A 50,173-nucleotide genomic window follows, 5' to 3' on the forward strand; every position below is an offset into this window, starting at 1 on the left:
GAGAATCCGGTCTTGGCGCAACGCGGCTTTGCGCTCTGCGCAACACTACCCGTCGTTTTTCAGTAAATTTTCGCAAAAGTCGATGAACGCGTTCACCCGCCGCGAACCCCGGTGGTTGGGCAGGTACAGGGCATTGATGCTGTTGTTGGCCGTGCCAGGGCTGGCCTGCCAGTCGGGGAATACCCGCTGCAGGCGTCCGGCCAGCACATCTGCGCGTACCAGCCAGTCGGCCAGCAGTGCGATGCCACTGCCTGCCAATGCCGTTTCACGCAGCATGTCGGCGTTGGCGCTGCGCAGCGGCCCGCTTACGTCCAGCTCCAGGCTCTCCTGGCCGCAGGCCAGGCGCCAGGGCCGCGCTTTCTGCCCGTAGCGAAAGCGCAGGCAGGCGTGCTCCAGCAATTGCCGGGGGTGCTGCAGCGGCTCACGCCCCGCCAGGTAAGCCGGGCTGGCCACCAACCAACGCTGGAAGCGACCGAGCTGGCGGCACACCAGCTCGTCATTGGGCGATGGGTCGCCCAGGCGAACCGACAGATCGTAGCGCCCGTCCAGAAGGTCATCCAGGCGGTCGCTGAGGTCGATGTCCAGCTCCAGTGCCGGGTGCCTTGCCAGGAACGGCCCCAGGTGCGGGGCGATGACCCGCCTGCCGAACTCCACTGGCAAGCACAGTCGCAATACGCCGACTGGCTCTTCGCCGCGATCGGCAACACTGGCATCAGCCTCGTCCAGCGCCTCGAAAATACCCCGTGCGCGCTCGTAGTAACGGGCACCGGCCTCAGTCAAGCTCACCTGACGCGTGGAACGGTTGAGCAAGGTGGCGCCCAGCGCCGTTTCCAGGGCATCGACCAGGCGCGTCACCGACGATGTCGCCAGCCCTAGCCTGCGCGCGGCCGCAGAAAAGCCCTGGGCATCGACGGTGGCCACGAACATCTTCATTGCCAGGAGTTTGTCCATTTGCTGGCCACCTTCCAAAACTCGGAAAGTTCTTACAAACGGCCGGGCGGGTCAAGAAGCGAGCTGCATGGCATTTGCGTCCATAGTGGCATCACACCTTCACAGCGAGGCTTTCCATGATACCGAACAACCTGCTGGCCGCCCTGCCGCCCTGCGACCCCGCCAGTGCCGAACATGTCGACGAACTGCTCAGCCGCCCAGGGGTGCGCGTGGAGCGTATCGTCTCCAGCGGCCAGGCCAGCCCGCCCGGTTTCTGGTACGACCAGGCCGAAGGCGAGTGGATCGTGCTGCTCAGTGGAGCTGCGGGGCTGCGCTTCGAGCACGAGCACCACACCCGCCTGTTGGCGCCGGGCGATTGCCTGGATATTCCGCCGCACTACCGCCACCGCGTGGAATGGACCGCACCCGGCACGGCCACCATCTGGTTGGCGGTGTTCTATGGCAGTAGTTCCCCGTGGCCAGACTGAAGCTGAGGCTGAATGTGGGCGCGCAACCCACTCGACGAAAATATGAATGCCGGTTGCAAAAACGGCAGAAACTCCCCGTTTAATGCTTTTTTCAGCACCTGATCTAGACTTTTAGCGACACCTTCACACGTTCAGCCCTGCGACAATCAGCCTCAGAAAATTATGTACCAACTTGTTAATTAGCAAGCTAAGGGCTTAGACTGCGCGCATTCCACCTGCTGAGATCCCTGGCATGAAAGAAACACCGCGCGCCTCTGGCGCCCCAAACATCATTCTGATCGGCCTGGGCGTAATCATCGCCCTGCTCGGCCTCCTCCTGGCTGCCGGCGGCGTCAAGCTCGCCGGCCTGGGCGGGTCCTGGTACTTCCTGATCGGCGGCCTGGCCATGGCCATCGCCGGTGTACTCATTGCTCGCCGCAAGCTGGCTGGCGTCTGGCTGTATGCCGCATTCCTGATCGGCACCGTGATCTGGGCACTGAGCGATGTCGGCCTGGTGTTCTGGCCGTTGTTCTCGCGCCTGTTCATGTTCGGCGCAATCGGCATGGTGGTGGCACTGGTCTACCCGCTGCTGGCGCGCACCAACGGCGCCAGCGCCGGTCGCGGTGCCTACGGTATCGCCGGGGTAATGGCGGTGGTGTTGGTGATCGCTGCCGGCAACATGTTCGTTGCCCACCCAAGCGTCGCCCCCACCGGCAAAGGCCCAGGCATGACCCCGGTCGAAGCCGGCAAGGAACAGAAAGACTGGGCCCACTACGGCAACACCGAAGGTGGCAGCCGCTTCGCCGCGCTGGACCAAATCAACCGGGACAACGTCAACAAGCTGAAAGTGGCCTGGACCTACCACACCGGTGACGTCGCCATCAGTGACGGCAACGGTGCCGAAGACCAGCTGACACCGCTGCAGATCGGCAACAAGGTGTTCATCTGCACCCCGCACAACAACCTGATCGCCCTCGATGCCGACACCGGCAAAGAGCTGTGGAAAAACGCAATCAACGCCCAGTCCAAGGTCTGGCAGCGTTGCCGTGGCATGGCCTACTTCGACGCCACTGCCGCCATCGCTCAGCCGACCCAGCCGAACAGCTCGCCGATTACCGGCGGTAGCGTAGCGGCGGGTGCCAACTGCCAGCGTCGCCTGCTGACCAACACCATCGATGGCCGCCTGATTGCCGTCGACGCCGACACCGGCGAGTTCTGCCAGGGCTTTGGCAACAATGGCCAGGTCAACCTGATGGCCGGCCTGGGCAATGTCCCGGACTCCTACTACCAGCTCTCCTCGGCACCGCTGATGGCCGGTACCACCGTGGTGGTTGGCGGCCGCGTTGCCGACAACGTCCAGACCGACATGCCAGGTGGCGTGATCCGTGGCTTCGACGTGATCACCGGTGAAATGCGCTGGGCCTTCGACCCGGGCAACCCGGAAGATCGCCAGGCACCGCAAGGCGACAGCACCTATGTGCGCAGCACGCCGAACAGCTGGGCACCGATGTCCTACGACCCGGCGATGAACACCGTGTTCCTGCCGATGGGCTCGTCGTCCACCGACATCTACGGTGTTGAGCGCAACAAGCTGGACCACACCTACGGCGCTTCGGTGCTGGCCCTGGACGCCACTACCGGCAACCAGAAGTGGGTATACCAGACCGTGCACAACGACCTCTGGGACTTCGACCTGCCGATGCAGCCAAGCCTGATCGACTTCACCAAGGATGACGGCCAGTCGGTACCTGCGGTAGTGATCGGCACCAAGGCCGGGCAGATCTACGTGCTCGACCGCGCCACCGGTAAGCCGTTGACCCAGGTCGACGAAGTACCCGTCAAGCCAAGCAACATCCCGAACGAGCCATACTCCCCAACCCAGCCCAAATCGGTAGGCATGCCGCAGATCGGCGCACAGACCCTGACCGAGTCGGACATGTGGGGTGCCACCCCGTATGACCAGCTGCTGTGCCGCATCGACTTCAAGAAAATGCGCTACGACGGCCTGTACACCGCGCCGGGCACCGACCTGTCGCTGAGCTTCCCAGGTTCGCTGGGTGGCATGAACTGGGGCAGCATTTCCACCGACCCGGTGCATGGTTTCATCTTCGTCAACGACATGCGTCTGGGCCTGTGGATCCAGATGATCCCGTCGCAGAACAAAGGTGGCGCGGCCTCTGGCGGTGAGGCACTGAACACCGGCATGGGCGCGGTACCACTCAAGGGCACGCCGTATGCCGTGAACAAGAACCGCTTCCTGTCGGTAGCGGGCATTCCATGCCAGGCGCCGCCGTTCGGCACCCTGACCGCCATCGACATGAAAACCCGCCAGGTGGCCTGGCAGGTACCCGTGGGCACCGTTGAAGACACTGGCCCGCTCGGCATCCGCATGCACCTGCCGATCAAGATCGGCCTGCCAACCCTGGGCAGCACCCTGTCGACCCAAGGCGGCCTGGTGTTCATTGCCGGCACCCAGGACTTCTACCTGCGCGCCTATGACAGCAGCAACGGTAATGAAATCTGGAAAGCTCGCCTGCCAGTGGGCAGCCAGGGCGGCCCGATGACCTACGTTTCGCCGAAGACCGGCAAGCAGTACGTGGTGATCACTGCTGGCGGCGCCCGCCAGTCGACTGACCGTGGCGACTACGTGATTTCTTACGCGCTGCCGTAAGACCGCGTCGCCTTCTTCGCGAGCACGCCCGTTCCCACAAGGCCCACAGCGGCCATGTAGGCGCGGGTTTGCCCGCGAATGGCCCCCAAAGACAACCCGAGATTCAGCAATGCCATCCGCAATTCGCATCACCCCCACCCTGCTGCTGGCCCTGGCCAGCACCACAGCCCTGGCCGACGGCGACCTGCTGACCCGCAGCACCCTGACCGGTGACTGGGGCGGCCTGCGTCATCAACTCGAAGAAGACGGCGTCAAAGTCACCGGTGACTACAGCGGCGAAACCGCCTACAACGCCCACGGTGGTTTGCACCGATCGGCGCGCTATTCGCAGAACGTCAAGCTGGGCGTGCAGTTCGACCTGTCGAAGCTGTACGGCCTGGACAACGGCGGCAAAGTCCAGCTGACCGTCAACGACCGCCGCGGTAACAGCGCGTCGGAAGACCTGGTAGGCAACCGCCTGCCGATCCAGGAAAACTTCGGTGGCCTGTACACCCGCCTGACCGAGCTGAGCTACGAGCGTACCCTGTTCACTCCGGCGCTCAACGTTAAGCTTGGCTACATGGCCATGGGCAACGACCTCGGCGGCCTGGACAGCGGCATCCTGTGCAACTTCATGAACGCCGGCTTCTGCGGCCACCCGCTGAACATGTCCGGTGGCAGCGGCTGGACCAACTACCCCAATGCTCACCTCGGCGTGCGGGTGAAGTACGACCTGTCGCCTTCCTGGCAGCTGCGCGTGGCGGCGTTCAACGTCGACCCCGAGAGCAACGGCAACTCCAGCCGCGCCTGGCACCTGGGGCCCAAGCACACCACCGGCACCGTGGTACCGGTGGAGCTGGTGTACAAGCTGCAGGGTGAACTGCCGGGCGAGTACAAGCTCGGTTACTACTACGACAGCTCCGATGTGAAACGCATCGGCAGCGACGACGAAGTATCCGGCCGCTCAGGCCACTACCTGCTGGTCGACCAGGCGGTATGGAACGACCAGGGCTCGCCAGGCCGTAGCCTGCACGCCTTCGGCCAGTACTCGGCGTCGAGCAAGGCCGCCTCGCCGTTCACCAAGTGGTATGGTGCCGGTGTGGTGCTGTACAAACCGTTCGAAGGCCGCCCGAAAGATACCGTGGCACTGGGTTACGGCCGTGCCGTGCCTAATCCGCGTAGCCGCGATGTGCTTGAAGATGCCGCCTTCAACGCTGGCCAGCAGTTCCCCGATATCGACAGTGCCGAGCAGTTGATCGAACTGAGTTATGGCTACCAGGCCACACCGTGGCTGAACCTGCGCCCAGATGTGCAATACATCATCGAGCCAGGGGCGTTCTCGGGGAAGGACATCGACAACGCGCTGGTGGTGGGCCTGCAGGTCAAGGCTACCTTCTGATTCGCCAGGGCCTCGCTGTGGCCCATTCGCGGGTGTACCCGCGAAGACGCCACAGCTATCAATCCTGCTTGAGGTAATCGACCAGCCTGAGCAGCATGGCATCACAGCCCTGCAACTGCTCCACACTGACAAACTCATCCGGCTTGTGCCCCTGGTCCATACTGCCAGGCCCGCACACCACGGTCGGGATGCCGGCCTGGTCGAACAAGCCGCCTTCGGTACCGAACGCCACCGTGCCGAACTCATTCGAGCCACTGAGCAATGCCACCAGCCGCGCAGCCTCACTGTCCTGCGGTGTGGCCAGCCCCGGATAGGCGCTCAGTGGCTCCAGGCGAATGGCGCTGGCGGCATTGACCTTGCGCATACGCGGCAGCAACTCGGCCTCTGCATAAGTCTGCAACTGATCGGCCACCGCCTGCGCCTCGAACCCTGGCAGCGCGCGCACTTCAAAATCGAATTCACATTCGGCGGGCACGATGTTCAGCGCCCTGCCCCCTTTGATTACCCCGGTCTGCACCGTGGAAAACGGCGGGTCGAAGCGCTCGTCATGATGCTGCGGCAAGGCCAGTGCATCACCGATGTCACCCAACTTGCCGATCAGTTTCGCCGCGTACTCGATGGCATTCACCCCAGACGGCGCATACGCCGAGTGGCAGGCCGCACCATGCACCTGGCAGCGCATTGCCAGCTTGCCCTTGTGCCCCAGCACCGGCTTGAGCTCGGTGGGTTCGCCAATCAGGCACAGTCGGGGTTTGTGCGGGCGCTGTTCGAGGGCTTCCAGCATCGAGCGTACGCCCAGGCAACCGACTTCCTCGTCGTAGGAGAACGCCAGGTGCACGGGCATGCGCAACGGCTGGGCGAGGAACGCGGGCACGGCTGCCAGCACCGACGCGATGAAACCTTTCATGTCAGCCGTGCCGCGACCATACAGGCGCCCGTCGCGTTCGCTCAGGGCGAACGGCTCGACGCTCCAGGCCTGGCCATCCACCGGCACTACATCTGTGTGCCCCGACAGCACCACGCCGCCTACGTCCTTGGGGCCGATGGTGGCAAACAGGTTGGCCTTGGTGCCCTCCGGGTTATGGAACAGTTCGCTTTCCACCCCCAGTTCCGCCAGGTAATCACGGATAAAGCCGATCAGCTGAAGGTTGGAGTCCCGGCTGACCGTGGCAAAGCCGATCAGCCGGGCCAGCAGCGCGCGGCTGGCAAATTCACTCATCGCCTGGCACCCCGTAGCTTGGCGCGGCGGTCGGGTTGAGGGCGCGGGTGACATAGTCCTGCATCTGTGGCCGATAGGCTTGCCACAAGCCATCGAGCACACCGATCGGGTCTGCATCGGCCCAGTCGACGCGCAGGTCCACCAGTGGCCAGGTCAGTTCGCCAGCAATCTTCAACGCCGCCGAGTGCACCGGCCCGGCTTCGCCACCGGCGGCCATCGCCGCGTGCATGGCCGCCAGCAGGCGGTCGGCCAGGTGCCCACCCGCCTGCTCGAAAGCCAGCACCATGGCCTCTATTACCTGGGTAGAAGACAGCAGGTTGCCCGCCGCTGCGCAGTGTTCGCCGGCCACCGCATTGTGTGTACCCAGCGCTTCGCGCCCCGTGAACAGCGCCACTTGCCCCTGGCTGTCGATCACCGTGACCTGGCGATACTCACTCCAGCCGTTGGCACTCAGCACCCGGTCCAGGGCCGCGGCGGGTGGCAACTGGCCTTGCTCCATGGCATCAAGAATCTGCGGGCCCAGTGCCGGCAGGGTGATGTTCTGGGTAGAGACCGCGCCTACACCGGCGCGCACCCACGGGCAACGGGCGCCTACGGCGATGCTCGACGAGCTGATGGCGATGCCGACCTGGCCGGTTTCCTGGCAGCGGCCAATGATGGAGAAGGTCATGGTGAAGCTCCTGTTGTCCTGTGCGATGCAGGGCATTCTGGGCGCAACCTTCTACCCCACGAAACCAACATTTTCCTGTGCTTTGAGCAGGAAAAAACTAAGCCCGCAAAAGTGCGCCAAACACCACACGAAAATCCCCTTAAAGTTTGCTACAGGCCATGCAATTCAAGGCCTTCGCCGTTTTATCGGCAAGCACCAGCTAAATACTATTTTCGCCATTCGTGCCGCATCCCTAGTCTGGCTCCAGACAACGGCGGTCCTCCAAACCGACCTGACAACAACCGCCTGAACAAGGGCTCGGACATGACACTGAACAACCTCGAAATCGACACCCTCGTCGTCGGCGCCGGCCAGGCCGGCGTGGCCATGAGCGAACACCTGAGCAAGCTTGGCGTGCCGCACCTGGTGCTGGAGCGCAACCGTATCGCCGAAGCATGGCGCACTGGCCGCTGGGACTCGCTGGTCGCCAACGGCCCGGTCTGGCACGACCGCTTCCCGGGGCTGGAATTCAACCTCGACGCCGACGCCTTCGCAGGCAAGGACCAGGTGGCCGACTACTTCGAGCAGTACGTACGCAAGTACAACCTGCCGGTACGCACCGGCATTGAAGTAAAGCGCGTAGTTCGTAACAGCGACCGCCCCGGCTTCACCATCGAAACCAATGAAGGCGTGATTCGCGCCAACCGAGTGGTCGCCGCCACCGGCCCGTTCCAGAAGCCGGTGATCCCGGCCATTGCGCCTAAAGACAGCAACCTGCATCAGATCCACTCCGCCGCCTACTTCAACCCAGAGCAACTGCCCGAGGGCGCGGTATTGGTGGTTGGTGCCGGTTCCTCCGGCGTGCAGATTGCCGAAGAGCTGATGCGCGCCGGGCGCCAGGTGTACCTGTCGGTCGGCGCCCACGACCGCCCGCCGCGTGCCTACCGCAACCGCGACTTCTGCTGGTGGCTGGGCGTGCTGGGTGAGTGGGACGCAGAAATCGCCAAGCCCGGACGCGAGCACGTGACGATCGCCGTCAGCGGTGCCCGTGGCGGCCACACCGTGGACTTCCGCGCCCTCGCCCACCAGGGTATGACCCTGGTCGGCCTGACCCAGTCGTTCGAGAACGGCGTGGCGCACTTCCAGGACAACCTGGTCGAGAACATCAACCGCGGCGATGAAAACTACCTGGCCCTGCTGGATGCCGCCGATGCCTACATCGAATGCAACGGCCTGGACCTGCCGGAAGAACCCGAAGCCCGCACACGCCTGGCCGACCCGGCCTGCATGAGCAACCCGCTGCAGCAATTGGACCTGGCCAAGGCCGGCGTCAGCAGCATCATCTGGGCTACCGGTTACGGCGTGGACTTCAGCTGGCTGCAGGTGGACACCTTCGATGCCAACGGCAAGCCCCAGCACCAACGCGGCGTGGCCCGCGAACCCGGCGTGTACTTCCTGGGCCTGCCGTGGTTGTCCCGCCGTGGCTCGTCGTTCATCTGGGGCGTGTGGCACGACGCCAAGCACGTCGCTGGCCACATCGCCACGCAACGCACCTACCTGGCCTACCGCGACCGCGAACAGCGCGAAGCGGATGAGCAGCAAACCAACATGATCAGCAACGTCAGCACCCTCGGAGCCCACTGATGCCTACCCATACTCGCATCCGCATGTTCAACACCAAGGAAACCTACCCCAACCAGACCCTGGACAACGACCTGTGCCAGGCCGTGCGGGCCGGCAACACCATTTATGTGCGAGGCCAGGTAGGTACCGACTTCGAAGGCAAACTGGTGGGCCTGGGTAACCCGCAGGCGCAAACCGAACAAGCGATGAAGAACGTCAAGCAACTGCTTGAAGAAGCTGGCTCGGACCTGTCGCACATCGTCAAGACCACCACTTACATCACCGACCCGCGCTTCCGCGAGCCGGTGTACAAGGAAGTGGGCAAGTGGCTGAAGGGCGTATTCCCGATCTCCACCGGCTTGGTGGTCGCCGGGTTGGCCCAGGCCGAGTGGCTGATGGAAATCGACGTGATCGCCGTGGTGCCCGATCAGGAATGACCGGCGGCCTGCAGGGTGGACGGGAACCGCCGCCTGCCCTGCAACCACGCCTGGGTTACTCGTGCCGCCGCTTGTAACCGCTGTTCTGCGGGCACGCCAGCGGATGGCACCTCTACACTGACGCACAGCTGCGCCGGTAACGCCGCCACCAACGCGGCCAGCGGCAGTTGCCCTTGCCCCGGCAGCATACGGCCCTCACGCGCTTCCGCGATGATCAGCTCCTCTACGGGCGCCAGCAACGGCGCATCACACAGCTGCACCGCACGCAGCAGACGCGGATCGACCCCGGCGAGGTCGGCCACCTGACCACCGGAGCGGAACAGGTGCAAGGCATCGACCAGTACGCCGCCGTTGTCCTGCCCCGCCCCTGTCACAACCGTGCATGCCTGTTGCAGGGTTGCCACTGGCCGCCAGCGCATGAACTCCAGGTCCACACGCAGGCCATGACCACGCGCCAGTTCACACAGCGCCGCGAAATTGCCGGTCAGCCGCGCTACATCGTCGTCGTCCCCGGACACCGTCAGGCTCAGCGCCCCCAGCTCGGCACCTGCGGCCAACAGCGGTTGGTAATCGGCAACCTGTGCCTGTGCCGTCAACGAAACAAACTCGATATCGGTAACACGCACACCTTCACCTGCCATCACCGCCCGCAGTTCGCGCAGCGCCTGGCTACCCGGCGCAACCGGGTACGCCTGTGCACCCGGGATCACCGGGTGCAGGCGCAGCCCAACCGCGCTAAAGCCCGCGCGCCGCGCCTCACGTACCAGCCTGGCCGGCGCCAGTTCCAGGGCGGTGAGGTGCGCCACGCCCAGGCCATTCAATAGGTCGCCCTCCCGCCGCTGAGGTCGAAGACGAAGCCGGTGGTAAAGCTGCACTCCGGCCCGGCAATCCAGCTGACCATATTGGCGATCTCCTCGGCCTTGAGGAACCGCCCCATGGGGATCTTGGCCTTGCTCGCGGCAATGTGCTCGGCCGTCATCTCGGCCATCAGCGGGGTCTCGACCATGGCCGGTGCCACGCAGTTGAGCAGCACGCCGTCCTGCGCCAGCTCCTTGGCCGCTGCCTTGGTAAAGGCGATGACCCCAGCCTTGGCTGCCGAATAGGCCGAGATGTACTGCACGCCATCCTTGCCGGCCATGGAGGCGATATTGACGATGCGCCCGTAGCCGTTGTCACGCATATGCGGGATGGCGGTACGGCAGCAATAGAACACGCCGTTCAGGTCAATGGCGATGACCTTGTCCCAGGCCTCTGGCGGGTACTCCCACGACGACACCACAGGGCCATTGATGCCAGCGTTGTTGACCAGAATCTGCACCTGCCCTATACGCTTCAGCGTCTCGGCGAAGGCTGTCTCTACCGAGGCCAGCGACGATACATCCACCGCCTGGCGCAGCACGGGCTCAAAGCCGTTTTCCGCGTTGCTCCAACCCTCCACGGCGAGGTCCCAGATCACAACCTGAGCGCCGGCGGCATGCAGGCGCTGGGCAATCGCCAGGCCGATGCCACGCATCCCTCCGGTGACGATTGCGGTCTGGCCTTGCAGGTACTGGCTCATTGTTTTGCTCCATTTTCGACTGAAGGAATCTCCGGCAAGCGACGCAGGTCGCTGACCATGAACAGGTAGCACAGCGCACCGAGTACGGTGATCGACGACACGAATGCCAAGGCCCAGACGAACGAGCCTGTCAGCGAGACGATGATGCCGATGGTCAACGGCGTGACGATGCCTGCTGCGTTGGCGAACAGGTTGAACAAGCCGCCGCTGAGGCCCAGCAGGCCTTTGGGGGCGATATCGGACACGATCATCCAGGCCAGCGCCGACATGCCCTGGGCAAAGTAGGCGATGCACAGGATGGCAATCACCAGCGCGTCGGACTCGACGTAGTTGGCCAGCACGATCACCGACGCGGTAAGCAACCCGGCGATTACCGGCAGCTTGCGCGCCACGTTCAGCGAGTAGCCGCGGCGCAGCAACGCGTCAGACAGCCAACCGCCGACCAGCGTGCCCAGCGAGGCGGCAATGAATGGCAGCACCGCTACCCAGCCGACCTTGAGCCAGGGCATGTGCCGCTCGGTCACCAGGTAGGTGGGGAACCAGGTGAGGAAGAACACGTTGGTCGAATTGCAGGCGAACTGGCCCAGGCAGATGCCCAGCATGTTGCGGTGCTTGAGCAACGCCGGAATCTGCGACCAGCGGAACGACGTGGCTTTCTGCCCACCATCTATCACCCCACCGCCAGCGGCGATGTAGTCCAGCTCGGCCTGGTTGGCCGTGGTCGACTGGTGTGGCTCGTGGTATTTGCGCCACCACACCAGGCCATAGAGGATGCCCATCAGGCCGACCGCCAGCAGCAGGAAACGCCAGCCGTAAGCGTGCAGCACCCAGAACAGCAGCGGGGTCAGAAACGCCAGCCCGGTGTATTCGGCAAAGGTGTAGATACCGGTCGCCCTGGCCCGCTCGCTCTGCGGGAACCAGGTGGCCACCACCCGGCTGTTGGTGGGAAAGCATGGTGCTTCAGTCATCCCCACCAGAAAGCGCATGCCCAGCAACGACAGGAAGCCCTGCGCCAGCCCTTGCAGCCCGGTGAACAGCGACCACAAGGTCAGTGCCAGCCAGTAAGTGAGCTTGGTGCCCAGCCGGTCGATGAGGATGCCGCCCGGAATCTGCGCAGCGGCGTAGGTCCAGGAAAAGGCGGAAAAGATCACCCCCATCATCGCTGCGTTCAGGCCCAAGTCAGCACTGATACTGGGCGCGGCAATACCCATCACGCTGCGATCGAGGTAGTTGATCATGGTACCGCCGGAAATCAGCGCCAGGATCATGAAACGGGTGCGGGTGCGTTGCTGGACGCGCGCAGGGGTGTCGAACACCCCGAGGCTGACGTTCTGTTCAGTGGTCATGACGGTTGCTCTCTTGTTATTGGAATGGCAATCAACGGGGCGTTAGGCAAACCCGAACAATCGACGCGGGGTGTCCCACATCACCGCACGGCGCTGCCGGGCATCCGGCATCAGGCGCTCGGCCAGTTTCAGCAGCGGCCCGTAGTCCACCCGCGAACGCTGGCGAATGAACGGCCAATCCGAACCCCACACACAGGCTTCGGCGCCAAAGGCTTCGAGCAGGGCCTGGACGTAGGCACCGCTTTGCTCCAGCAAGGCATCGGCTGCGGCGAACTTCTGCATACCGGACAACTTCACGCAGGCGCGGCCACTGTCGGCCAACCGCAGCAGCGCCTGGAAGCCGGCTTGCTGCACACCCGCCGCAACATCCGGTCGGCCGCAATGGTCGATCAGCAGGCGTGCATGGGCGCCTTGCAGCAGGCCATGCAGGTCAAGCAACTGGTCCTCACATACCTGCACCTGCGCAAACAGGCCAAGCTCGGCGAGTTTGCCGAACAGCCCGTCAGCGTCCTTCAAGCTGGTTACCCCGTACAGCGCGGGGTTGAAGGCGATACCCACTACACCTTGCGACTGCAAGGCCGCCAGCGCATCGAGGCTGATATCCGCTTCGACCACTGCCACGCCCTTGAAGCGCCCCTGCCCGGTGGCCAAGGCATGCAGCAGGCAGCGGTTGTCGGTGTGGTAGCCGCTGTTGGGGCCAACCAGCAAGGCATGTTGCACCCCATAGGCATCCATCACCCGACTGAACTGCGCCTGGGTGGCGACCTCCTGCCCGGAAGGTGCATAGGGTGCGTCGGGGTGGTAAGGAAAACGCGCGGGGTCAAACAAATGGTTATGGCAATCGATCTTCGCTTCGTCAAAAATGGTCACGCAGCACTCCCGTCAAGCGCCACTGCGCTTGCCTGCAGATCTTGTTATTGTTCGCCGCAAGGGCGATCAGGCTGGGGTTTACGATACTGCGCGGCCGAGTTTGACGCTCATACCCAGATGGCGAAGACCATAACCGAAGGTAATACACATGCTGCTTGGCAACGAAGGCGCAGACGCAAACCCGATGGTATTCAAACTGCGGCACATGGAAGTGTTCCGGGCGGTGATGCTGACCGGCTCGATCAGCGCGGCGGCCAAGCTGCTTTACGTGTCGCAGCCGGCCGTGAGCAAGCTGATCCAGTACATCGAAGGGCGCCTGGCCTATCCGCTGTTCGAGCGCATCAACAACCGCCTGGTGCCCACGGCCGAAGCGCAGGTGCTGTTTCGTGAAGTCGAGCGGGTGTACCAGGCCGCGTTGGAGGTCAATGAATGCGCCCTGGCACTGGGCGCCGGTGGCCAGCGCAAGCTGCGCATTTCGTGCAGCGCGTCGTTGTCGACGGTGGTCATCCCCATCGCCCTGGCCCAGCTAAAGCGCGAGTCACCGTCGCTGAACATCGAGTGGCAAACCTCGCTGATGGGCGAAATGCCCAACCAGATACTGTCGAAAAAGGTCGACCTGTCGATTGCCGCCCTGCCCGTGGTGCACGACCACCTGCATTCGCAGGCGTTCATGCGTGGGCGCATGGTGGTGGTGATGCCGCCCGACCACCCGCTGGCTGGGCAACCCACGCTGAGCTTGCAACAGTTGGAAGGCCATGCCTTGCTGCTGTTCCGGCCCGACATGCCGTTTGGCAAGCTGCTCGCCGAGCACATCGAGCGCAGCGCAGTGCAGCTGAAATCACTGTTGTCGTTTACCAATGCCAACGAGGCTGTGGCGCTGGTCAAACAAGGCATGGGCATCAGCGTGATCGACGAGTTCGTTGCGCAGGACAGCGGGCTGGCGGTGGTGCCATTGGCCGATGAAATTCACTTCGATATCAGCTTTGTCTATTCACGGTTCGAGCCGCCGTCTCATGCAGCGGTGCATTTGATGCAGGTGTTGCAGGGCCAGGCGCAGAGGCTTGGGAGAGCGGTGGCATCAAGCTGATGCAGATGGGTGCGACCTCTTGTGGAGGCTGGCCTTGCTGGCGACGGGGCGCGTAGCGCCGCTGTCACCGCTCTCCACCGCATCGATGATCGCCGCGTGCTCCTGCCAGGCGCAATGCTCGCAGCTGGGCGACTCATATCGGACGATGATCAGCGACGTCATCGGCACAAGCCCGTTGAGAAAACGCGCCAGGGGTACGTTGGCGGCCAGGTGCGCCAGCCTCATGTGGAATTCGCCACCCAGGCGGATCGCCGTGCAGCGTTCGCCCTGCTCATGGTGCTGGCGTTCGCGTTCGACCAGCTGGAGGATCTGTGCCGGGCGCGCGCTGGGTGACCAGGCCGATCAGCGTGGTCTCGGCCAGGCGCCGGGCGCTGAGCACCTGGCGCGCCTGCTCGGGCAAGGCGCTGCCCGGTCGCAGGCGCTGTTCGAGAATGGCATCGAACAGCCGAGGGTAGATCTGCTCCGCCGACAGGCGGGTTTCGCCGGCACCCAGCAGGGCAGAGAGCGTGGAGCATGTGCGGGTGCTGATGCCGCTGGGCGGCGACCTGGCGCAGGGTTACGGGCTATCGTCACCCGGCGCAATGGCTGGCCGCCTGCCGACTCATTCGCGGTGGGCCTGGACCATGGTTTCGGTCAGCTCGCGCAGCAGTTCGGCTTCATCTTCCTTGCGACAACGCAGCAGCAGGTCCGCGGCTCTCTGGTAGAGGGTGTTCTCGTTGGGATAGCGACCGCTGGCCAGGTTGACGCGTTGCAGCACGCCGTTCATGCGCCAGGCAAGCCCATCCACATCGCCCACCTCACGCTGCAGTGCGTCGATGTAGAGCGCTGGCACTGCGGGGCCGGTATAGGCACCCGCTTCGGCCGACGGGTCAGTGAGCGTGTCGAAATATTCGGAGGCGCCCATCCAGCGTTCGGCCAGCCTTTCGAAGGCCAGTGGCCGTAAACGGCGCAGCCAGGCTCGCCAGAAGGGTTGGTCCACTGCCCAGTGTTCGAGGGCGGAGGCACTCGTGCCCTCGATCACGGCATCACCCAGGCGTTGCAGGGTCGGCTCATCGAGGTGCGCCAGTTGCGGGAAACGCATGGCCTGCGGTTGCGGCGGCAGGTTCAGCCTCTGTCGTAGCTGGATACGCGCATGCAGGGCCATCTCCAGTTCGTCGGGGTGATCGCTGACCAGTTCCTGATCGCTGATGCCATCGTCGGGGTGCAGGGCTGGAGCGGGGTTGTCCCTCGGGTGATGGTCATCGGCCCGCAAGGCCCTGCGTCTGGCCAGGCGAGCCTGATAGAGGGCGCCGACGCGTTCGTCGAGCAGGCGCTGGCGCAGCAGCGCGCGGGCACTGTCCACGGCAACCTGTTCGTCGGCTTCGGCAGCCGCGGCATGGGCGACCGTCTGCCACACCGTCACTTGCGTCTCGACTTGCTGGAACAGCACGATGGCCTGGTCCACGCACTCCTGTGTGGCGTCCTCGAGCAGGTCGTTGATCTGCTGCTGCACCTGCGCCCGGCCCCAGCCGGTATCGGCTTCGCCTTCTTGCGTGCTGGACAGCATTTCGACCACGTGTTGCATGCGCTGGCGCATCTGGGCTGGGGCGTCCAGGAAGTCCTGTGTATCGGGCAGCCGTTCGAGTAGGTTGTAGAGCGGCTGCCACTGTGGATCGTCAGCCGTTTCGGCAATGTGCAAACGCAACGACTCAGGCCAGTCGGCGGCCCAAGGGTTGGCCTGTGCAAGGGCTGGGAGGGTGGTGAAGCCGGCCTGTTCGAGATTGGCCAGGGCCGCTTCGTCGAAAGGATTGCCGTTGAAGGAATAGGCAATGCCTTCGAGGTGATCGCGTACCGCGCGGGCAAAGGCTGTCTGGCTCAGGTCGGGGGTAACGGCGAGCTCGTTGGCGCTCAGGTCCAGCTGGCGCAGCACCAGAGGCTCCTGGTTCATGAGGGCCTCAAGCCCCGCCGGCCATTGGCTGATGTTGGTCAGTTCCAGGTCCAGTCGCTGCAGGCGTGTCCAGCCGCTCAAGTCGGGGGCCAGGGCCAGCGGGTTTTCGTACAGCGACAGCATCTCCAGACGGTTGAGCCCGGCCAGTGCGGTACGTGCGGCCTCATCCAGCACGATCGCGTTCTGAGCCAGGCTCAACCCGATCAAGGCCGGCCAGCGTTGCAGGGCCTGAAAGTGTTCGGCGGTCATGATCAGGTCGTTGAGGTCGGCCTGGAACCAGGCCAGCGACGGCAGGGCGCTGAGGCGCTCGAGCGTAGTCACCGAGAGGGTGTGAATGCCATCGGTGAGGTTGAGGCGTTGCAAGTGGGGCATACGTTCGAGCAGCGCGAGGCTTTCCTCCCCGTCCAGGTCAATGTTGTTTTCCGAGATATCCAGTGCCTGCAGTTCGTGCATCTCGGCCAATGCCTGGGGCAGGCGGCTGAGGCTGTTTTCCGCCGGGTCAAGCAGGCGCAGGCCGGGAAAGGCTTCGAGAAACGCGTTCAGGCCGGGCATGTCTGGGGTGTTGAGACCGTTGAGGTTGAGCAGGCGAACGTGAGGCAGGCCTATGGGCAAAGCGGGTACGCTGGTCAGGCCATGCCCCTCCAGCACCAGGTTGATATCGTCGATGTTGTCGTGCGGCCCTTCTGCGCTTTCCCGGCGCCACGCACTGCGAATGCGTTGCGCGAAGGTTTCGCGCAATCCATGTTGCTGTTCCTGCGCACCGGGCAGGAGGCCCTCGGGGGCGTGTACCCAGCGTTGCAGTACGCTGTCGAGTCGGCGGTAGTCCACCAGCAGTCGCGACAGCATGCGACCGAACGCGCCGGCAGACGGGCCGGCCTGGTGGCGCAGGCGCTGGCGCAGCATCTCCCGGTCGCCTTGCGGTGTGGCCGGGAACAGTTGATCGAACAGCTCGTCTTCAGTCCAGTAAGCGCGTCCTCGGCCACTGAGGCGATAGCCGATACGACGATCACCGGGTAGGCGGGTGGGCAGTCGGTACATCGGTCGAACCGGTGTCATGCCTAGGTCCAGAGCGGCTTGCCGACGGTCACGGGCGGCCAGTTCGAACAGGTTGTCGCGCAGCTTGCCCTGCTCATGGATCAGCAGCCCGAGTGCGTCACGTTCGCTGTCGGGCAACGCCTGCAGCATCGCGCGGTATACATCGCTGCGCCCCGCCAGCTCGTTGCCGAACGCGTCATGGGGGGTATATCCATCGGCGTTGCGCACCAGGGTCTTGGTGGGCAGCCCTTGCTCGCCTGTGCTGGCGAGCAGCCGCCCCCTGAGGTTCGAGTCGCGCAGTTCGAGGCGCAGCTTGCCGCGCCATCCAGGCAGACGGCGTAACGCGGCGAATGCCAGGGCATCGCGGTCGGTGGTGGCGCCGTTGCCATGGTGGAAGCGGGCAAGGGCCTTGCCGATGCGGCTTTCACGCAGGTACAGCCGTGCGGTCTCGGCCAGCCGCAAGGGCAAGCGCCCCGATTGCTGTAGCCGGGCGATGTCGCTGGCCGACGCCTGGGCGAGGATCTCCGAGCGGCTTGCCTGGGTGAGCGATGGGAAGTCGCGAGCCAGGATGGCGGTCAACGGCTGTTCGTTGGCCGGGACGCCGATCGGATGTGCGCCGAGAGCTTCGAGGCTTTCGAGCAGCAACGCGGGGGTTGGTCTGTGATCCAGCAACACTCGGCGCAGCGCTGCGGCATCGTAGCCGCTGCATTGCAACGCTTTGCCGAGGGTTTGCGCATCCAGGCCTTGGGCAGCGGGGCCCAGGTGTTCGAGCAGGGTGTCGGCCTGCCAGTCCAAGGGGCGATCGTGTTCGAACAGCCATGTGCCCTGGCCGTTGCCGAGCAGTGTAGGCTGGTGCCGCTGTCCCCGGACCGATGGCAGGCGAGCGGTGCCGTCTGTGACCTGTTCGAGCGGCAGCGCCTGCCCGTCGCGCTCGAACCATGGCTTGCCCTCCCACAGGTACAGGCCTCGGCCATCACGGGCCTGGCCGAGTGGCCAGGGCCGGGGGCGGGAAAAGGGTGTCAGCTCACCGGACCACAGTCGCTGTTCACCGTCGGTGCCTACTGGTTGCCAGCTGTGCAAGATGCCCTGAGGTTCGATGAAGCGTCCCGCGGCGCCTAGGGCGGCGAACTGTGCAAGGCTTGCCAGCACGTCGAACAGGTGACCGATCGCGGCATCGGCATCGCCTTCGTTGGCGGCGTGCACGCCGTCGAGGAATTCGTCGACCACCTGCGCACCGCCGATGACCAGCATCACCTCGCCCAGACCGGGCACGAAGAATCCCGCCAGGTTGAGCACGGTCAGGCCGACGCCCAGCCAGCTCTGGATGCGGGCCAACTGGGCATCGGCATCACGTTGGGCGACTGGAACGGCCAGGATGGCGGCATCCTGCATGCGTCGCTCGACCTCGATGCGCGCGTACTCGACGAAGCCATTCCTAGGCCACGGCGTGAAGGTGATGTCCAGCCTCGCGTTCTTGTCGAGGGTTTCCTGCCAGAGGTCGGTAGTGGCAGGAAACACGCGTTTGAGCCAGCTGAAGCGTTCGCCTTTCTCCAGCACGGGAGCAGATGGATGCAGCTCGGCATATGGGTAGCGCGGGTACAGGATCTGACGCAGCCGTGCGCTGAAAAGAGGTTGCTCGGCAAGACAGACAAAGCGAGTGAAGTACTCGCGCTCCTCTTGCTGCCACAGCATCTGGGTGAGCGCCGTGCTCGCGGCCTGCGCTGAGGGGTACTGGCGCAGTGGCTGACCAGGATGACCTGGCAGATACAGCAGGCATCGCTCGACAGCATCGCGCGGTGCGAGGCGGACCAGCATAGGGCCATGCAAGGGGATGCCGAACAGGCTGAGGAAGCCGCATTGCAACTGACTGCGTGCTGATTCGGCTAGACCGGCGAATATCGTTTCACCCATCAGTGCACCCTCGGCATCCAGATGCCCTTGCAGCGTAGCCTGGGTCAGCTCGGCAGCGAAGGTGGCCCGGGCGTACTGGCGCACCAGGTCGCGAAAACCGTCGGTATCTATATGGTCGCCCAGGTGATAGCGATAGCGCTGACCGAGGTCGAGATTGCGTACGCCGCTGACGAAGGTGGCCGCTTGTTCGCCCGAGCGCTTTTCAAGGCGGGTGGCCGAGTCGTACAGGGTGACGCGAGCGCCGGCATCGAAGTTCTGCAAGGCTGCCTCGAGCCAGCTATGGCCGTTGCCATCACTCCACACCCGAGCTTGGTCGACCTTGGGCAGCACCTGATCCGGGAACCAGCGCTGCAGGGCTTGCTCCAGCAGCGGGCGGCAGAAGGTCTCGATGCTTTGCACCGGCGCCAGCGCCTCGCGCAGGCGGCGCATCGCGGCATGGCTCTGCCTGACGCGCTGCTTGAGCAACTGGCGCTCGGCCGTGGACGCCTGCGCGAACCAGGAAGGCATGCGCGTGTGAATGAAGGACAAATGCGGGGACAAGGGGGGCTGGGTCATCGTCGTTGCTCCATTTTCGGGGAGTACAGAGGCTAATGACCCAGGGCCCTGTGGTCGGGCTACATAATTGATGCCCAGCCGGTGGCCGTGTGTTTCACACCTGTGATGCCGTGCTTTTCACCGAGGCCAACTCCGGATGGGCCACCAGCTTGAGGACTTTGGCTGGCCCACGCTTGTGATTCGAGATCAGAGTGGCATTCAGCTGGCCATTCACCGCTCTCACTCCAGATTCTAATCCCTCCTCAAAACACAAGGCCGCTCCCACATGGACCGTACAGGGCTTAAAAACCTACTGTGGCCGACAGCAAGTAGGTGCGCGGTGTGGAAAGGGTCAAGCCGGGCTCACTGTCATCCGAAGCCCCCGCCGAGCTCCAGTAACGGTCATCCAGCACATTCTCGACACTGGCACGCAAGGTCACCTCGGCAGCATCCACCTTGAAGGCATAGCGCGCCCCCAGGTCATAACGCTCCCAGCCGTCGATCTGCTTGCTGTTGTTCTGGTCCAGGTACTGCGAACTGGAATGAATGCCCCGCGCCGTCAGGGTTAGGCCGTTCACGCCCGGCACATCCCACTCGGCACCGAGATTGACGTTGTATTCGGGCGTCGCTGGCGCGCGGTTGCCATCGAAGGCGCCACCCACGGTATCGGTAAGCTCGCTGTCGATGTACATCACCCCACCCAGTACGCGCACCCCCTGTACAGGCTCACCAAACACACTCAGCTCGATCCCACAGTTGTCGCGCTTGCCGTTGGGGCCGAACACCCGCGAGGTGGCGTTGGTTTCGTAGGCCGGCTGGCGAATGCGGAAGGCGCTGGCTGTGAACGCCACCTGGCCAAAATCGTACTTGGCTCCTACCTCAACCTGGCGGCTGGTGAACGGCGGGAAAATCTGGTCCTCGTTGATCGAGGTCGATGGCGCGATCTTGCCTTGGCTCAGGCCCTCCATGTAGTTGGCGTACAACGACAGCTGGTCGGTCACCTTGAGCAACACGCCACCCGACGGTGAGACCTTTTCTTCGTCATAGGCCGTGTCGCCTTTGATGCCGTCGCTCCAGTCATCCACCTGCACCCGCTGCCAGCGCGCCCCCAGGGTCAGCAGCAGACGGTCGGCGAAAAAGCCCAGCGTGTCGGCCAGGGCCACGCCGGAGAAGCGGTTCTCCGTGTAAACCTGCGGGTCGATGCGGGTTGGCGTACCCGGTGTCGGGGTAGCAACCGGGTTGTAGAGGTTGCTCGGCGCCGAGGCATAACGCGCACCGCCGTTGGTGAAGTCCATGTAGAAATAGCTGGCGGCCAGGTTCAGCTCATGGCTGACCGGCCCGGTATGAAACCAGCTGCGCAGGCCGGCCATGGCGGTGCGCACCGATTCGTCGCGAGTGAAATCGCGCGGCTGAACGGTGAAATCGCCGGCATCGTTGGTAATAGACACGTTGTGGCGCAGGAAGTCATGGTTACTCTTGCGCGCGCCGACTGCCCCATAGGCCAGCAGCGATTCGCTGATATCGTACTCGGCGTTCAGCGCACCGAAGGTGTCGTTGGTGCGCGCCTTGCTCCAGGCCTGAGCGTAGTTGTGGCGTACGTCATTGGCATCCGGCACCTTGGCATTCGCACCCACCAGCACACGCTCCTGCGGCGCGTCGGTATCACGCTCGGTATGCCCGAGGTCCGCTGAAAGCCGCAGCCGCTCGCCGCGAAAATCCAGGCCCAGCACGGCCATTTCGCGATCGACGCGCTGGTGGTCCCATTCGGTGTCACCGGCCTGCTTCACCCCATTGAAACGCACGCCGAACTGCTGCCCTTCACCAAAGCGTCGACCAACGTCCACGGCGCCACCTGCCTGCCCAGCCGACGCATAGCTGCCGGTGAACGCGGTGATCGGCTTGTCGCCGGCCCGCTTGGGCTGCACATTGATCCCGCCGCCCACGCTGCCACGGGGCGAAATGCCGTTGATCAACTGGCTGGGGCCTTTGATGATGTCGACCCGGTCGGCCATTTCCATGTCGATCGAGTAGGTCGGCAAGATACCGTATAGGCCGTTGTACGCCACATCACTGTTGAACAGGCTGAAGCCGCGAATGGTGAACTGCTCGAAACGCCCACCCGCCGGGTTGGTCGCGCGCACCGAGGGATCACTGGCAATCAACTCACCCAAGGTACGTGCCTGCTGGTTCTTCACCAGCTCGCTGGTGTAGCTGGTGATGCTGAATGGGGTTTCCATGAAATCACGCGAACCCAGCAGGCCTTGAGCGCCCTGGCGCGCCACCTGGCCACCGGCGTATGGCTGCGTTTCGCTACCTGCAGCCAAGCCGCCGACGATGCTGGTCGGGGCGATTTCCAGTGCGCCGCTGGACTGTGTTGGTACCAGGGTGAAGGCGCCCTCACCCACCGGCATCAACTGCAAACCGCTGTCGCGCAGCAGCTGCAAGAAGCCCTCTTCGACACTGTAGTTACCGGACAGGCCGCTGCTGTGCCGGCCCTGGACCAGTGCCGGGTCCAGCGATAGGCTGACACCGGCCTGGTCGGCGAAGTGGGTCAACGCGGTGCCCAGGCTGGCGGGTGCTACCTGGTAGGTACGCCGGGCAGGCTCATCGGCCCACGCCGGTGCACACAACAACAGGCTCATCGCAAACAACGGATGTGCTGCGCGCGCCAGTGGGCGCGGGCGGCAAGACTTTACTGCAGGCATCGAACAAGGCTCCCCTTTATTTTCTCATACCGGTAATGACCGGCGAGTGAAAAAAAGGGGACAGCCTCATGCACGATTTTCTTGTGCGGCCAGGCTCACCCAATAACGCGTGCGGGTATGCACCTGCAACGGCAGGCTGGCGGCCAGCAAGGCCAGCACCCGGTCGGTATCGTCAAGGCGGAATGTGCCGGTAACACGCAGGCCCTCAAGCGCAGGTGCCCAACGCAACACGCCGGGGCGATACCTGCGCAGCTCGTGCAGCAACTCGCCCAATGGGCGATCATCCAACCGCAGCACGCCTTCGCGCCAGCCCAGTGGCCAAGCGTCGAACCCGTTGACAGGGCCGACACCCGCGGCCTGCAAACTGGCCTGTTGCCCGGCCCGCAACATCACTGCTGGGCCACGCAACGGCTGCAGACTGGCCATCCCATTGACCACCGACACCCGACAGGCCTCATCGACCAGACGCAAGCACACATCGCCTTCACTGAGCAGCACCTGGCCGTAAGGCACCTGCAGGCTCAGGAAAAGGTTACCGGGGACTTTGACTGCCACTTCGCCGCGCAGCAGTGCCACACGGCGTGCATCCAGGTCGATATTGACCGCACTGTCGGTGTTCAACTGCACGAAAGTTCCGTCGCTCAGCAGTACCTGACGGCGCTCGCCTACCGAGGTGCGCAGGTCAGCGGTCCAGGCATCAAGTGGCAGCTCGCGGCTCACCAGCCAGGCCGTCGGCAGCAGCGCCGCCACGCCCAGGGCCTGTTTGAGCAGCGCCCTGCGGCCGGCATCCGGGCGGTCCAGGGTGGCCATCGCCAACGCCCCGGGCAACCCGGAAAACCGCGCACGCAGCAATGCTGCCTTTTGCCAGGCGTCTTCGTGCAGGCTGTTGCTGGCGCGCCATTGCGCCAAGTGGCGCAAGTCAGTCTCACTGGCATCGCCGGAATCCAGCAGCGCCAGCCAACGGGCCGCTGCACGCAGCGCTTCGCGCGTTTGGGGAGGATTGTGGCTCATTGCAAGTCGGCCAGCAGGCAATGTTCATAGGCCTGCGCCATGTAGCGCTTGACGGAGCGTTCGCAAATACCCAGGCGCTGGCCAATTTCGGCGTAACCCAGGCCTTCCAGCTGGCTCCAGAGAAAGGCCTTGCGCACCGGCGCCTTCAGGCCGTCGAGCAACTCATCCAGTGCTTGCAGGGTTTCCAGCAACACCCAACGCTGTTCTGGCGAAGGCACATGCTGCTCGGGCAGGTTGGCCAGGGCATCAAGGTAGGCTTGCTCCAGGCTGCGCCGCTGGTGGAAGTTGCTCAGCAGGCGCTTGCCCACGGTCAGCAGATAAGCGCGCGGTTCGCGAATGTCTGCCAGTGGCTGGGCACTGGCCAATACCCTCAGAAAGGTATCTTGGCTGAGGTCGGCAGCATCCCAGGCATTGCCCAGACGCCGACGTAACCAGGTTTCAAGCCAGCCGCGGTGCTCCCGGTACAGGGCAGGCAGGCTTGGCTCGGTTGGCGGCGCGGCGTCTATCATCGGGAAGGCCCTGCGGCGGTGTAAATAAGATTAATTCTAATTTACATCACACCACAGAACCAAGCGGTTTGTTACCGGTCAGGCAATTGCCGCATCCACCAGCACTTGTGCTTCCTGCACCAGGCGCTGCAGGTGCGCCTCGTCGATGAAGCTTTCGGCGTAGATCTTGTAGATGTCTTCGGTACCCGACGGGCGCGCGGCGAACCAGCCATTGGCGGTCATCACCTTCAGCCCGCCAATGGCCTGACCATTGCCTGGCGCGTGGCTGAGGATCTGCACGATCGGCTCACCGGCCAGCTCGGTCGATTTCACCTGCTCCGGCGCCAGCTTGCTCAGCAGCGCCTTCTGCCGGGCGTCAGCCTTGGCCTCGACACGGGTGGCGAACGGCTTGCCCAGTGCTTCGGTCAGGTCGGCGTAGGCCTGGCTTGGGTTGCGCCCGGTGCGGGCGGTCATTTCGGCGGCGAGCAAGGCCGGGATCAACCCGTCCTTGTCGGTGGCCCACACCGAGCCATCGCGGCGCAGGAACGAAGCCCCTGCACTTTCTTCACCACCAAAACCGAGCGAACCGTCGAACAGGCCCTGGGCGAAGTACTTGAAGCCCACCGGTACTTCGTACAGCTCGCGACCCAGGCGCTCGGTTACACGGTCGATCAGGCCGCTGGAGACCACGGTCTTGCCCACGGCGGCGTCGCTGCGCCATTGCGGGCGGTGGCGATACAGGTAGTCGATGGCCACGGCCAGGTAGTTGTTCGGTTGCAGCAGGCCATCGGCGGTGACGATGCCGTGGCGGTCGTGGTCCGGGTCGCAGGCGAACGCTACGTCGAAGCGCTCACGAAGGCCGATCAGGCCCTGCATGGCGTATGGCGACGAAGGGTCCATGCGGATCTGGCCGTCCCAGTCGACGGTCATGAAACGGAAGGTCGGGTCGACCTCGGTGTTCACCACTTCCAGGTCCAGCTGGTAGTACTCGGCAATGGCCGACCAGTAGCGCACCCCTGCCCCGCCCAGCGGGTCGACGCCCAGGCGCAGCTTGGCTCTACGGATGACGTCGAAGTCGATGACGTTTTCCAGGTCGGCCACATAGTTGCTCACGTAGTCGTGGCGCTGGGTGGTCGGGGCCTGCAGCGCCTGGCCATGGTCCATGCGCTTGACGCCCGCCAGGTTCGCCGCCAGCAGTTCGTTGGCCTTGGCCTCGACCCACTTGGTCACATCACTGTCGGCCGGGCCGCCATTGGGCGGGTTGTATTTGAAGCCACCGCTTTGCGGCGGGTTGTGCGACGGGGTGATGACGATGCCGTCGGCCAGCCCCTGCTGGCGGCCACGGTTGTAGCAAAGGATGGCGTGGGACACGGCCGGCGTGGGCGTGTACTCGTCATCCTTCGATAGCATCACCTGCACGCCGTTGGCTGCGAGCACTTCCAGGGCGCTGGCGGTGGCCGGTGCCGACAGGGCGTGGGTGTCGGCGCCGATGAACAGCGGGCCGTCGATGCCCTTTTCCTGGCGGTACAGGCAGATGGCCTGGGTGATGGCCAGGACGTGGTATTCGTTGAAACTCAATTCAAGCGAAGTGCCCCGGTGCCCCGAGGTGCCGAAGGCCACGCGCTGGGCCGCCACGGCGGCGTCGGGGCGGCCGGTGTAGTAGGCGGTGAGCAGTCGGGGAATATCGACCAGCACGCTGGCCGGAGCCGGCTTGCCTGCCAAAGGACTGAGCGTCATGCAAAAACCTCGAGTTCAACAGATGTTGGTGTTGGAGCGTGCAGTGTACTGAGAGTTGCAAGGGTGTGCGATGGGCGGCAGCAAAGAACAGGCGGTTCAGCCTGTGCTGCAGCTTTGTGCTGGTGTCTTGGTCTAGAGTACAAGCCATACCCTTGTAAAAGAGGCCCCATGGCTTTCCACCGCCTGACCCGCACACACCCTCGCCTGAGCCTCGCCGCAGCAGTTGGCCTTGTTGGCGCCTGGTTGATCCCAGCTGGCGATACCGTGCAGCACATCCTCGCCGGCTGGAACCTAGGCGTATGGCTGTACCTGCTGCTGGTGCTGTACCTGAGCTGGAACGCAGGCCCCGATAAAGTCCGCAAGGTCGCCCGTGTCGAAGACGAAAACGCGGGCATAGTCCTGCTGACCGTGTGCATCGCCGCCATCGCCAGCCTTGCCGCGGTCACCCTGCAACTGGTTTCCAGCCGCGGCCTGCAAGGCACACCGCTGGCCCTGCACTACCTTTACACCGGCCTGACCGTAGCCGGTTCCTGGCTGCTGATCGGCTGCATCTTCAGCCTGCACTACGCGCGGCTGTTCTACACCGGGCAAAACCACGAACCGCCTCTGCGCTTCGCTGATGGCGAACGCAACCCGGATTACTGGGACTTTCATTACTTCTCGTTCACCATCAGCGTCGCGGTGCAAACGTCTGACGTGGGCGTCGCAGGGCGAGGATTACGCCGGGTGGTGCTGGCGCATTCATTGGTGGGGTTCGTGTTCAATACGGCCATTTTGGGGTTCACCATCAATATCGCCGCCGGGCTGCTGGGTTGAACCGCTCGTCTGAAACCTGGATGCTGAACGGTGGCGAAATCAATGCAACTCAACGGGAAAACCGGCCGCCACACTGCCAGGAAAACGTTTGCCACGCAGTCACCGAACAATCCTAACCCACGACAAGGATGTGATCGCTGTCATGCATTAGCGCATTTGTCGTATTTGCAGCCGAGAATCGCCCGTGACAGGTACTATGTTTACCTTCCCGGCGGCTGCATCGAAGTGGCCACCCGCTCACCACGTCCAGGCATGGACAAGGAGGCTGGCATGAACAAGATGACGTTCCCCAACGCCTGCCAGGTGATGCGCTGGCATTTCCACCCGCTGGGCTTCGAGGCCAGCATGGATGCGCCACGCAGCATGGTCGCGCGGTTGTTTGACCGCGCCAGCGGTGAAACCCTGCTGGCGATTGCCGGCATCCCTTGTGCAGCGATCATGGCCGCCGCCGATGTAGAACGCATCATCGAGGCCGTCGAGGCGGAGATGGATGCCTTCATACCCGCGGTTACCTTGCGCGCTGCGGTCTAGCCCGCAGCGTTACTTTCCTCGCCCATCGCCCGCAACTTGCCCATGAACTGCTCGGCCGGCACCGGCTGGCCCAGCAGGTAACCCTGCAGCGAATCGCAACCCAAGCGGGTCAGGAAGTCCTGCTGCATGTCGGTCTCCACCCCCTCGGCAACGATACGCAGGCCCAACGCCTGGCCCAGTGCGACAATGGCCGAAACGATCGCGGCATCGTCACTGTCCTGCTCCAGGTCGCGCACGAAGCCGCGGTCGATCTTCAGCTCGTTGGCTGGCAGGCGCTTGAGGTACATCAGGCTGGAATAGCCGGTGCCAAAGTCATCGATGGACAGGTCCACACCCATGTCGGACAGGCGCTGCAACACGGTCAGGCTGGCGTCGGCGTCGTGCATGGCGGTGGTTTCGGTGATTTCCAGGGTCAGGCAGTTGGCGGGCAGGCCATTCTGCTCCAGGGCGCGTGCCACGCTCTCTACCAGCCCGGCGTGGCAGAACTGGATGGCCGACAGGTTCACCGCCATGCGCCAGCCGTTGTGGCCCTGGTCCAGCCACTGGCGCATCTGCCGGCAGGCCTCTATCAACACCCACTCACCAATAGGAATGATCAGGCCGGTCTTTTCCGCCAGGCCGATGAAACGGTCGGGCAGCAGCAGGCCATGCTGCGGGTGCTCCCAGCGCAACAACGCCTCGGCGCCGATCGGCTGGCAGGCTTGGGCGTCGAACTTGGGCTGGTAATGCAGGCGGAACTGGCGCTGTTCCAGTGCCTGGCGCAAGTCCTGCAGCAACTGCAGTTGCTGGCGGGCGTTGCTGTTCATCGACACATCGAAGAAGCTGTAGCCGTTCTTGCCGGCGCTCTTGGCGTGGTACATGGCCGCGTCGGCATTGCGCAGCAACTCATGCTGGTCCTGGCCGTTGCCTGGGTACAGGACGATGCCCAGGCTGGCCGACAGTTGCAGGTCGTGCTCGGCCACGCGAAATGGCCGTGACACCAGGTTGACCTGCTTGACCGCCACGTCCATGGCATCATTCGGCTCCTGCAGTTCCACCAACAGCACGAACTCGTCACCGCCAATTCGCGCCAGGGTGTCCTGGCTGTGCAGGTGGCCACGCAGGCGCGCCGCCACGGCCTTGAGCAGCAGGTCGCCGATGTGATGGCCAAAGGCATCGTTGACCGGTTTGAAGCCGTCCAGGTCGATGAACATCAGGGCAAAACAACCGCCCTGCTCCGCTACCTTGGCGATGGCCTGCTCGATACGGTCGGCCAGCAAGGTACGGTTGGGCAGATCGGTGAGGGTGTCGTGCAGGGCCAGTTGGGTGAGTTCTTGGTTGGCCAAGGTCAGCGAACGGGCCAGCTCGGCCGTACGCGCTTCGAGGCGTGCGTCCAACACCGAGGTCAACAAAGCCACAGCCAGTACCGCCAGGGTGGTGATCAGTACCAGGTAGACCAGGCCCTCACCCTGCAGCCCGCCGCCCAGCGCACCACAGAAGCTGCCCTCGGGGAAATTCGCCGCCGCCATGCCGGTGTAATGCATGCCGACGATGGCAAAGCCCATGACCACCGCCGCCAGGCCTCGAATCTGCCGCACATAGGGGGTGTGCCTGCGCAGGCGGAAGGCGATCCACAACGCCGCCGCCGAGGCGCCCACGGCAATCAGCAACGAGGCGCCGAACAACGTCGGGTCGTAATCGATACCCGGCAGCATGCGCAGCGCGGCCATACCGGTGTAATGCATGCAGGCGATGCCAGCGCCCATGATCAACGCGCCAAGCCCCAGTTGCAGCGCCGGCAGGCTCGGCTGGCTGACCAACCACAAGGCAAAGCCCGAGGACAGCACGGCAATCAACAGCGAGAACGCGGTCAGGGCAAGGTCGTAACCCAGGTCGATGGGCAAGCTGAAGGCTAGCATCCCAATGAAGTGCATCGACCACACGCCGATGCCCATGGCCAGCGCACCGCCGCCCATCCACAGGTAGGCAGCTCGGCCCTTGGCCGTGGCGATACGGCCGGTCAGATCGAGGGCGGTATAGGACGCCAGGATCGCCACGCACAGCGAAATCAACACCAGCGAAGAGGAGTAGCTACCGGTCAACATTGGGGAATTCCAGCGACGGGACAGGGTGCCCGGCAAAAGCTGACGATTGTACTCAAGCTTAAGCGAAACGCACGGGGTTTTTGCGAATGGGAATGGATCCAATACCTGGATGATACAACTATGCGCTGTACCTTGTGGAAGCGGCCTTGTGTCGCGAAAGGGCTGCGAAGCAGCCCCAGCAATATTAATGGTTACGCGAATAATCTGGGGCCGCTTTGCGGCCCTTTCGCGACACAAGGCCGCGCCCACAAACGCGTGCGATTGCTTCAGTCCTGCTCGGCAAAGGCTTGCTCGGCATCCCAGCCGCCCCCCAGCGCGGCCACCAGTTGCACGCTGGCCACCAGGCGCCCTTGCAGCAGGTTCAACACACTGCGCTCGTTGCTCAGCGCCGTGGTCTGCACGTTGACCACATCCAGGTAGCCGATCAGCCCGGCGCGGTACTGGTTCTCGGTCAGGCGCAGCGACTCGCGGGCGGCATCCAGCGCTTCCTGGCGCACCACGGCTTCATCGCCATACACCTTCAACTGCACCAGCAGGTTTTCCACTTCCTTGAAGCCGTCCAGCACCGTCTGGCGATACTGCGCAACGGTCTGGTCATACACTGCCACCGTGCGGTCGACCTCGGCGCTGCGTTTGCCAGCGTCGAACAGAGTCAGCGCCAACTGCGGGCCTACCGACCAATAGCGGTTGGGCAGCTCGATCCAGTTGCTGAAGCTGCTGCTGGAATAACCGCCACTCATGCTCAGGCTGAGGTCCGGGAAGTACGCTGCCCGCGACACGCCAATGTTGGCGTTGGCCGCCATCACATTACGTTCGGCCGCCGCGATATCCGGGCGCCGCTCCAACAGTTGCGAAGGCAGTGAAACCGGTATTTGCGGCAGTGCCGGAATCGCCTTGCTGTCGGCCAGGGCAAAGTCGGCGGGGGCCTTGCCCAGCAGCACGGCAATGGCGTTCTCGAACTGCGCGCGCTGCCAGATCAGGTCGATCAGGTCGGCCTGGGTGCTTTTGAGCTGGGTGCGGGCCTGGGCCACGGCATCAGGGCCAGCGACACCGGCACGGTACTGGTTCTCGTTCATGCGCAGCGAGCGCTCGTAGGCCGCCACGGTGGCTTCCAGCAAGCGTTTCTGCTCGTCTATAACGCGCAATTGCAGGTAATTCTGCACCAGCTCCGATTGCTGGCTCAGGCGGATCGAAGCGAGGTCGGCGAAGCTGGCTTCGGCACTGGCCTCGTTGGCATTCATGGTTTCCCGCAGCTTGCCCCACAGGTCGATTTCCCAGCTCACGCCCAACTGCGCGTTGTAGGTGTTGCGAATGCCACTGCTGTTGTTGGAAAGGCTCGAACTGGAGCTGCCGGTACCCTGCGCCGAGCGGTTTTTGCTGGCGCTCAGGTCCAGGCTGGGGAACAGCGCCGCACGGCTGCTGCGCACCAGCGCCTGGGCCTGACGGTACTGGGCTTCTGATTGCGCCACGGTCTGGTTGCTGCGGTTAAGCTCCTCGACCAGCGCATTGAGCCCGGCATCGCCGTAGATTTCCCACCAGGCGCCGCGGGCGATGGCATCGGACGGCGAGGCCTGGGTCCAGCCTTCGGCGTGCTTGAACTGCGCCGCCGAGCTGTTCAGCTCGGGGCGGTGGTAGTCCGGGCTCAGTGTGCAGGCACTGAGCAAGGCCACGCACAGCCCGGCGCCGAGCAGGCGCGAGCCACGCCCACGGGTCAGCGCTTGCAGGGCGCGGTGAAGTGGGGTCTGGGCAAAAGTCATAGCGGGGTTTCCAGGGCGGCGTCGGTGCGCACGCCGCGCCAACGGTTGAAACGGTGGCGCAGGCGGTCCAGGTACAGGTAGACAACCGGCGTTGTATAAAGGGTGAGGATCTGGCTGAACACCAGGCCGCCGATGATGGTCAGGCCCAGCGGCTGGCGCATTTCTGCGCCTTCGGCGTGGCTCAACAGCAACGGCAAGGCGCCGAGGATGGCTGCCAGGGTGGTCATCAGGATCGGCCGCAGGCGCAGCAGGCAGGCCCGGCGGATCGACTCTTCCGGCGACAGGCCCTGGTGGCGCTCCAGTTGCAAAGCCAGGTCGATCATCAGAATGGCGTTCTTCTTCACCACGCCAATCAGCAGGAACAGCCCCAGCAGCGAGATCAGGCTGAACTCGCCGCCGGTGACGTACAACGCCAGCAAGGCCCCGACGCCGGCCGAAGGCAGTGTCGAGAGAATGGTCAGCGGGTGGATGTAGCTCTCATAAAGAATGCCCAGCACCAGGTACACCAGCAGCAGTGCGCCAAGGATCATGAAGGGCTGCCCCTGTTGGGTCTTGGCAAAGGCATCGGCAGTGCCGCCGAGCTTGGCAATCACCTCCTCGGGCAAGCCCAGCTTGGCCACCGCGCGCTCCAGCGCCGCCATGGCCTGGTCGGGGCTGTAGCCCTCGGCGACGTCGAAGGCGATGTCTTCCGAGGCGAACTGGCCTTCGTGGCTGACCCGGTCGTTGGCCAGGCTGTTTTCGTAACGGGCGATGGTCGACAACGGCACGCGAGCACCGTCGGCGGTAATCACCTGTACTTGTTCGAGGGTGCTTGGGTCCCAGGCGTATTTCGGGTTGATCTCCAGCACCACCTGGTACTGGTTGAGGCTGTCGTAGATAGTGGAGATCTGCCGCTGGCTGTAAGCGTTGTTCAGTACCGTGGTGACCATGTCCATGTCGATGCCCAGGCGCTTGGCCTGGTCACGGTCGACCACCAGCGTCACCTGTTGGGTACCGGCACCATCGCGGGCGTCGATGGCGGTCAGCTCCGGTAGCGCACGCAGCGCCGCGACCACCTTGGGGAACCACTGGCGCAATGCCGCCAGGTCACCGCTTTGCAGGGTATACAGGTACTGCGACGAGGTTTGGTCACGCCCCCCGCCCCCCAGTTGCAAGTCCTGGTCGGCCATCAGGAACAGACGCCCTCCGGGCACTTTGGGCATTTCCTTGCGCAGGCGCTCGATCACCTTCTGCGCATCGATCTTGCGCTCGCTGATCGGTTTCAGGCGCACCAGCACCATGGCGTTGTTGGTGCCGCTGTTGCCACCGATGAACCCGGCAACGCTCTGCACGGCCGGGTCGGCAAGCAAGGCGCGACGGTAGATTTCCATCTTCGGCTGCATCACGCTGAACGACAGACCATCGTCGCCGCGGATAAAGCCCATCAGTTGGCCGGTGTCCTGCTGCGGCATCAGCGTCTTGGGCACCACCACGTACAGGGCGATGTTGATGCCAATGGTGGCCAGCAGGCTGAGCAGGGTCAGGCGCTTGTGGCGAATGGCCCAGCCCAGGCTGCGGTCATAGGCATTGACCATGCGTTGATGCAGCTTGTCGCTCCACCGCTGCAGGCGGGTCTGCTCGGCCTGGTGCGGCTTGAGCCAACGAGCGCAAAGCATCGGTGTGAGGGTCAACGACACCACCAGCGAGACGATGATCGCCGCCGCCAGGGTAATGGAAAACTCCTGGAACAGGTTGCGCACAATGCCCCCCATGAACAGGATGGAGACAAACACCGCCACCAGCGACACGTTCATCGACAGCAAGGTGAAGCCCACTTCCTTGGCGCCCAGGAAGGCCGCCTTCATCGGCGGCTGGCCGTCCTCGATGTGCCTGGAAATGTTCTCCAGCACCACGATGGCGTCGTCCACCACCAGCCCGGTGGCGAGGATCAGCGCCATCAGCGACAGGTTGTTGAGCGAAAAGCCGCACAGGTACATGACCGCGAACGTGCCCACCAGCGATACCGGCACCGCCAGGCTGGGGATCAGCGAGGCACGCAGGCTGCCGAGGAACAAGTAGACCACCAGGATCACCAGCACCACGGCGATCAGCAAGGTGTGCTCGGCCTCTTTCAGCGTGGCCTTGATTACCGGCGAGCGATCCATGGCCACGTTCAGTTGCACGCTGGCGGGCAGCAACGACTGCAAGGCCGGCAACTGCGCCTTGATCTGGTCGACCGTTTCGATGATGTTGGCGCCGGTCTGACGGTTGACCACCAGCAGCACCGCTGCCTGGTCATTGAAGAAGCCACTGTTGTAGCGGTTCTCGACGCCGTCGGTGATGGTCGCTACGTCGGACAGCCGCAGGATGGTGCCGTTCTGCTGTCGGATCACCACCGGCTCGTAGTCCTTGGCGCTTTCCAGCTGGTCGTTGGCGCGCACCTGCCAGTTGCGTTCGGCGTCCTCGACAAAGCCCATGGGCCGGCGCTGGTTGGCGTTGGACACCGCCGTGCGCACCTCGTCCAGCGACAGGTTGTACTGGTTGAGCAATTGCGGCTCGACGGCAATGCGCACGGCCGGCAACGAACTGCCACCGATCTGCACCTCCCCTACCCCCGACACCTGGGCCAGGCTCTGCGACAGGATGGTGTCGGCCAGGTCGTACAGCTGGCCCTTCTGCAGCACATCCGAGGTCAGCGACAGCACCATGATCGGCGCTTGTGACGGGTTGATCTTCTTGTAGGTGGGCATGCTGCGCATGCCGCTGGGCAGCAGGTTGCGGGTGGCGTTGATCGCTGCCTGCACCTCACGTGCCGCGCCGTCGATGTCGCGGCCCATCTCGAAGCCGATCACCACACGCGTGGAGCCTTGGTTGGAGCTGCTGGTGAGCGTGGTGACGCCAGCGATACTCCCCAGCTTGCGCTCCAGCGGCGTGGCCACGGTGGAGGCCATGACCTCGGGGCTGGCGCCGGACAGGTTGGCCGACACCACGATTACCGGGAAGTCCATTTGCGGCAGCGGCGCCACCGGCAGCAAGCCAAAGCTGACCCCACCCAGCAGCATGATCGCCAGGCTCAACAGCATGGTCGCCACCGGGCGACGGATGAACGGACCAGACAGGTTCATGCCTCGGCCTGCTTCACGTCAGTGGCCGGGCGCCAGCGGCGGGCCAGGCGGTCGAAGTACAGGTAGATGACCGGGGTGGTGAACAGCGTCAGCACCTGGCTGACCAGCAGCCCACCGACCATCACCAGGCCCAGCGGCTGGCGCAGTTCGGCACCGGAACCGGTGGCGAGCATCAGCGGCACCGCACCGAACAGCGCGGCCAGGGTGGTCATCAGGATCGGCCGGAAGCGCAGCAGCGCCGCCTGGTAGATGGCATCGCGCGGGCTCATGCCCTGGTGGCGCTCGGCCTCCAGGGCGAAGTCGATCATCATGATCGCGTTCTTCTTGACGATGCCGATCAGCAGGATGATACCGATGATGGCAATCATGCCCAGGTCGTTGCCGCTGATGAGCAAGGCCAGCAAGGCCCCCACCGCTGCCGATGGCAAGGTCGAGAGGATGGTCACCGGGTGGATGTAGCTCTCGTACAGCACGCCCAGCACGATGTACATGGTCACCACCGCTGCCAGAATCAGCAGCAAGGTACTCGACAGCGATGCCTGGAAAGCCTCGGCCGCGCCCTGGAAGCGGGTTTGCACGCCCAGCGGCATGCCGATGTCCTTCTGCACCTGCTCGATCACCTGCACCGCCTCGCCCAGCGATGCACCGTGGCCCAGGTTGAACGACAGGGTCACCGCCGGGAACTGGCCGATGTGGGAAATGGCCAGCTGCGCCTGACGCTGCTCGATGCGCGCCAGCGCCGACAGGCGCACCTGGCCGCCATCGGTGGCCTTGACGTGGATTGACTCCAGCGCCTGCGGGCCAATCACGGCGGCATCCTGCGACTGCAGCACCACGCGGTACTGGCTGGCCTGGGTGTAGATGGTGGAGATCTGCCGCTGGCCGAAGGCGTCGTACAGGGCGTTGGTGATTTGTGACACGGTAATGCCCAGGCGGCTGGCCATGTCACGGTCGATCACCAGGTACACCTGCAGGCCCTTGTCCTGCAGATCGCTGGCCACGTCGGCCAGTTCCGGGCGCTGCTGCAGCGCCTGCACCAGCTTGCCGCTCCACTGCGCCAGCAGGTCGGCGTCCGGCGACGACAGACTGAACTGGTACTGGGTACGGCTGACCCGGTCCTCGATGCTCAGGTCCTGTACCGGCTGCATGAACAGACGGATGCCCACCAGCCGGTCGACTTGCGGCTGCAGGCGGCTGATCACTTGGCTGGCGGTGACATCGCGCTCGCCGTGGGGCTTGAGGTTGATCAGCAGGCGGCCGCTGTTGAGCGTGGCGTTGTCGCCGTCGACACCGATGTAGGACGACAGGCTTTGCACCGCAGGGTCTTGCAGGATCACCTTGCTCAGCGCCTGCTGGCGCTCGCTCATGGCGGCGAACGAGGTGGACTGCGGCGCTTCGGAGATACCCTGGATCACCCCGGTGTCCTGCACCGGGAAGAAGCCTTTGGGCACCACCATGTACAAGAATACCGTCAGCGCCAGGCTGGCCACTGCCACCAGCAGGGTCAGCGGTTGGTGCTTCAGCACCCACTGCAGGGCACTGCCGTAGTGCTTGATCAGCCAGTCGATCCAGGCACCGCTGGCGCGGTAGAAACGGCTTTGTTCCTCTTCCTTGGGCTCACGCTTGAGCAGGCGCGCGCACATCATCGGCGTCAGGGTCAGCGACACCACCAGGGAAATCAGGATGGCCACCGCCAGGGTGATGGCGAACTCGCGGAACAAGCGGCCGACCACGTCAGCCATGAACAGCAGCGGGATCAGTACGGCGATCAGCGAGAAGGTCAGCGAAATCAGGGTGAAGCCGATCTGCCGGGCGCCCTTGAGCGCCGCCTGCATGGGGGTCTCGCCCTCTTCGATGTGCCGGGAGATGTTCTCCAGCATGACGATGGCATCATCGACCACGAAGCCTGTGGCAATGGTCAGGGCCATCAGCGTCAGGTTGTTGACCGAGAAACCGGCCAGGTACATCACCCCGAAGGTGCCAATCAGCGACAGTGGCACGGCAATCGATGGAATGAGGGTGGCGCTGAAGCGGCGCAGGAAGACGAAGGTGACCATCACCACCAGCACGATGGCGATCAGCAGTTCGTGTTGCACGTCCTTGACCGCGGCGCGGATGGTCTGGGTGCGGTCGGTCAGCACCGAGACATCGAGGCCAGCCGGCAGGTTGTCGGTGATCGACGGCAGCAGGTCCTTGATGCGGTCGACCACTTCGATCACGTTGGCGCCCGGCTGACGCTGGATGTTCAGCAGCACCGCGTGGTTTTCGTTGGCCCAGGCGGCCAGGCGTTCGTTTTCGGCGCCGTCGACGATTTCGGCTACGTCTTTCAGGCGCAGCGGAGCGCCATTGTTGTAGGCCAGAATCAGGTTGGCGTATTCCTCGGGGGAACGCAGTTGGTCGTTGGCATCGAGCATCGACACCCGTGTCGGGCCGTCGAAGTTGCCTTTGGGCTGGTTGACGTTGGAAGCGCCGATCAGGGTACGCACGTCGTCCAGGTTCAGGCCGTTGGCCGCCAGAGCGTCGACGTTGACCTTGATCCGCACCGCCTGGCGCTGGCCGCCGGCAATGCTGACCATGCCCACGCCGCTGATCTGCGCGAGCTTTTGCGCCACGCGGGTATCGACCAGGTCGTTGAGCTTGGGCAGCGGCATGGTCTTGCTGGAGATGGCCAAGGTCAGCACCGGGGTGTCGGCCGGGTTGACCTTGTTGTACACCGGCGGTGCCGGCAAGTCGCTGGGCAGCAGGTTGCTGGCGGCGTTGATCGCGGCCTGCACCTGTTGCTCGGCAACGTCCATGTTCATGTCGAGGTTGAAGCGCAGGGTCAGCACCGACGCGCCACCGGAGCTGGTCGAGGCCATCTGCTCCAGGCCCGGCATCTGGCCGAACTGGCGCTCCAGTGGCGCGGTGACGGCGCTGGTCATGACCTGCGGGCTGGCGCCAGGGTACAGGGTCATCACGCGGATGGTCGGGTAGTCCACCTGCGGCAATGCGGACACCGGCAGCAGCTTGTAGGCGATCAGGCCGGCCAGGACAATGGCCAGCATGCTCAGCGTGGTGGCGACCGGCCGCAGGATGAACAGACGCGAGAGGTTCATGCGCCCGCCTTGCCTGCTGCGTTACCGGGCTGTGCTTCACCTGTGTGCGCCGAGCCCTTGGCTTCCTGGCCTTGCAGGTGCTGGCCGGGCGTGGTCGGCACCTGCGAGCTGTCTTCTACCACTTCCACCTTGGTGCCTTCGCGCAGGCGGTCGGTGCCTTCAAGCACCAGGCGGTCGCCCGCCTTGAGGCCTTCGAGAATGACGCTGTTCTCGCCGTCGCTGGCGCCAACCTTGAGCTTGCGCACGTTCACGGTGCTTTCGGCGTTGACCACATAGGCAAAGGTGCCGTCGTTGCCAAACTGGATGGCCGCAGCCGGGGCCATGACCACCTGCTTGAGTGTGTCGGCCAGCAGGCGCACGTTGACGAACTGGTTGGGGAACAGGGCCAGGTCCTTGTTCTCGAAGCGGCCCTTGAACTTCAGGGTGCCGGTGGTGGTGTCGATCTGGTTGTCGATGCTGCCCAGCACACCTGTGGACTGCAGCTTGCTGTCACTGCGGTCCCAGGCCTCGACCGGCAGGCTCGCGCCACTGCGGTAGCGCTCCAGCACGGTGCCCAGCTCGGTTTCCGGCAGGGTGAAGGCGACGCTGATCGGCTCGGTCTGGGTGATCACCACCAGTGCGGTGGCGTCGTTGGCCGCCACCAGGTTGCCCAGGTCGAGTTGGCGCAGGCCTACACGGCCGTTGATTGGCGAACGAATTTGAGTGAAGTCGAGGTTCAGGCGAGCATCGTTGACCTGTGCCTGATTGGTCTTGACCAGCCCCTGAAACTGCGCCACTTGTGCTTCGGCGGTGTCGAGGGTTTGCTTGGCGATACTGTCTTCGGCGTACAGGCCTTTATAGCGGGCCAGGTCGACCTGGGCGTTCTTCAACTGTGCCTGGTTCTGCGCCAGGGTGCCTTCGGCCTGCTGCAGGGCGATGCGGTACGAGCGCGGGTCGATTTCGGCGAGCAAGTCGCCGGCCTTGACCTGCTGGCCTTCCTTGAAGTGGATTTTCACCAGTTCGCCTGCCACCCGGCTGCGGACGTTCACTGTGTTGGTCGCAGTGACGGTGCCCAGGGCCTTGTAGTACAGCGGAAAATCACCCACCCGTACCGGTTCGACGCGCACCGGCACCGGGTCGCTGGAGCCGCCGAAGCCTGGCCGGCCACCCATCATGCCCATGCCCTTGCCGCCGCGCCCGCCGCCGCTGGCTTCTTTGTGCGCGGGCGTTGCTGCAGGCCAAAGCCACCAGGCCAGTGCAGCCACCAGCAGCAGGATCAGCAGGCCGACGAGCCAGCGACGAGGGGAACGGGAATTGGACGCTTGCATGGGTTGAACGAACCTTGTTCGGAATGACGACTTCGGGAGGGTGAACGATAAGCACTGCCATCGTTTTAGCAAAGGGCCTTTACCAGAGGTTTACCTTTGCCTGACGTTGCCAAGACGCGGAATTTTAAATGAAAACGGCCCGGAACGCGTTCCGGGCCGTTACAGGGTGTTGCTTGGGGCGACGGTGGGCTGCAGATGCCCGCCCTACCCCACAACCTTTACTTCAGTACAGCCAGCGCTGCATCGTAGTTCGGCTCGTCGGCAATTTCACCAACCAGCTCGCTGTGCAGCACCTTGTCGCTCTCGTCCAGCACCACCACGGCGCGGGCGGCCAGGCCGGCCAGTGGGCCGTCGGCGATGGCGACGCCGTAGTTCTCGAGGAACTCGCGGCCACGCAGGGTCGACAGGTTCTTCACGTTTTCCAGGCCTTCTGCGCCGCAGAAGCGGGCCTGGGCGAACGGCAGGTCGGCGGAAATGCACAGTACCACGGTGTTGGTTACATCATTGGCCTGGGCGTTGAACTTGCGCACGGAGGTGGCGCAGGTTGGGGTGTCGACGCTCGGGAAGATGTTCAGCACCTTGCGCTTGCCGGCGTAGTCCTTCAGCGACTTGTCAGCCAGGCCTTCACCGACCAGGGAGAAGGCCGGAGCCTGGGCGCCGACTTTCGGCAGTTCGCCTTTGACCTGAACCGGGTTGCCTTTGAGAGTCACTTGAGCCATGACGAAATCCTTATACGGGGTTTGAAAAGGACACTGAGTTAAGCATGAAGGCGGCCGGGTGCCTATGGGGGTAGGTGAAATTGTTCTATTGCCGGACAATTCTTGTGGACAAAAAAATGCCCAGGTTGCGACAAGCGCCCCGGGCATTCTTTATTTCTGGCAGCGAATCAGCCGAGCAGGCCGTACACCACCGAGGTCAACGCAACCAGGCCGACCACCACAACGAATACGTTGGAGGCTGCACCGCTGTACTTGCGCATCGACGGTACACGGCGGATGGCGTACATCGGCATCAGGAACAGCAGCACCGCAAGGATCGGACCGCCGAGCGATTCGATCATGCGCAGGATGCTCGGGTTGAGGGTGGCGACGATCCAGCACACCACCAGCATCAGCGCGGCAACTACGCGGTCCAGGGTTTTGGCACCCGGGCGCGCGCCGGTCTTGGCGATGATGCCCTTCAGGCCTTCGCTGGCACCGATGTAATGGCCCAGGAACGACTTGGCAATGGCCACGAAGGCGATCAACGGCGCAGCGAACGCGATGGTCGGGTTGCTGAAATGGTTGGCCAGGTACGACAGGATCGACAGGTTCTGTGCCTTGGCTTCGGCCAGCTGGGCGCTGCTCAGGGTGAGCACGCAGCTGAACACGAAGAACAGCACCATCACCACCATCAGCAGGTGGGCACGACGCAGGATCTGGCCGCTGCGCTCATCGGCGTGCTCGCCGTAGCGGCGCTTCTGGTCAACGGCAAAGGCCGAGATGATCGGCGAGTGGTTGAACGAGAACACCATCACCGGAATGGCCAGCCACAGGGTGTGCAGGAAGGCCGAGGCCGGTGGCACCTGGGTAGCGCTGTCGAGGATGCCACCCGTCCAGTGCGGCACCAGGTACAGGCCCAGCAACGCCAGGGCGACGATGAACGGGTACACCAGCAGGCTCATGACCTTGACCGTGGCCTGCTCGCCACAGCGCACGATGGCCAGCAGGCCGAGGATCAGCACGAACGACAGGATGGCCCGCGGCGGCGGCTGCATGTGCAACTGGTGCTCCATGAAGCTGGACACGGTGTTGGTCAGCGCCACGCTATAGATAAGCAGGATGGGGAAGATGGCGAAGAAGTACAGCACGGTGATCGAGGCACCGGCGGTGCTGCCGAAGTGCTCCTTGACCACTTCGGTAATGTCGCCACCGTTGCGCCCCGACAGGACGAATCGGGTCAACCCACGGTGGGCAAAGTACGTCATCGGGAAGGCCAGGATGGCCAGGATCAGCAGCGGCCAGAAGCCGCCAAGGCCGGCGTTGATCGGCAGGAACAGGGTTCCGGCGCCAATGGCTGTGCCGAACAGGCCCAGCATCCAGGTGGTGTCGTGACGCGCCCAGCTGCCAAGGGTGGCGGGGGTCGATTCTGCAAAGCGTTGTTCAACGCTTGGGGCCTGCTCATTCATTCCGGGTGAAGCTCCACTCGCAAGACTGCAACAGGCTGAGAATGGCGAAACAGTGCCTTCGCCCAACTCAACCGGAAAAGAGGGGCGCGATTGTGCACGGAAAGGTTGCACTTGCGAAGCCCTTTTCCGAGGGGCGGTTGCACTTGTCTTTACAAGTGAGGTGCAGCTGGCTGAAAACGCGGGTTGCAGCAATGACCTGTGGGGGCGGCGTTGCGCCGCGAAAGGGCCGCAAAGCGGCCCTGGCATTACTCGCTGCGAAGCTGCGAATGCAGGGGCCGCGCTGGGCCCCTGGAGGATTACTTCTGAACGGCGGCGAACGCTTCGGCAACCCGCTGCAGGTTGGCCGGGCGCAGGCCGGACATGCACACGCGGCCGCTGTCGATCAGGTACACACCGAACTCGTCACGCAGGCGACGCACCTGCTCGACGCTGAAGCCGGTGTAGCTGAACATGCCGCGCTGGCGCAGGAAGAACTGGAAGTCCTGGCCTGGCAGCAGCACGGCCAGGGCATCGACCAGCGCCTGGCGCATGTCGAGGATCCGCTTGCGCATCACTTCGACTTCTTCGGCCCACTGGGCATTCAGGCCTGCATCGCTGAGCACGCCAGCCACCAGCTGGGCGCCGAAGTTGGGCGGGCTGGAGTAGTTGCGGCGCACGGTGGCCTTCAACTGGCCAAGTACGCTCTGGGCAGTGGCGTCGTCATCGCACACCACCGACAGGCCGCCTACCCGCTCGCCGTACAGCGAGAAGATTTTCGAGAACGAGTTGCTGACCAGGCACGGCACGCCGGCACGGGCCATTTCGCGGATGGCGTAGGCGTCTTCCACCAGGCCTTCAGCGAAGCCTTGGTAGGCGATGTCGAGGAACGGGATCAGCTGGCGCGCCTTGACCACTTCGACCACTTGCTGCCACTGGTGCTGTTCCAGGTCGGCGCCGGTAGGGTTGTGGCAGCACGGGTGCAGCAGGACCACGCTGTTGGCCGGCAGGGTCTGCAGGGTGGCCAGCATGCCGTCGAAGTCCACGCCACGGGTGGCCTGGTCGAAGTACGGGTAGGAGTGCACCTTGAAGCCTGCGCCTTCGAAGATGGCGCGGTGGTTGTCCCAGGTCGGGTTGCTGACCCAGACTTCGGACTGCGGGAAGTAGCGCTTGAGGAAGTCGGCACCAACTTTAAGGGCACCGGAGCCGCCCACGGTCTGCACGGTAGCCACGCGACCGCCCGTCACGGCGGGGTGATCAGCACCGAACAGCAGCGCCTGGATCGCCTGGCGGTAGCTGGCCAGGCCTTCCATCGGCAGGTACAGGGAGGCTTCGTGGTCCTGGCCGGCCATGCGTTTTTCCACCGCATCCACAGCCGCCAGTTGCGGCACCACGCCGGCCTCATCGTAGTACAGGCCAATACTCAGGTTGACCTTGTCGGCGCGCGGGTCGGCCTTGAAGGTTTCCATCAACGAGAGGATCGGGTCGCCGGCATAGGCATCGACATGTTTGAACACAGCGTGCAGCTCCTTGGATCAGGACAGTTCGAAAAGGCAGACCTGAGCATACCCGGAGTGCAGGCTCAGGAACATCCACTATTGTGCAAGGTTGTCTATGCAACATTGCATGGCCCGACGGTGCAGGGGTCAGCCAAGCAGCTCTTTCAGGCCCTGCAACTCCTGCTCGGTCACCGCCACCCCTTCCTCCTCGGCCACCTCCCGCTCGCGGTAACGCCGCTCGCCCGGCATGCGCGTCAGCCCTACGGCCTGCATCTGCTCCACCAGTTCACGGCTGCGCTGGGCAAACCGCTCGCCTTCGGCCTTGCTGGGGTCGATGAGGATGATCAGTTGCCCGGTCCACGGCGTCTTCGCCCCCGGGTGCCCCGACCAGTCGAACTCCCAGGAGAAGTGCCCGCCGGTCAACGCCGCCGCCAGCAACTCGACCATCATCGAAAGCGCCGAGCCCTTGTGCCCGCCAAACGGCAGCAAAGCGCCGCCTTCCAGAATCGCCTTGGGCTCGGTGGTCGGTTCGCCATTGGCATCCACGCCCATGCCTTCAGGTAGCTGCTGGCCAGCCCGCGCAGCAATCTGCACGTCGCCATGGGCCATGGCGCTGGTGGCCATGTCGAAGACGATCGGGTCATGTTCGGCGCAAGGCGCGGCAAAAGCGATGGGGTTGGTGCCGAACAGTGGCTTGCGCGCGCCATGTGGCACCACGCAGGTCATGCTGTTGACCACGCTGAGGGCAACCAGGCCCTCTTCGGCGAACGGCTCTACATCCGGCCACAGCGCAGCGAAGTGGTGCGAGTTGTGGATTGCCAGCACGGCGATGCCGGCGTTGTGCGCCTTGGCCACCAACAGTTCTCGGGCCGCCGCCAGTGCCGGCTGGGCAAAACCACCCGCGGCATCGACACGCACATAACCAGCAGCCACGTCGCTGACCTTGGGTGTGGCCTGGCCATCGACCCAACCGCTGGCCAAGGTCGAAACATAACCGGGCATGCGGAACACCCCATGGCTATGAGCGCCATCACGCTGGGCGCTGGCGCAGTTGTGGGCCAGCACCCGAGCCACGGCCTCGCTGCAACCATGGCGCTGGAAGATGGCCTGCAGCAGGCCCTGCAGCTCGGAAAAGGGCACGCGCACAATGGTGCTGGTGGAGGGTGCGGACATCTGAAGCTCCTTGTTGTTTTGGATTGGCTACAGCGTTGCAACGACAAAAACTTTCCTGCATGTGACAGCAATCTGTCAAATGTTGACTTGATGACAGAAAACATTCATTTTCTTCTCAAGCCTTACCCCTGGAGCCGCAGCATGAGCCAACCGATCAAGCAACGCCTGGAAAACAGCCTCGAAGGGGCCGCTGCCTCGGGTCGCAAGATCGCCACCTACATGCTCGCCAACCTGCACGAACTGCCGTTCCAGACTTCAGCCAGCATTGCCGCCAAGCTGGGCGTCAGCGAATCGAGCGTCGGGCGGTTCTGCCGCTCATTGGGTTATGCCCACCTCAAGGCGCTTAAGCAAGACCTGCAGAACGATCTTGGCGATGGCCCATGGCTGGTGGGTGATCGCCTGCAAGATTACCGCCAGAACCAGGACGCCAGCGACAACGCCGGCAGCCTGGAGCTGGAAATCGCCGCCTTGGTGCGCGTGCACGAATACCGCCAGAGCACGGCCTGGCACACCGTGGCGCAACGCCTGGCGAGCAAGCCCAGGGTGTTCATCGCCGGTTTCCAGACCGAGCGTGGCATCGCCATGTGCATGAGCCACTTGCTGCAATACCTGCGCGATGGTGTGCAGCTGGTCGACATCAGCGCTGGGCACTTCGGCGAAGTGCTGCTGGGCCGCGCCGAAGACAGCGCCCTGGTGGTGTTCGAGGCGCGCCGCTATTCCCGCCACGCCCTGATGCTGTGCCAGAAGGCACGCGAGGCTGGCATTGCGGTCACCCTGGTGACCGACACCTTCTGTGACTGGGCCGATGCCAATGCCGACGAGGTGTTCCGCATCCCCACCGAGTTCAATCTGTTCTGGGAATCCACCTCGACGATGCTGTCGTGGGTGCACCTGATGGTCAACGAGGTCTGCAAGAAGCTCGGGCCGGATGTTGAAAAACGCTTGGAAGCGACTGCCGCTCTACATAACGAATTCGTCGGCTACACCTCGTGGTCGACGGGCAAACAACAATAGCAAGAGTGCAATGAGGTGCGAGATGAACAAGTCCATGGCCTTGGTGGGTGCGTGCGCCCTGCTGCTGGCGGGTGCCGCCAGTGCCGAAACCCTGCGTTTCGCCACGGAGGGTGCCTACCCGCCCTTCAACTATGTAGACGCCGATAACAAGCTGCATGGCTTCGATATCGACATCACCCATGCCCTGTGCGAACAGATGAAAGTGGAATGCACGCTGGTGGCCCAGGACTGGGAAGGCATCATCCCCGCCCTGATGGCACGCAAGTACGACGCAGTGGTGGCGTCAATGATCGACACCGAAGAGCGGCGCAAGAAAATCGCGTTCACCGACCACTACTACCGCACGCCACTGACCGTTGCGGTGGCCAAGGACAGCAAGATCGACAGCGCCCAGACCGACTTTGTCGGCTACACCGTCGGCGCCCAGTCGTCCTCCACCCAGGCCATCTACGCCGAAGACGTGTATGGCAAGGCCGGTGCCGATGTGAAGCTGTACCCAACCATGGACGAGGCCAACGCGGACCTTGCCGCAGGCCGCCTGGACGGCGTGATTGCCGACAAATTCCCGCTGCACGAGTGGATGAGCAAGAACGGCGGGGACTGCTGCAAGATCCTCGGCGATGTGGCCGACACCAAGGCCGATGCCGCCATTGCCGTGCGCAAGGACGACCAAGCCCTGCGCCAGCGCCTGAACACCGCGCTACAACAGATCGTGGCCAACGGCACCTACCAGAAGATCGCCAGCAAGTACTTTGCTTTCGATATCTACAACTGATCTTCAGGAAACTGCGCAATCCCTGTAAGAACGGCCTTGTGTCGCGATAGGGCCGCAAAGCGGCCCCGGCGTTCTTCGCGGCGAAGCTGAAAATGTGGGGGCGCTACGCCCCCCTATCGCGACACAAGGCCGCTCCTACAAAGAGACCGCGTTGCCCATCTTAGGGGTTCGTCATGCTCGATCAATTGTCCTTGCTGTCCTTCGCCAGCGGAGGCTGGGGCCAGGCGTTGCTGGCCGGCGCGCTGGTTACCGTTTCCCTGGCCCTGGCCTGCCTGCCCATCGGCCTGCCACTGGGCCTGGTGGTCGCCCTGGCGGCGCGCTCGCGCAAGCGCCTGCCACGGGCCTGGGCCACTACCTTTTCAACCGTGTTTCGCGGCCTGCCCGAGCTGCTGACCTTGCTGATCATCTATTACGGCTGCCAGATCGCCGCGCAGAAGATCCTCGCCGCCATGGGCTACGAGGGTGAATTCCTGATCAACACCTTCCTCGCCGCGATGATTGCCTTCAGCCTGGTATTTGCCGCGTTTTCCAGCGAGATCTGGCTGGCGGCCTTCAAGACCCTGCCCAAGGGCCAGCTGGAAGCCTGCTCGGCCTTGGGCCTGAGCAAGCGCACCGGGTTCTTCAAGGTGCTGCTGCCACAACTGACCCGCATCGCCCTGCCCGGCCTTTCCAACAATTGGCTGTCGCTGCTCAAGGACACCTCGCTGGTGTCGACCATCTCACTGGTCGACCTGATGCGCCAGACCAACCTGGCGGTCAGCGTGACCAAGGAGCCGATGTTCTTCTACGGCGTCGCCTGCCTGGGTTACCTGCTGTTCGCGGCACTGTCCGGGCGCGTGTTCGCCTACATCGAACGGCGTAGCAACCGCCACCTGCTAGGAGCACGCGCATGAGCCTCGATCAACTGCTGGCGCTGGTACTCGACCCCGACCTGCTGGAGCGCTACGGCCCACGCTTTCTCGACGGTTTGCTGGTAACTGCCAAACTGGTGGCCATTTCCTTCACCCTGGGCGCCGTGCTCGGCCTGCTGCTGGCCCTGGCACGCATGTCGCGCAGCCTGGTGCTGCAGCGCTTGGCCGCCGGTTACGTGTACTTCTTCCGCGGCTCGCCACTGCTGGCGCAGCTGTTCCTGCTGTATTACGGGCTGGGCTCGCTCAAGGGCTTCTGGCAGGACGTCGGCCTGTGGTGGTTCTTCCGCGAGGCGTGGTTCTGCACCTTGCTGGCGTTCACCCTGAACACCGCCGCCTATCAAGCCGAGATCTTCCGCGGCAGCCTGATGGCCGTTGCGCCCGGCCAGCATGAGGCGGCACGGGCGCTGAACCTGAAACGCTCGACCACCTTCTTCAAGGTGATCTTGCCGCAGTCGCTGCTCGTGGCCATCGGCCCACTGGGCAACGAACTGATCCTGATGATCAAGGCCAGCGCGATTGCCTCGCTGGTGACCATCTACGACCTGATGGGCGTGACCAAACTGGCCTTCTCGCGCAGTTTCGACTTCCAGATCTACCTGTGGGCGGCCGTGCTCTACCTGGTGATCGTCGAGCTGGTAAGGCGCCTGCTGAAACACTTGGAAGGCCGCTTGGGCCGCCACCTGAACTGACCGAAGGATACGTTCCATGCATTGCCAGACCCTTGTCCTCGGCGCCGGTATCGTCGGCGTCAGCACCGCCCTGCACCTGCAGGCCCGCGGGCGCCAGGTGATTCTGATCGACCGCGACGAACCGGGCAGCGGCACCAGCCACGGCAACGCCGGGCTGATCGAGCGCTCCAGCGTCATCCCCTACGCCTTCCCCCGGCAACTGGGCGCGCTGCTGCGCTATGGCCTGAACCGCCAGCCCGATGTGCGCTACAGCCTGGCGCACCTGCCCAAGGTCGCACCGTGGCTGTGGCGCTACTGGCGCCAGTCGGCGCCCGGCCGCCTGGCTGGGGCCGCCGCCGATATGCTGCCGCTGGTACAACGCTGCGTCGAAGAACACGACGCGCTGATCGAAGCGGCCGGCCTTGAAGGGCTGGTGCAGGCCAAAGGCTGGATCGAAGTATTCCGCGACCCTGCGCTTTTCGAGCAGGCCAAAACTGACGCCAAGGGCCTGAGCCGCTACGGCTTGCAGTTCGAGATACTCGAATGCGGGCAACTGCAGGCACGCGAGCACCAGTTGGACGCCACCGTGGTCGGTGGCATTCATTGGCTCGACCCAAAGACCGTGAACAACCCCGGCGCCCTCACCCGTGGCTATGCCGCGCTGTTCCTGCAGCGCGGCGGGCAGTTCCTGCATGGCGATGCGCGCAGCCTGCGCCAAGCCAACGGCCAGTGGCGGGTAGAAAGCCGTCGTGGCCCGGTTACCGCCGACGAGGTGGTGGCCTGCCTCGGCCCGCAGTCGGCGGACCTGTTCAGCGGCCTGGGCTATCAGATTCCGCTGGCGATCAAACGTGGCTACCACATGCACTACAGCACCCGCGACGGCGCACAGTTGGAGCACTCGATCTGCGATACCCAGGGCGGCTACGTGCTGGCGCCGATGGCGCGCGGTGTACGCCTGACCACCGGCATCGAGTTCGACGCAGCCGGGGCGCCTGGCAACCAGATCCAGCTGGGCCGTTGCGAAGCCTTGGCGCGCAAGCTGTTCCCGGCCCTCGGCGAGCGGCTGGACGACACCCCATGGCTGGGCCGTCGCCCTTGCCTGCCCGACATGCGCCCGGTGATCGGCCCGGCACCGCGCCACCCGGGGCTGTGGTTCAACTTTGGCCACGCCCACCACGGCCTCACCCTGGGCCCGGTCAGCGGCCGGCTATTGGCCGAACTGCTCACTGGCGAGCGCCCCTTCACCGACCCCGCGCCCTACAGCGCGACCCGTTTCGACTGAACCCACGCGGGAGAAAAACAACATGACCGCACCACTGAGCCTTGCCACCCTTGCCCCCGAACCCGACCCGCGCCCGGTGCTGATCCGTATCGAAGGCCTGAACAAGCATTACGGCGCCTTCCACGTGCTGCGTGACATTGACCTGCAGGTGCGCGAAGGCGAACGCATCGTGCTGTGCGGGCCCTCCGGCTCGGGCAAGTCGACCCTGATCCGCTGCATCAACCGCCTGGAGATTGCCCAGCAGGGCAGCATCCAGGTGGATGGCATCGACCTGTCAGCCACCACGCGCGAGGCCGCGCAGGTGCGCAGCGACATCGGCATGGTGTTCCAGCATTTCAACTTGTTTCCACACATGAGCGTGCTCGACAACTGCCTGCTGGCCCCCACCAGCGTGCGCGGGCTGTCACGCAAGGACGCCGAGGAGCGGGCACGCATGTACCTGAGCAAGGTCGGCATCGAAAGCCAGGCGCACAAGTACCCCAGCCAGTTGTCCGGTGGCCAGCAGCAGCGCGTGGCCATCGCCCGGGCGCTGTGCATGAAGCCACGGATCATGCTGTTCGACGAGCCTACTTCGGCGCTGGACCCGGAAATGGTCGCCGAGGTGCTGGATGTGCTGGTGCAGTTGGCCGGCACGGGCATGACCATGCTGTGCGTCACCCACGAAATGGGCTTTGCCCGGCAGGTAGCCGAGCGCGTGCTGTTCCTTGAGGGTGGGCAGATCATCGAAGACAGCCCGCCGCAGGTGTTCTTCAACCAGCCGCGCACCGAGCGGGCCAAGGCGTTTCTGGCGCAGATACTGCACTGAATGGAGGTCTGATGCGTGTGGGAACGGCCTTGCGTCGCAAAAGGGCTGCGCAGCAGCCCCAGCAATGTGCATCAGTGCTGAAATCCGGGGCCGCTTTGCGGCCCTTTCGCGACACAAGGCCGCTCCTACAAGGACCGCGCTTGCCTCGAGCGCCTTGCTCATTGCACCGCTGCAAAGACCCAACTGCATCGTTAAATATTATTGACCAACGCCCCCGCCAAACCCACGCCACCACAGGCCCGCATCGGTTTCAGCCCCCAAAAACCGGCGCATCCCCCGCATTAAAGCCCTCTTCCGTCGTTTGACATATCGAACGGCTCTGGCAAGCTATCTACATGCCCCGACCGGAATCGTCGCCTCTGACGAGCCGGCAGTGCTCGGGGCTACAGGCAGCACCCAGAGCCCCGCGCCGTGCGCCTGCACAACAACGACAGGTTGAACCTGTCCCAAGGTGACATATGTCCAACAGCAACATTGGCAACAAGCAACCTTCCCTGCGCAAACCCGTCGTCCTGATGACCATGGGCAGCCAAGAGCGCAAAGGCCATGACTATCAGGTCATGACCCACAAATACATCACCCCGCTGGTCGAGTTTTCCGATTGCGTCCCGGTACTGGTGCCCACCTGCTGCGGCATTGAAGACCTCGAGACCTACCTGGACATGGCCGACGGCGTGTACCTGACGGGCGCTGGCAGCAACATCGACCCGGCCCTGTATGGCCAGGAAAATGAAACCCCAGGCAAGGGCCAGGACCAGAACCGCGACCTGTTCGACATCCCACTGGTCAAGGCGGCGATCAAGCGTGGCCTGCCAATCTTCGGCATTTGCCGTGGCATGCAGGAAATCAACGTGGCCCTGGGTGGCGACATCTACCAGAAGGTCTACGCCGAGCCTGGCTTCAATGACCATCGAGAAAACCCGGAAGACCCGGTTGAAGTGCAGTACGCCCAAGTACATGGGGTGAAGATCCAGCCGGGCAGCTGGCTGCGTGACACCCTGGGTACCGACGAGATTCGCGTCAACTCGCTGCATGGCCAGGGCCTGCACAAGCTCGGCGCCGGTATCGAAGCTATCGCCCATGCCGAAGATGGCCTGGTTGAAGCGATTCACGCGCCGAGCATTTCGCCGTTCCTGTTCGCCGTACAGTGGCACCCAGAATGGCAAGCGGCGAAGAACCCTGATTCGATCAAGATCTTCCAGGCTTTCGGCGATGCCTGCCGAGCCCAGGTACGCAAGGCGCAGGTCAAGCGCCAGCACGCTGCCTGACATTCAGTTTCCTCTGCTTTGATCGCGGGGCGGCGCAAGGTCGCCCCCGTTTCCCCGGTCACCCTCTGCTGGTCCCAGAACACTTCCCGTGGAATCGGGCGGCGGGCTCGTGCCTGTCTCCGCGATCGTTTTTTACCCCTTCCCACCTAAGAGATACGATGACCAACATGCGGTCGCCGTGTCATTTTTAGCGCCTGCGAGATCGAGCGCCGCCATCCCCAGACCGGCGCACACAAATTTTTCTGCAAGGAGGGCTAGTCATCGCTTAAGTTGTACGATAACTTACCTCTAACACAGAACAACACCCTTCACCCAAGCGCCACAGGATGCCAACAACAATGAATCCACAAGAACTTAA

Annotated in this window: 37 protein-coding genes and 1 pseudogene; 16 read left to right on the forward strand and 22 right to left on the reverse strand. The window is 63.8% G+C overall.

From position 1 onward, the window contains the following. Positions 1-45 precede the first annotated feature (45 nt). The gene (locus APH35_RS03365) at positions 46-951 is read right to left on the reverse strand and encodes a LysR family transcriptional regulator (RefSeq protein WP_012272000.1); all 906 of its coding nucleotides are present in this window, start codon (positions 949-951) and stop codon (positions 46-48) included. A 116-nt stretch (positions 952-1,067) separates the two neighbouring features. Here APH35_RS03365 and APH35_RS03370 point away from each other — a divergent pair, with 116 nt between their 5' ends. From APH35_RS03370 to APH35_RS03380, 3 genes are all read left to right on the forward strand, one after another. Continuing rightward, positions 1,068-1,418 (forward strand): cupin, encoded by a 351-nt coding sequence (locus APH35_RS03370; protein WP_060514206.1) that lies wholly within the window; start codon positions 1,068-1,070, stop codon positions 1,416-1,418. Between the two features lie 232 nt (positions 1,419-1,650). Then, on the forward strand, positions 1,651-4,068 hold the full coding sequence (locus tag APH35_RS03375; protein WP_060514207.1) for a glucose/quinate/shikimate family membrane-bound PQQ-dependent dehydrogenase: 2,418 nt from the start codon (positions 1,651-1,653) through the stop codon (positions 4,066-4,068). A gap of 109 nt (positions 4,069-4,177) precedes the next feature. Further along, positions 4,178-5,446, forward strand: coding sequence for a carbohydrate porin (locus APH35_RS03380; RefSeq protein ID WP_012271997.1), 1,269 nt, complete (start codon positions 4,178-4,180; stop codon positions 5,444-5,446). Positions 5,447-5,504: 58 nt separating this feature from the next. Here APH35_RS03380 and argE read toward each other — a convergent pair whose 3' ends face one another. Together argE and APH35_RS03390 are read right to left on the reverse strand one after the other, a co-directional pair. Then, positions 5,505-6,665 carry an acetylornithine deacetylase gene (gene argE / locus APH35_RS03385; RefSeq protein ID WP_012271996.1) on the reverse strand — a complete coding sequence of 387 codons (1,161 nt, stop codon included), beginning with the start codon at positions 6,663-6,665 and terminating at the stop codon, positions 5,505-5,507. After that, positions 6,658-7,335 (reverse strand): DUF1028 domain-containing protein, encoded by a 678-nt coding sequence (locus APH35_RS03390; RefSeq protein WP_012271995.1) that lies wholly within the window; start codon positions 7,333-7,335, stop codon positions 6,658-6,660. Before APH35_RS03390 ends, argE begins: the two co-directional genes overlap by 8 nt. On the opposite strand from APH35_RS03390, the gene APH35_RS03395 reads away from it, so the two are divergent. The 3 genes from APH35_RS03395 to APH35_RS03405 are packed head-to-tail and all read left to right on the forward strand — an operon-like array spanning position 7,334 to position 9,374. Continuing rightward, a complete protein-coding gene (locus APH35_RS03395) occupies positions 7,334-7,624 on the forward strand; it encodes a hypothetical protein (RefSeq protein ID WP_041166477.1) in 291 nt (96 codons plus the stop codon). The genes APH35_RS03390 and APH35_RS03395 overlap by 2 nt on opposite strands. Positions 7,625-7,638: 14 nt before the next feature. Then, on the forward strand, positions 7,639-8,958 hold the full coding sequence (locus tag APH35_RS03400) for a flavin-containing monooxygenase (protein WP_012271994.1): 1,320 nt from the start codon (positions 7,639-7,641) through the stop codon (positions 8,956-8,958). After that, positions 8,958-9,374, forward strand: a complete 417-nt coding sequence (locus tag APH35_RS03405) for a RidA family protein (RefSeq protein ID WP_012271993.1) — start codon at positions 8,958-8,960, stop codon at positions 9,372-9,374. Before APH35_RS03400 ends, APH35_RS03405 begins: the two co-directional genes overlap by 1 nt. On the opposite strand, the gene APH35_RS03410 is transcribed toward APH35_RS03405, so the two are convergent. From APH35_RS03410 to APH35_RS03425, 4 genes are read right to left on the reverse strand one after another with little or no spacing between them, the layout of a single operon-like run. Beyond that, complete coding sequence (locus tag APH35_RS03410; protein WP_060514208.1) at positions 9,365-10,195, reverse strand: sugar phosphate isomerase/epimerase family protein; 831 nt, start codon at positions 10,193-10,195, stop codon at positions 9,365-9,367. The genes APH35_RS03405 and APH35_RS03410 overlap by 10 nt on opposite strands. Continuing rightward, entirely contained in the window at positions 10,192-10,932 is a 741-nt protein-coding gene (locus APH35_RS03415) for an SDR family NAD(P)-dependent oxidoreductase (RefSeq protein WP_060514209.1), read from the reverse strand. Before APH35_RS03415 ends, APH35_RS03410 begins: the two co-directional genes overlap by 4 nt. Then, positions 10,929-12,278 carry an MFS transporter gene (locus tag APH35_RS03420; RefSeq protein WP_060514210.1) on the reverse strand — a complete coding sequence of 450 codons (1,350 nt, stop codon included), beginning with the start codon at positions 12,276-12,278 and terminating at the stop codon, positions 10,929-10,931. Before APH35_RS03420 ends, APH35_RS03415 begins: the two co-directional genes overlap by 4 nt. 42 nt (positions 12,279-12,320) lie before the next feature. Beyond that, positions 12,321-13,148 carry an amidohydrolase family protein gene (locus APH35_RS03425; protein WP_012271989.1) on the reverse strand — a complete coding sequence of 276 codons (828 nt, stop codon included), beginning with the start codon at positions 13,146-13,148 and terminating at the stop codon, positions 12,321-12,323. Between the two features lie 148 nt (positions 13,149-13,296). Between APH35_RS03425 and APH35_RS03430 the strand changes: the two genes are divergently transcribed. After that, complete coding sequence (locus APH35_RS03430; RefSeq protein ID WP_060514211.1) at positions 13,297-14,235, forward strand: LysR family transcriptional regulator; 939 nt, start codon at positions 13,297-13,299, stop codon at positions 14,233-14,235. Here APH35_RS03430 and APH35_RS03435 read toward each other — a convergent pair. The 6 genes and pseudogenes from APH35_RS03435 to pgm form a co-directional block, all read right to left on the reverse strand. Further along, positions 14,227-14,764 (reverse strand): annotated as a pseudogene (locus APH35_RS03435) (FCD domain-containing protein). The gene APH35_RS03430 and the pseudogene APH35_RS03435 sit on opposite strands and share 9 nt — an antisense overlap. Before the next feature lie 72 nt (positions 14,765-14,836). Further along, positions 14,837-19,663: a dermonecrotic toxin domain-containing protein gene (locus tag APH35_RS03440; protein WP_060514212.1), complete on the reverse strand. Its 4,827-nt coding sequence runs from the start codon at positions 19,661-19,663 to the stop codon at positions 14,837-14,839. Between the two features lie 281 nt (positions 19,664-19,944). Continuing rightward, entirely contained in the window at positions 19,945-22,347 is a 2,403-nt protein-coding gene (locus APH35_RS03445; protein WP_060514213.1) for a TonB-dependent receptor, read from the reverse strand. Between the two features lie 66 nt (positions 22,348-22,413). Next, entirely contained in the window at positions 22,414-23,358 is a 945-nt protein-coding gene (locus APH35_RS03450; RefSeq protein WP_060494243.1) for a FecR domain-containing protein, read from the reverse strand. Beyond that, positions 23,355-23,867, reverse strand: coding sequence for a sigma-70 family RNA polymerase sigma factor (locus tag APH35_RS03455; RefSeq protein WP_012271984.1), 513 nt, complete (start codon positions 23,865-23,867; stop codon positions 23,355-23,357). Before APH35_RS03455 ends, APH35_RS03450 begins: the two co-directional genes overlap by 4 nt. Positions 23,868-23,945: 78 nt before the next feature. Then, complete coding sequence (gene pgm / locus APH35_RS03460) at positions 23,946-25,583, reverse strand: phosphoglucomutase (alpha-D-glucose-1,6-bisphosphate-dependent) (RefSeq protein WP_060494242.1); 1,638 nt, start codon at positions 25,581-25,583, stop codon at positions 23,946-23,948. 168 nt (positions 25,584-25,751) lie between these two features. Between pgm and APH35_RS03465 the strand changes: the two genes are divergently transcribed. Together APH35_RS03465 and APH35_RS03470 are read left to right on the forward strand one after the other, a co-directional pair. Further along, entirely contained in the window at positions 25,752-26,399 is a 648-nt protein-coding gene (locus APH35_RS03465; RefSeq protein ID WP_012271982.1) for a DUF1345 domain-containing protein, read from the forward strand. 270 nt (positions 26,400-26,669) lie between these two features. Continuing rightward, positions 26,670-26,930: a DUF1652 domain-containing protein gene (locus tag APH35_RS03470; protein ID WP_012271981.1), complete on the forward strand. Its 261-nt coding sequence runs from the start codon at positions 26,670-26,672 to the stop codon at positions 26,928-26,930. Here APH35_RS03470 and APH35_RS03475 read toward each other — a convergent pair. The 9 genes from APH35_RS03475 to APH35_RS03515 all read right to left on the reverse strand — a co-directional run bounded on the left by APH35_RS03475 (position 26,927) and on the right by APH35_RS03515 (position 43,092). After that, complete coding sequence (locus APH35_RS03475; protein WP_012271980.1) at positions 26,927-29,014, reverse strand: putative bifunctional diguanylate cyclase/phosphodiesterase; 2,088 nt, start codon at positions 29,012-29,014, stop codon at positions 26,927-26,929. The genes APH35_RS03470 and APH35_RS03475 overlap by 4 nt on opposite strands. Positions 29,015-29,280: 266 nt before the next feature. Further along, entirely contained in the window at positions 29,281-30,771 is a 1,491-nt protein-coding gene (locus APH35_RS03480) for an efflux transporter outer membrane subunit (protein ID WP_012271979.1), read from the reverse strand. Further along, the gene (locus APH35_RS03485; protein WP_012271978.1) at positions 30,768-33,875 is read right to left on the reverse strand and encodes an efflux RND transporter permease subunit; all 3,108 of its coding nucleotides are present in this window, start codon (positions 33,873-33,875) and stop codon (positions 30,768-30,770) included. The genes APH35_RS03480 and APH35_RS03485 overlap by 4 nt, the downstream gene beginning before the upstream one ends. Then, complete coding sequence (locus APH35_RS03490) at positions 33,872-36,970, reverse strand: MdtB/MuxB family multidrug efflux RND transporter permease subunit (protein WP_060514214.1); 3,099 nt, start codon at positions 36,968-36,970, stop codon at positions 33,872-33,874. Before APH35_RS03490 ends, APH35_RS03485 begins: the two co-directional genes overlap by 4 nt. Then, positions 36,967-38,277 (reverse strand): MdtA/MuxA family multidrug efflux RND transporter periplasmic adaptor subunit, encoded by a 1,311-nt coding sequence (locus tag APH35_RS03495; RefSeq protein ID WP_060514215.1) that lies wholly within the window; start codon positions 38,275-38,277, stop codon positions 36,967-36,969. Before APH35_RS03495 ends, APH35_RS03490 begins: the two co-directional genes overlap by 4 nt. Positions 38,278-38,495: 218 nt before the next feature. Then, positions 38,496-38,996: a thiol peroxidase gene (tpx, locus tag APH35_RS03500; RefSeq protein WP_060494130.1), complete on the reverse strand. Its 501-nt coding sequence runs from the start codon at positions 38,994-38,996 to the stop codon at positions 38,496-38,498. Positions 38,997-39,163: 167 nt separating this feature from the next. Then, positions 39,164-40,444, reverse strand: coding sequence for a serine/threonine transporter (locus tag APH35_RS03505; RefSeq protein ID WP_012271974.1), 1,281 nt, complete (start codon positions 40,442-40,444; stop codon positions 39,164-39,166). A 296-nt stretch (positions 40,445-40,740) separates the two neighbouring features. Beyond that, positions 40,741-41,937, reverse strand: coding sequence for an amino acid aminotransferase (locus APH35_RS03510; RefSeq protein ID WP_012271973.1), 1,197 nt, complete (start codon positions 41,935-41,937; stop codon positions 40,741-40,743). 129 nt (positions 41,938-42,066) lie between these two features. Then, a complete protein-coding gene (locus APH35_RS03515; protein WP_060514216.1) occupies positions 42,067-43,092 on the reverse strand; it encodes an Ldh family oxidoreductase in 1,026 nt (341 codons plus the stop codon). A gap of 141 nt (positions 43,093-43,233) precedes the next feature. Here APH35_RS03515 and APH35_RS03520 point away from each other — a divergent pair, with 141 nt between their 5' ends. The 7 genes from APH35_RS03520 to APH35_RS03550 all read left to right on the forward strand — a co-directional run bounded on the left by APH35_RS03520 (position 43,234) and on the right by APH35_RS03550 (position 49,815). Next, positions 43,234-44,106, forward strand: a complete 873-nt coding sequence (locus tag APH35_RS03520; protein WP_012271971.1) for a MurR/RpiR family transcriptional regulator — start codon at positions 43,234-43,236, stop codon at positions 44,104-44,106. Positions 44,107-44,128: 22 nt separating this feature from the next. Next, complete coding sequence (locus APH35_RS03525; protein WP_060494129.1) at positions 44,129-44,881, forward strand: transporter substrate-binding domain-containing protein; 753 nt, start codon at positions 44,129-44,131, stop codon at positions 44,879-44,881. Positions 44,882-45,054: 173 nt separating this feature from the next. Beyond that, positions 45,055-45,774 carry an ABC transporter permease gene (locus APH35_RS03530; protein ID WP_012271969.1) on the forward strand — a complete coding sequence of 240 codons (720 nt, stop codon included), beginning with the start codon at positions 45,055-45,057 and terminating at the stop codon, positions 45,772-45,774. After that, entirely contained in the window at positions 45,771-46,481 is a 711-nt protein-coding gene (locus tag APH35_RS03535) for an ABC transporter permease (protein ID WP_060514217.1), read from the forward strand. Before APH35_RS03530 ends, APH35_RS03535 begins: the two co-directional genes overlap by 4 nt. A 16-nt stretch (positions 46,482-46,497) precedes the next feature. Further along, positions 46,498-47,742, forward strand: a complete 1,245-nt coding sequence (locus APH35_RS03540) for an NAD(P)/FAD-dependent oxidoreductase (protein WP_012271967.1) — start codon at positions 46,498-46,500, stop codon at positions 47,740-47,742. A 22-nt stretch (positions 47,743-47,764) separates the two neighbouring features. Beyond that, positions 47,765-48,547, forward strand: a complete 783-nt coding sequence (locus APH35_RS03545; protein ID WP_060494128.1) for an amino acid ABC transporter ATP-binding protein — start codon at positions 47,765-47,767, stop codon at positions 48,545-48,547. Positions 48,548-49,005: 458 nt separating this feature from the next. After that, positions 49,006-49,815 (forward strand): gamma-glutamyl-gamma-aminobutyrate hydrolase family protein, encoded by an 810-nt coding sequence (locus APH35_RS03550; protein ID WP_060494127.1) that lies wholly within the window; start codon positions 49,006-49,008, stop codon positions 49,813-49,815. The last annotated feature ends 358 nt before the right edge of the window (positions 49,816-50,173 follow it).

The sequence above is a fragment of the Pseudomonas sp. NBRC 111132 genome (genome assembly GCF_001320565.1).
GTDB classification, from domain to species: Bacteria; Pseudomonadota; Gammaproteobacteria; order Pseudomonadales; family Pseudomonadaceae; genus Aquipseudomonas; species Aquipseudomonas putida_P.

Coding starts and splice junctions, on each gene's coding strand:
- APH35_RS03365 (WP_012272000.1), bottom strand. CDS start 951: ATGGACAAACTCCTGGCAATGAAGATGTTCGTGGCCACCGTCGATGCC.
- APH35_RS03370 (WP_060514206.1), top strand. CDS start 1,068: ATGATACCGAACAACCTGCTGGCCGCCCTGCCGCCCTGCGACCCCGCC.
- APH35_RS03375 (WP_060514207.1), top strand. CDS start 1,651: ATGAAAGAAACACCGCGCGCCTCTGGCGCCCCAAACATCATTCTGATC.
- APH35_RS03380 (WP_012271997.1), top strand. CDS start 4,178: ATGCCATCCGCAATTCGCATCACCCCCACCCTGCTGCTGGCCCTGGCC.
- argE (WP_012271996.1), bottom strand. CDS start 6,665: ATGAGTGAATTTGCCAGCCGCGCGCTGCTGGCCCGGCTGATCGGCTTT.
- APH35_RS03395 (WP_041166477.1), top strand. CDS start 7,334: ATGGTGAAGCTCCTGTTGTCCTGTGCGATGCAGGGCATTCTGGGCGCA.
- APH35_RS03390 (WP_012271995.1), bottom strand. CDS start 7,335: ATGACCTTCTCCATCATTGGCCGCTGCCAGGAAACCGGCCAGGTCGGC.
- APH35_RS03400 (WP_012271994.1), top strand. CDS start 7,639: ATGACACTGAACAACCTCGAAATCGACACCCTCGTCGTCGGCGCCGGC.
- APH35_RS03405 (WP_012271993.1), top strand. CDS start 8,958: ATGCCTACCCATACTCGCATCCGCATGTTCAACACCAAGGAAACCTAC.
- APH35_RS03415 (WP_060514209.1), bottom strand. CDS start 10,932: ATGAGCCAGTACCTGCAAGGCCAGACCGCAATCGTCACCGGAGGGATG.
- APH35_RS03420 (WP_060514210.1), bottom strand. CDS start 12,278: ATGACCACTGAACAGAACGTCAGCCTCGGGGTGTTCGACACCCCTGCG.
- APH35_RS03430 (WP_060514211.1), top strand. CDS start 13,297: ATGCTGCTTGGCAACGAAGGCGCAGACGCAAACCCGATGGTATTCAAA.
- APH35_RS03440 (WP_060514212.1), bottom strand. CDS start 19,663: ATGACCCAGCCCCCCTTGTCCCCGCATTTGTCCTTCATTCACACGCGC.
- APH35_RS03445 (WP_060514213.1), bottom strand. CDS start 22,347: ATGCCTGCAGTAAAGTCTTGCCGCCCGCGCCCACTGGCGCGCGCAGCA.
- APH35_RS03450 (WP_060494243.1), bottom strand. CDS start 23,358: ATGAGCCACAATCCTCCCCAAACGCGCGAAGCGCTGCGTGCAGCGGCC.
- APH35_RS03455 (WP_012271984.1), bottom strand. CDS start 23,867: ATGATAGACGCCGCGCCGCCAACCGAGCCAAGCCTGCCTGCCCTGTAC.
- pgm (WP_060494242.1), bottom strand. CDS start 25,583: ATGACGCTCAGTCCTTTGGCAGGCAAGCCGGCTCCGGCCAGCGTGCTG.
- APH35_RS03465 (WP_012271982.1), top strand. CDS start 25,752: ATGGCTTTCCACCGCCTGACCCGCACACACCCTCGCCTGAGCCTCGCC.
- APH35_RS03470 (WP_012271981.1), top strand. CDS start 26,670: ATGAACAAGATGACGTTCCCCAACGCCTGCCAGGTGATGCGCTGGCAT.
- APH35_RS03475 (WP_012271980.1), bottom strand. CDS start 29,014: ATGTTGACCGGTAGCTACTCCTCTTCGCTGGTGTTGATTTCGCTGTGC.
- APH35_RS03480 (WP_012271979.1), bottom strand. CDS start 30,771: ATGACTTTTGCCCAGACCCCACTTCACCGCGCCCTGCAAGCGCTGACC.
- APH35_RS03485 (WP_012271978.1), bottom strand. CDS start 33,875: ATGAACCTGTCTGGTCCGTTCATCCGTCGCCCGGTGGCGACCATGCTG.
- APH35_RS03490 (WP_060514214.1), bottom strand. CDS start 36,970: ATGAACCTCTCGCGTCTGTTCATCCTGCGGCCGGTCGCCACCACGCTG.
- APH35_RS03495 (WP_060514215.1), bottom strand. CDS start 38,277: ATGCAAGCGTCCAATTCCCGTTCCCCTCGTCGCTGGCTCGTCGGCCTG.
- tpx (WP_060494130.1), bottom strand. CDS start 38,996: ATGGCTCAAGTGACTCTCAAAGGCAACCCGGTTCAGGTCAAAGGCGAA.
- APH35_RS03505 (WP_012271974.1), bottom strand. CDS start 40,444: ATGAATGAGCAGGCCCCAAGCGTTGAACAACGCTTTGCAGAATCGACC.
- APH35_RS03515 (WP_060514216.1), bottom strand. CDS start 43,092: ATGTCCGCACCCTCCACCAGCACCATTGTGCGCGTGCCCTTTTCCGAG.
- APH35_RS03520 (WP_012271971.1), top strand. CDS start 43,234: ATGAGCCAACCGATCAAGCAACGCCTGGAAAACAGCCTCGAAGGGGCC.
- APH35_RS03525 (WP_060494129.1), top strand. CDS start 44,129: ATGAACAAGTCCATGGCCTTGGTGGGTGCGTGCGCCCTGCTGCTGGCG.
- APH35_RS03530 (WP_012271969.1), top strand. CDS start 45,055: ATGCTCGATCAATTGTCCTTGCTGTCCTTCGCCAGCGGAGGCTGGGGC.
- APH35_RS03535 (WP_060514217.1), top strand. CDS start 45,771: ATGAGCCTCGATCAACTGCTGGCGCTGGTACTCGACCCCGACCTGCTG.
- APH35_RS03540 (WP_012271967.1), top strand. CDS start 46,498: ATGCATTGCCAGACCCTTGTCCTCGGCGCCGGTATCGTCGGCGTCAGC.
- APH35_RS03545 (WP_060494128.1), top strand. CDS start 47,765: ATGACCGCACCACTGAGCCTTGCCACCCTTGCCCCCGAACCCGACCCG.
- APH35_RS03550 (WP_060494127.1), top strand. CDS start 49,006: ATGTCCAACAGCAACATTGGCAACAAGCAACCTTCCCTGCGCAAACCC.